At 69.1% G+C, this 56,484-nt stretch carries 54 protein-coding genes and 1 riboswitch (2 of these 55 cut by a window edge); of the genes, 32 read left to right on the top strand and 22 right to left on the bottom strand.

All coding sequences use genetic code 11. From position 1 onward, the window contains the following. The 5 genes in view from PTQ19_RS11125 to PTQ19_RS11105 are tightly spaced (at most 1 nt apart) and all read right to left on the bottom strand, a layout consistent with a single transcriptional unit that may run on beyond the window. On the bottom strand, window positions 1–867 hold the 5' portion of the coding sequence (locus PTQ19_RS11125; protein WP_274367384.1) for a proline iminopeptidase-family hydrolase. Its footprint begins 114 nt before the window's first position; the window shows 867 of its 981 coding nt (coding positions 1–867); its start codon is at window positions 865–867; its stop codon lies off the left edge, out of view. 1 nt (window position 868) lies between these two features. After that, entirely contained in the window at window positions 869–1,672 is an 804-nt protein-coding gene (locus PTQ19_RS11120) for an alpha/beta hydrolase family protein (RefSeq protein WP_274367383.1), read from the bottom strand. Further along, window positions 1,669–3,006, bottom strand: coding sequence for an aminotransferase class I/II-fold pyridoxal phosphate-dependent enzyme (locus PTQ19_RS11115; RefSeq protein ID WP_274367382.1), 1,338 nt, complete (start codon window positions 3,004–3,006; stop codon window positions 1,669–1,671). Before PTQ19_RS11115 ends, PTQ19_RS11120 begins: the two co-directional genes overlap by 4 nt. Next, window positions 2,996–3,829, bottom strand: a complete 834-nt coding sequence (locus PTQ19_RS11110) for a carbon-nitrogen hydrolase family protein (RefSeq protein WP_274367381.1) — start codon at window positions 3,827–3,829, stop codon at window positions 2,996–2,998. Before PTQ19_RS11110 ends, PTQ19_RS11115 begins: the two co-directional genes overlap by 11 nt. Continuing rightward, window positions 3,822–4,508: an RraA family protein gene (locus tag PTQ19_RS11105; protein WP_274367380.1), complete on the bottom strand. Its 687-nt coding sequence runs from the start codon at window positions 4,506–4,508 to the stop codon at window positions 3,822–3,824. The genes PTQ19_RS11110 and PTQ19_RS11105 overlap by 8 nt, the downstream gene beginning before the upstream one ends. Before the next feature lie 386 nt (window positions 4,509–4,894). On the opposite strand from PTQ19_RS11105, the gene PTQ19_RS11100 reads away from it, so the two are divergent. From PTQ19_RS11100 to PTQ19_RS11085, 4 genes are all read left to right on the top strand, one after another. Further along, window positions 4,895–6,607: a dipeptide ABC transporter ATP-binding protein gene (locus PTQ19_RS11100; protein ID WP_274367379.1), complete on the top strand. Its 1,713-nt coding sequence runs from the start codon at window positions 4,895–4,897 to the stop codon at window positions 6,605–6,607. A gap of 64 nt (window positions 6,608–6,671) precedes the next feature. Continuing rightward, complete coding sequence (locus PTQ19_RS11095) at window positions 6,672–8,276, top strand: peptide ABC transporter substrate-binding protein (RefSeq protein WP_274367378.1); 1,605 nt, start codon at window positions 6,672–6,674, stop codon at window positions 8,274–8,276. Window positions 8,277–8,338: 62 nt separating this feature from the next. Continuing rightward, window positions 8,339–9,259, top strand: a complete 921-nt coding sequence (locus PTQ19_RS11090) for an ABC transporter permease (RefSeq protein WP_206551655.1) — start codon at window positions 8,339–8,341, stop codon at window positions 9,257–9,259. After that, window positions 9,256–10,167, top strand: coding sequence for an ABC transporter permease (locus PTQ19_RS11085; protein WP_274367377.1), 912 nt, complete (start codon window positions 9,256–9,258; stop codon window positions 10,165–10,167). Before PTQ19_RS11090 ends, PTQ19_RS11085 begins: the two co-directional genes overlap by 4 nt. Before the next feature lie 33 nt (window positions 10,168–10,200). Here PTQ19_RS11085 and thiC read toward each other — a convergent pair whose 3' ends face one another. From thiC to PTQ19_RS11065, 4 genes are all read right to left on the bottom strand, one after another. Then, window positions 10,201–12,006 (bottom strand): phosphomethylpyrimidine synthase ThiC, encoded by a 1,806-nt coding sequence (gene thiC / locus PTQ19_RS11080; RefSeq protein WP_274367376.1) that lies wholly within the window; start codon window positions 12,004–12,006, stop codon window positions 10,201–10,203. After that, a riboswitch (TPP riboswitch) is annotated at window positions 12,003–12,110 on the bottom strand. (Overlaps the previous gene by 4 nt.) Before the next feature lie 47 nt (window positions 12,111–12,157). Beyond that, entirely contained in the window at window positions 12,158–13,147 is a 990-nt protein-coding gene (locus PTQ19_RS11075; RefSeq protein WP_274367375.1) for a M56 family metallopeptidase, read from the bottom strand. Beyond that, window positions 13,144–13,533, bottom strand: coding sequence for a BlaI/MecI/CopY family transcriptional regulator (locus tag PTQ19_RS11070; RefSeq protein ID WP_224818583.1), 390 nt, complete (start codon window positions 13,531–13,533; stop codon window positions 13,144–13,146). The genes PTQ19_RS11075 and PTQ19_RS11070 overlap by 4 nt, the downstream gene beginning before the upstream one ends. Then, a complete protein-coding gene (locus PTQ19_RS11065; RefSeq protein WP_274367374.1) occupies window positions 13,530–14,120 on the bottom strand; it encodes a hypothetical protein in 591 nt (196 codons plus the stop codon). The genes PTQ19_RS11070 and PTQ19_RS11065 overlap by 4 nt, the downstream gene beginning before the upstream one ends. A gap of 139 nt (window positions 14,121–14,259) precedes the next feature. Here PTQ19_RS11065 and PTQ19_RS11060 point away from each other — a divergent pair, with 139 nt between their 5' ends. The 4 genes from PTQ19_RS11060 (at window position 14,260) to PTQ19_RS11045 (ending at window position 18,222) form a co-directional block, all read left to right on the top strand. After that, window positions 14,260–14,940 carry a DsbA family protein gene (locus PTQ19_RS11060; RefSeq protein WP_274367373.1) on the top strand — a complete coding sequence of 227 codons (681 nt, stop codon included), beginning with the start codon at window positions 14,260–14,262 and terminating at the stop codon, window positions 14,938–14,940. Next, entirely contained in the window at window positions 14,941–15,828 is an 888-nt protein-coding gene (locus tag PTQ19_RS11055; protein ID WP_274367372.1) for a cytochrome c biogenesis CcdA family protein, read from the top strand. 4 nt (window positions 15,829–15,832) lie between these two features. After that, the gene (locus PTQ19_RS11050; protein WP_274367371.1) at window positions 15,833–17,002 is read left to right on the top strand and encodes a hypothetical protein; all 1,170 of its coding nucleotides are present in this window, start codon (window positions 15,833–15,835) and stop codon (window positions 17,000–17,002) included. Between the two features lie 140 nt (window positions 17,003–17,142). After that, window positions 17,143–18,222: a fatty acid desaturase family protein gene (locus tag PTQ19_RS11045; protein ID WP_425313210.1), complete on the top strand. Its 1,080-nt coding sequence runs from the start codon at window positions 17,143–17,145 to the stop codon at window positions 18,220–18,222. On the opposite strand, the gene PTQ19_RS11040 is transcribed toward PTQ19_RS11045, so the two are convergent. Then, a complete protein-coding gene (locus PTQ19_RS11040; protein ID WP_274367370.1) occupies window positions 18,197–18,694 on the bottom strand; it encodes a hypothetical protein in 498 nt (165 codons plus the stop codon). The genes PTQ19_RS11045 and PTQ19_RS11040 overlap by 26 nt on opposite strands. Window positions 18,695–18,751: 57 nt before the next feature. Between PTQ19_RS11040 and PTQ19_RS11035 the strand changes: the two genes are divergently transcribed. Continuing rightward, the gene (locus PTQ19_RS11035; protein WP_274367369.1) at window positions 18,752–20,077 is read left to right on the top strand and encodes a cryptochrome/photolyase family protein; all 1,326 of its coding nucleotides are present in this window, start codon (window positions 18,752–18,754) and stop codon (window positions 20,075–20,077) included. A gap of 11 nt (window positions 20,078–20,088) precedes the next feature. Here PTQ19_RS11035 and pgi read toward each other — a convergent pair whose 3' ends face one another. Further along, window positions 20,089–21,771: a glucose-6-phosphate isomerase gene (gene pgi / locus PTQ19_RS11030; RefSeq protein ID WP_274367368.1), complete on the bottom strand. Its 1,683-nt coding sequence runs from the start codon at window positions 21,769–21,771 to the stop codon at window positions 20,089–20,091. A 62-nt stretch (window positions 21,772–21,833) separates the two neighbouring features. On the opposite strand from pgi, the gene PTQ19_RS11025 reads away from it, so the two are divergent. Next, on the top strand, window positions 21,834–22,676 hold the full coding sequence (locus PTQ19_RS11025; RefSeq protein ID WP_274367367.1) for a sulfurtransferase: 843 nt from the start codon (window positions 21,834–21,836) through the stop codon (window positions 22,674–22,676). 42 nt (window positions 22,677–22,718) lie between these two features. Continuing rightward, a complete protein-coding gene (locus tag PTQ19_RS11020; protein ID WP_274367366.1) occupies window positions 22,719–23,108 on the top strand; it encodes a PLDc N-terminal domain-containing protein in 390 nt (129 codons plus the stop codon). Window positions 23,109–23,111: 3 nt separating this feature from the next. Here PTQ19_RS11020 and PTQ19_RS11015 read toward each other — a convergent pair whose 3' ends face one another. The 5 genes from PTQ19_RS11015 to PTQ19_RS10995 are packed head-to-tail and all read right to left on the bottom strand — an operon-like array spanning window position 23,112 to window position 27,964. Further along, a complete protein-coding gene (locus tag PTQ19_RS11015) occupies window positions 23,112–24,065 on the bottom strand; it encodes an epimerase (protein WP_274367365.1) in 954 nt (317 codons plus the stop codon). Continuing rightward, window positions 24,062–24,679, bottom strand: a complete 618-nt coding sequence (locus PTQ19_RS11010; protein ID WP_274367364.1) for a DUF4166 domain-containing protein — start codon at window positions 24,677–24,679, stop codon at window positions 24,062–24,064. The genes PTQ19_RS11015 and PTQ19_RS11010 overlap by 4 nt, the downstream gene beginning before the upstream one ends. A gap of 34 nt (window positions 24,680–24,713) precedes the next feature. Next, window positions 24,714–25,631 (bottom strand): NYN domain-containing protein, encoded by a 918-nt coding sequence (locus PTQ19_RS11005; protein WP_274367363.1) that lies wholly within the window; start codon window positions 25,629–25,631, stop codon window positions 24,714–24,716. A gap of 2 nt (window positions 25,632–25,633) precedes the next feature. Beyond that, window positions 25,634–26,623 carry a Gfo/Idh/MocA family protein gene (locus tag PTQ19_RS11000; protein ID WP_274367362.1) on the bottom strand — a complete coding sequence of 330 codons (990 nt, stop codon included), beginning with the start codon at window positions 26,621–26,623 and terminating at the stop codon, window positions 25,634–25,636. Between the two features lie 33 nt (window positions 26,624–26,656). After that, window positions 26,657–27,964, bottom strand: coding sequence for an O-acetylhomoserine aminocarboxypropyltransferase/cysteine synthase family protein (locus PTQ19_RS10995; RefSeq protein WP_274367361.1), 1,308 nt, complete (start codon window positions 27,962–27,964; stop codon window positions 26,657–26,659). A gap of 165 nt (window positions 27,965–28,129) precedes the next feature. Here PTQ19_RS10995 and PTQ19_RS10990 point away from each other — a divergent pair, with 165 nt between their 5' ends. The 8 genes from PTQ19_RS10990 (at window position 28,130) to PTQ19_RS10955 (ending at window position 36,753) form a co-directional block, all read left to right on the top strand. Continuing rightward, window positions 28,130–29,764: a TIGR04028 family ABC transporter substrate-binding protein gene (locus PTQ19_RS10990; RefSeq protein WP_274367360.1), complete on the top strand. Its 1,635-nt coding sequence runs from the start codon at window positions 28,130–28,132 to the stop codon at window positions 29,762–29,764. Further along, window positions 29,764–30,759 carry an ABC transporter permease gene (locus PTQ19_RS10985; RefSeq protein WP_274367359.1) on the top strand — a complete coding sequence of 332 codons (996 nt, stop codon included), beginning with the start codon at window positions 29,764–29,766 and terminating at the stop codon, window positions 30,757–30,759. Before PTQ19_RS10990 ends, PTQ19_RS10985 begins: the two co-directional genes overlap by 1 nt. Next, the gene (locus PTQ19_RS10980) at window positions 30,756–31,676 is read left to right on the top strand and encodes an ABC transporter permease (protein WP_274367358.1); all 921 of its coding nucleotides are present in this window, start codon (window positions 30,756–30,758) and stop codon (window positions 31,674–31,676) included. Before PTQ19_RS10985 ends, PTQ19_RS10980 begins: the two co-directional genes overlap by 4 nt. Next, entirely contained in the window at window positions 31,673–33,301 is a 1,629-nt protein-coding gene (locus PTQ19_RS10975; protein ID WP_179410294.1) for a dipeptide ABC transporter ATP-binding protein, read from the top strand. Before PTQ19_RS10980 ends, PTQ19_RS10975 begins: the two co-directional genes overlap by 4 nt. Beyond that, window positions 33,298–34,335 (top strand): putative FMN-dependent luciferase-like monooxygenase, encoded by a 1,038-nt coding sequence (locus PTQ19_RS10970; protein ID WP_274367357.1) that lies wholly within the window; start codon window positions 33,298–33,300, stop codon window positions 34,333–34,335. The genes PTQ19_RS10975 and PTQ19_RS10970 overlap by 4 nt, the downstream gene beginning before the upstream one ends. After that, on the top strand, window positions 34,332–34,952 hold the full coding sequence (locus PTQ19_RS10965; RefSeq protein WP_274367356.1) for a CMD domain protein: 621 nt from the start codon (window positions 34,332–34,334) through the stop codon (window positions 34,950–34,952). Before PTQ19_RS10970 ends, PTQ19_RS10965 begins: the two co-directional genes overlap by 4 nt. Next, window positions 34,949–35,542, top strand: a complete 594-nt coding sequence (locus PTQ19_RS10960; protein ID WP_274367355.1) for an alkylhydroperoxidase domain protein — start codon at window positions 34,949–34,951, stop codon at window positions 35,540–35,542. Before PTQ19_RS10965 ends, PTQ19_RS10960 begins: the two co-directional genes overlap by 4 nt. 329 nt (window positions 35,543–35,871) lie before the next feature. Further along, window positions 35,872–36,753 (top strand): endonuclease domain-containing protein, encoded by an 882-nt coding sequence (locus PTQ19_RS10955; RefSeq protein WP_274367354.1) that lies wholly within the window; start codon window positions 35,872–35,874, stop codon window positions 36,751–36,753. 139 nt (window positions 36,754–36,892) lie between these two features. Here the strand turns inward: PTQ19_RS10955 and PTQ19_RS10950 are convergent, their stop codons facing one another. Next, window positions 36,893–37,837 carry a quinone oxidoreductase family protein gene (locus tag PTQ19_RS10950; RefSeq protein ID WP_274367353.1) on the bottom strand — a complete coding sequence of 315 codons (945 nt, stop codon included), beginning with the start codon at window positions 37,835–37,837 and terminating at the stop codon, window positions 36,893–36,895. Window positions 37,838–37,875: 38 nt separating this feature from the next. Then, window positions 37,876–41,847 (bottom strand): ATP-dependent RNA helicase HrpA, encoded by a 3,972-nt coding sequence (hrpA, locus tag PTQ19_RS10945; RefSeq protein WP_274367352.1) that lies wholly within the window; start codon window positions 41,845–41,847, stop codon window positions 37,876–37,878. A gap of 86 nt (window positions 41,848–41,933) precedes the next feature. On the opposite strand from hrpA, the gene PTQ19_RS10940 reads away from it, so the two are divergent. From PTQ19_RS10940 to PTQ19_RS10900, 9 genes are all read left to right on the top strand, one after another. Next, complete coding sequence (locus PTQ19_RS10940; protein ID WP_274367351.1) at window positions 41,934–43,304, top strand: hypothetical protein; 1,371 nt, start codon at window positions 41,934–41,936, stop codon at window positions 43,302–43,304. Window positions 43,305–43,364: 60 nt separating this feature from the next. Then, the gene (locus PTQ19_RS10935; protein ID WP_274367350.1) at window positions 43,365–44,432 is read left to right on the top strand and encodes a heparan-alpha-glucosaminide N-acetyltransferase domain-containing protein; all 1,068 of its coding nucleotides are present in this window, start codon (window positions 43,365–43,367) and stop codon (window positions 44,430–44,432) included. A 58-nt stretch (window positions 44,433–44,490) separates the two neighbouring features. Further along, entirely contained in the window at window positions 44,491–45,255 is a 765-nt protein-coding gene (locus tag PTQ19_RS10930; protein ID WP_274367349.1) for a CPBP family intramembrane glutamic endopeptidase, read from the top strand. A gap of 1 nt (window position 45,256) precedes the next feature. Beyond that, window positions 45,257–45,943 (top strand): hypothetical protein, encoded by a 687-nt coding sequence (locus PTQ19_RS10925; RefSeq protein WP_274367348.1) that lies wholly within the window; start codon window positions 45,257–45,259, stop codon window positions 45,941–45,943. Beyond that, window positions 45,930–46,229: a transcriptional regulator gene (locus PTQ19_RS10920; protein WP_222447096.1), complete on the top strand. Its 300-nt coding sequence runs from the start codon at window positions 45,930–45,932 to the stop codon at window positions 46,227–46,229. The genes PTQ19_RS10925 and PTQ19_RS10920 overlap by 14 nt, the downstream gene beginning before the upstream one ends. 74 nt (window positions 46,230–46,303) lie before the next feature. Continuing rightward, complete coding sequence (locus tag PTQ19_RS10915) at window positions 46,304–47,140, top strand: aldo/keto reductase (protein ID WP_274367347.1); 837 nt, start codon at window positions 46,304–46,306, stop codon at window positions 47,138–47,140. Window positions 47,141–47,258: 118 nt separating this feature from the next. Continuing rightward, on the top strand, window positions 47,259–49,046 hold the full coding sequence (locus PTQ19_RS10910) for a thioredoxin domain-containing protein (protein WP_274367346.1): 1,788 nt from the start codon (window positions 47,259–47,261) through the stop codon (window positions 49,044–49,046). Next, window positions 49,043–49,675, top strand: coding sequence for a GyrI-like domain-containing protein (locus tag PTQ19_RS10905; protein WP_274367345.1), 633 nt, complete (start codon window positions 49,043–49,045; stop codon window positions 49,673–49,675). The genes PTQ19_RS10910 and PTQ19_RS10905 overlap by 4 nt, the downstream gene beginning before the upstream one ends. An 84-nt stretch (window positions 49,676–49,759) precedes the next feature. Continuing rightward, window positions 49,760–50,677, top strand: a complete 918-nt coding sequence (locus PTQ19_RS10900) for a DUF808 domain-containing protein (RefSeq protein WP_274367344.1) — start codon at window positions 49,760–49,762, stop codon at window positions 50,675–50,677. A gap of 40 nt (window positions 50,678–50,717) precedes the next feature. On the opposite strand, the gene PTQ19_RS10895 is transcribed toward PTQ19_RS10900, so the two are convergent. Further along, entirely contained in the window at window positions 50,718–50,936 is a 219-nt protein-coding gene (locus PTQ19_RS10895; RefSeq protein ID WP_222447100.1) for a hypothetical protein, read from the bottom strand. A gap of 96 nt (window positions 50,937–51,032) precedes the next feature. On the opposite strand from PTQ19_RS10895, the gene PTQ19_RS10890 reads away from it, so the two are divergent. Then, entirely contained in the window at window positions 51,033–51,464 is a 432-nt protein-coding gene (locus PTQ19_RS10890) for a MepB family protein (RefSeq protein WP_274367343.1), read from the top strand. Here the strand turns inward: PTQ19_RS10890 and PTQ19_RS10885 are convergent. Further along, the gene (locus PTQ19_RS10885; RefSeq protein WP_274367342.1) at window positions 51,452–51,973 is read right to left on the bottom strand and encodes a hypothetical protein; all 522 of its coding nucleotides are present in this window, start codon (window positions 51,971–51,973) and stop codon (window positions 51,452–51,454) included. The genes PTQ19_RS10890 and PTQ19_RS10885 overlap by 13 nt on opposite strands. 18 nt (window positions 51,974–51,991) lie before the next feature. After that, on the bottom strand, window positions 51,992–53,536 hold the full coding sequence (locus PTQ19_RS10880; RefSeq protein WP_274367341.1) for a dolichyl-phosphate-mannose--protein mannosyltransferase: 1,545 nt from the start codon (window positions 53,534–53,536) through the stop codon (window positions 51,992–51,994). A 35-nt stretch (window positions 53,537–53,571) separates the two neighbouring features. Between PTQ19_RS10880 and rsmI the strand changes: the two genes are divergently transcribed. Beyond that, complete coding sequence (gene rsmI, locus PTQ19_RS10875) at window positions 53,572–54,387, top strand: 16S rRNA (cytidine(1402)-2'-O)-methyltransferase (protein ID WP_274367340.1); 816 nt, start codon at window positions 53,572–53,574, stop codon at window positions 54,385–54,387. Between the two features lie 141 nt (window positions 54,388–54,528). Then, a complete protein-coding gene (locus PTQ19_RS10870) occupies window positions 54,529–55,170 on the top strand; it encodes a class I SAM-dependent methyltransferase (RefSeq protein WP_274367339.1) in 642 nt (213 codons plus the stop codon). 15 nt (window positions 55,171–55,185) lie between these two features. Here PTQ19_RS10870 and PTQ19_RS10865 read toward each other — a convergent pair whose 3' ends face one another. After that, the gene (locus tag PTQ19_RS10865; protein ID WP_222447102.1) at window positions 55,186–55,446 is read right to left on the bottom strand and encodes a hypothetical protein; all 261 of its coding nucleotides are present in this window, start codon (window positions 55,444–55,446) and stop codon (window positions 55,186–55,188) included. Between the two features lie 290 nt (window positions 55,447–55,736). Here PTQ19_RS10865 and metG point away from each other — a divergent pair, with 290 nt between their 5' ends. After that, a protein-coding gene (metG, locus tag PTQ19_RS10860) for a methionine--tRNA ligase (protein WP_274367338.1) crosses the window boundary here: on the top strand, window positions 55,737–56,484 show its 5' portion. 845 nt of this gene lie beyond the right edge of the window; only the first 748 of its 1,593 coding nucleotides appear in the window; its start codon is at window positions 55,737–55,739; its stop codon lies beyond the right edge, outside the window.

Below are 56,484 nucleotides of genomic sequence, written 5' to 3'. Positions count from 1 at the left end.
GTGGGGCATGTGGCTCGACTGGTCGAACCGCACCCATTCGGCGTGCGGGATGAGCTCGACGAACGGGCGCACGACAGCATCCGTCGCCTCGTCGTACGCGCCGTTGATGACGAGGGTGGGCACGTCGATGCGATCGAGGCGGTCGATCACCGACCACTCGCGGAGCGAGCCGATGACCATGAACTCGCTCGGGCCGTTCATCGCGTGATACACCGTCGGATCCTCGGCCAGCAGATCGAATGTGCGCTGCACCGGACCGGGCAGCGGAGAGATCCGGCACACGTGGTGCGCGTAGAACACATCGGATGCTGCGGCGTACTCCGCTGATGTGAAGTCGCCCGCCGCCTCGTGCCGGGCGATGACCTCGCCCGCCGAACCCGGGAGCGCATTGCGAAGCTCGACGGCTGCCGCACGCCATTGCGGCATCGACGCGGGGGAGTCGGCGATGATCAGGCGCCGCAGTCCGCGCGGGCGCCGAACGGCATGCTCTGACCCCAGCATTCCGCCCCACGACTGCCCCAGCAGGTCGTACTCGGTGATGCCGAGGTGGCGCAGCAACAGCTCGAGCTCTTGCAAGAAGAGTTCAACGGTCCAGAAGTCACTCGGCGCATCGGGAAGATGCGTCGAGCGCCCGCTGCCCAGTTGGTCGTAGTACACGACGGTGCGCTGCCCGGCGAGGTCGTCGAGGCTCAGCAGGTAGTCGTGCGTGCAGCCCGGTCCGCCGTGCACGGCGAGCAACGGCACAGCCGAGCCGTCCGCATCGGGCGACCCGTCGGAGGGGCGGGCGACGCGGTAGTACGTGCTGCCGGCATGCCACGAGAAGCGTCCTTCGGTGATCTCGACGTCTGCGGCGGTATGAGTAGTCATGTCAGTTCCCTTCCCGGGCGTCGGAGAAGTCGTCGGCCCGGCGGACGCGGTCGAAGAACGCCTGTGCTTGGGGTGCGAGAGGTGCAAGGTCGTGCGCGGCACCGGCGACGATCTCGAACGTCGCCGGTACGCCGTGCTCGTGCCAGTTCTGTGCCAGGTGGCGGGCGCGGTCGACGCGCGTGCTGCCGGCGTCGTTGGCGCCGGCCCGCCAGCGGGGCTCATGCTCGCCGACGTGGATGACGCCGGAGCCGTCGTCGTCTGCTCCGACCAAGACGTGCACCGGCAACGCCTGGAGCCGGGCGTGATCGCGCTCACGCCCGAACACCGTGGCGAAGTCGCCCACGCCCGGCCACCAGGCATGCTCGGAACCCAGCAGGGTCACGTTTCCGGGGGCCGCGAACGCCGCCGCCGACCAATCCGAGGGATGCACGAGGGCCAGCCGATGGGCGAACTGGGCGCCACCCGAGAACCCGAACAGCTCGAGCCGGTCGACGTCCAACAGCTCCCGTTCGATGAAGGCGTCGAGCGTCCACTGCAGAACGTCATCGAAGTGCGTGTCACCCGACCGCAGCTGCTTGTACCCGTTCGCGTCGCCCGCATCGGGCACGCCGGCGGGGAACAACGGTGCCAGCAGCGCAGTGCCGGTGCGCTCCGCCCAGTCGAGGAACTCCCGGCGCATGCCGACCGGATCGCGATCACTGCCATGGATGAGCACCGCAACCGCCCCACAGGGCGACTCCGGCACGGCGCTCCACCAGCTGAACCGCGGGTCCTTCACGAGTGCGGTACCGGTTCCGAACCTCATCGCGTCACCTCACCGGTGCGCACCAGCGCATCAGCGATCGCGGCGGCATCCTCGACCGGGAGGCGTGACGTGGCGATGCGCACGTGCGGCGGGTTGGGGGCCGACCAGGACGACTCGCCGCGCAGTGCGACGACGCCCTGCAGTGCGAGTGCCTCGATCGTGCGCCCTTCGTCGTGCACCGGCACCCATGCGCAGAACCCGTCGTCGGAGTCGACATCGACACCTCGCGCGCGCAATGCCTCGGTGAAGGCGTCGAGACGCGCCCCGTACTCGGCGCGCGCGCGCTGCACCTGCTGTTCTGTGGCGCCGTCGCGCAGCATCCACAGCAGGGCCGACTGCAGAATACGCGAGGTCCACTGTCGGGTGAGACGGATCTCGGCGTGCGCGCGCTGGATGACCTCGTCGGGTCCGCCGATGACCGCCAGACGCAGGTCGGGACCGTACGACTTCTCGTACGAGCGGATGACGACCGTGTGCGCGGGGCGCAGCTCGGCCGTCGACCAGTATTCGCGGCGCGAGAGCGGCCCGAGGTCGTCGTATTCGATCACCAGGGGCTGGTGGCGTCCGCTCATGTGCGAGACGATGCGGTCGCGGTTCTCGCGCGTCATCGAACGCCCGGTCGGCGCCTGTGAACGCGGTTGCAGGAACACCGCGGCGGGCAGCGTCTGCAGCGCATCGCGCAGCGCACGCTCGTCGAGACCGTCGGGCCCGTACGGCACCGGCACGATGCTCAGCCCGAGATCGACCATCAGGCTGATCAGCTGCGGCTGCGTGGGCATCTCGACGACAACACGGTCACCCGGCACCGAGTGTGCGTGCAGCACTGCCCAGATCGCGTCGGCGCCACCGTTCGCCACGGCGAAGCGATGGGAGCGCACCGGCCACGTCGGGGCGATGGCCGTTTCGAGCTCGGGCAGGATCGGGGAGTCGTAGTACTCGTTGAGATTCGGTTGCTGCGCGGCCCCGATCAAGGCCTGATCCAGGGCCGGCAGCAGCGAGACATCCGGATGCAACAGGCGCAGATCGCGTGTGCCCGGCACCGTCGACATCAGCTCGAGTCGGCGCACCTGACCGCTCGCGCTCGTGACCCGCACTCCGGACTTGCCCGTACCGGCGATCAGACCGCGCCGCTTGAGCAGGCCCCAGGCCGCAGAGATCGTCGAGGGACTCACCCGCAGCTCGGCCGCGAGGTCGCGCACCGTGGGCAGGGCTTCGCCGGGGGCGATGACATCATCGCGGATGGACGTCGCGATCGACGATGCGATGCCGCGGGGCGTCACATCGGGGAAGACATCGCGCCGGGCCCAGGCCGGCATCGCACCGTTACCCGTCATGGCGGCGGACCCCGCTGACGAGCTCGGGCGGACGAGGAACCAGATCGAGGTCGAATCGACGCTGCGCGAGCAGCGGGAACGCCGTGCGGGCAGCATCCACCCGGGCGCGATCGAATTCGGTGACCAACAGCGTCTGCTCGACCCCGGCCGAGGCCATCGTCGTGCCGTCCGGCGCCACGATCATCGAGCATCCGATCCGAGTGCCGCCGGTCTGACCCGCCCCGATCACGAAGCAGGTCGACTCCAGGGCGCGCGCTGCGCAGAACGTGCTCCAGTGCGCCTCTTTCAAAGGCCCGCGCACCCACGACGTCGGTACGGCGAGAACGTCGGCCCCCTGCAGGGCCAGCGCGCGCGCCGTCTCGGGAAAGCGGATGTCGTAGCAGGTCATCACGCCGACGCCGAAGCCGCCGACGTCGATCACCGGGGGAGCATGCTCGCCCGGGCGGATCGCATCGGATTCGCGCATGCCGGCCGCGTCGTAGAGGTGGAGTTTTCGGTAGACCGCGCGGATGCCCGTGGCATCGACGACCACGACCGTGTTGAACGGGCGATCGCCGGCCGACTCGGTGATCCCGGCGATCACTGTCAGACCGCTGCCGTCGAGCGCCGCGATCAACGACTGCACGAACGGGCCGTCGAGCGGTTCGGCGACCGGTGTCTCGGCAGGGTCGTCCGTGCGGCTGGACGCCGACTCGGGCAGCACCAGCAGATCCAGTGCGGCCTTGCGTCCCGCGGCGATCCACTCACCGCACTGCACCGCGCATTCGGCGGGAGAGAGCGGGGAGTGCAGCTGGACGGCGCCGACCCGCAGACGCTCACCCATGGTTCGCCTCGTACAGGGCGCTCGCGCCGGTGATCGAACCGAGCGGAGTGCCCGCACGCACGGCATCGCGCAGACCCAGGATCACGGGATCGGCATCGAGCTCTTCGAGGGTTTGCAGGATCCGCTGCGCGTCCGTGCGCGGAATCACACAGACACCATCGGCGTCGCCGAAGACGACATCACCGGGCAGCACGGCGACACCGCCGGCGCTCACGGGGTCGTTGATGCGGCCCTCGAACCCGTGGAGTCGCGTCGTCAGCGGAGTCGCGCCGCGCGAGAACAGCGGGAAGCCGAGCTCGGCGATCTCGTCGACGTCGTTGGTGCGGCCGTTGCTGATCGCGGCGACGACGCCCGCATCGGCCGCGATGCCGGCGAGCGTACCGCCGAACGATGAGCGCGCGTCATCGCCGGATTGATCGATGACGAGCACGTCGCCCGGCTGCGCCAGGCCCAGGGCATGGTGCACGGCCGTGGAATCGGCATGGGGGATGCGCACGGTGAGCGCGCTTCCGACGAAAGACGACCGGATCGGGGCGATGGCGGTCAGTCCGCGCACGAAGCCGAGATCGGTCAGATGGCCGAGCGTCGCGGTCGACGACGCGCGCAGCCGGTCGACCAGCTGCTCGTCGAGGCGGGGTGCCATCGCTCCGGTACGGAAGAAACGTGCCCCGCGGGTCATGACTTGCTCCCGGGGGAACTGGGGGTACTGCGCATCACGGATGTCGTGCCTCTCTGCATGTCGACTTCGCCTGGAGGTGCTCGCGGGGAGCGTGATCCGTTCAGGGGAACTCGTCGGTATCGATCTGAGCGCCCAAGCTCAAGGGATCTGATGCTGACTGGTTCCCAGCATAGGAACGCCGTTTGTCGAATAACAAAGATTTATGTTCGTGAACAAAAGTTGCGAAAAGAAGCGCAGATCAAAGGGGTTTTCGCCGAGGGGGTCGGATGCTGTCGGTGCGCAGGCAGCGCCGATCTCGCGCGTTTCGTGTTTGACATGCACCGGGACGGTCTCCCTATGCTGAACCCGGCGCCCAAGCTCCTCACTCAGCTCATCGAGGAGCATCCATGTCCCCCCAATGGACCACCCCGCCATCAGGAGACCCGCACCGCGAACACACGGACGGGCAGACGGTTCTCGACGTCGTCGACCTCGCCGTCTCGTACGGCGACCGCGAGGTCGTGAGCGCCGTCGACTTCCGCCTTCGGGCTGGCGAAACCGTCGCCATCGTCGGCGAGTCCGGCTCGGGCAAGACGACCGTCATCAACGCCGTGCTCGGCCTGCTTCCGCGCAACGCCCGCACCTCGGGCAGCGTCGTCCTGCAGGGGCGCGAGATCCTCGGCGCCGACGAGAGCGAGATCCGTCCGCTGCGCGGCACCGCGCTCGCGTACGTTCCGCAGGACCCGATGTCGAACCTCAACCCCGTCATGCGCGTCGGCAACCAGGTGGCCGAAGCAGCCAGCGTGACCCGCGACGCCACAGCCGCCGTCTACCGCGAGCGCGCGATCGATGCGCTCGGCAGGGCCGGCCTCGATGACGCACGGGAACGCTACCGCCTCTATCCGCATCAGTTCTCGGGCGGCATGCGTCAGCGCGCGCTCATCGCAGCGGGGGTCGTCAACGCACCAACCGTGCTGATCGCCGACGAACCGACCTCGGCGCTCGACGTGACTGTGCAGCGGGTGATCCTCGACAACCTCGCCGAGCTCACCGCCGAGTCCGGCACCGCGGTGCTGCTGATCACGCACGATCTGGGGCTCGCCGCCGAACGGGCCGACCGCGTGATCGTGATGCACCACGGGCGCATCGTCGAGCAGGGGGCCTCGAGAGACGTGCTGTTCGCGCCGCAGGACGAGTACACGAAGGCACTCGTCGCCGCGGCTCCGTTCGCCGTGGCCAATCGCTTCGGCGACGGCGAACGGGCGTCCGCAGCGCCGCGCGGCAACGCGACTGCGCAGCCGTCAACGGACACGGCCCCGGCGCTCCGCGTCGACGGCCTGTCAAAGGTGTATCCGGCTCGCGGCTGGGGCAAGAACCGTCGCCCACCCTTCACCGCGGTCGAGGACGTGTCCTTCTCCATCCCCGCCGGTCGCACGCTCGCGATCGCCGGGGAATCAGGATCTGGCAAGAGCACCACTGCGCAGATGGTGCTGCAGCTGCTGCGCCCGACCAGCGGGTCCATCGTCTTTCAGGGACGTGACACCGCCTCGCTGTCGAAACGGCAGATGAAGGGTTTCCGTCGCGCGGTGCAGTCCATCTTCCAAGACCCGTACGCATCACTCGACCCGTTGTTCTCGATCGAACGCAGCCTGCGCGAGCCGCTCGACGCGTTCGCCATCGGAACGCCGGACGAACGCGATGCGCGCGTGCTGGAACTGCTCGACCTGGTGCAACTGCCCCGCACGGTGCGATACCGCACGGCCAGTGAGCTCTCGGGAGGGCAGCGCCAGCGCGTCGCGATCGCCCGCGCGCTCGCCCCGTCACCCGAACTCGTCGTGTGCGACGAACCCGTCTCGGCGCTCGACGTGTTGGTGCAGGCGCAGATCCTCGACGTGCTCACCGAGGCGCAGCGCGAACTCGGCGTCTCCTACCTGTTCATCTCGCACGACCTGAGCGTGATCGCCGAGATCTCCCACGACCTGCTCGTCATGCGCAGAGGAGCGGTCGTCGAGCACGGCGCCACTGCCGACGTTCTCGGTGATCCGCAGCATCCGTACACCCGAGAACTGATCGATGCGATCCCCGGACGCGCGCTGTTCCGCGACGCCGTCGGCGCGTAGCGCCATCCTCTCCCGCTTTTCCCTCACCCCTCACCACCACCCACCCGAAAGGACGAGCACACCCATGTCTCGACTCTTCTCCCTCCGACGAGGGGGCCTCATCGCCGCGGCCCTCTCGATCTCGCTGATCGCCACCGGATGCGCCCCGTCGCAGAGCTCCGCCGACGCCGCCGACGGCGACGCGGTGCTGCGCGTCGGCATCCAGAAGCCGACCAGCCTCATCCCCGGCAACAGCACCGGGCTGTTCGCCAACACTGTCGTCGGCGCGGTGTTCGACGGTCTCGTCGCCTTCGACCCGGTCTCGGGGCAGCCCCAGAACCTCGTGGCCGAGACGATCGAGTCCGACGACCAGCGAGTGTGGAAGATCACCCTCAAGGACGGTTGGACGTTCCACAACGGCGAAGCCGTCGACGCCGAAGCGTTCGCGCGAGGCTGGAACGCCGCCGTCGCGCCCGAGAACGCCTGGGTGCAGGCCAAGCAGTTCTCCAACATCGTGGGATACGACGCCGTCGCCCCCGCCGAAGGCGAGCCCACGGCGGAGGTGCTGGCGGGCGTCACTGTCGACGGCCCGCTGCAGCTGACCGTCGAGCTCGTCGAACCCGACAGCCAGTTCCCGTTCCTGCTCGCCAAGTCGTACTACTCGCCGATCCCGCAGGCAGCGCTCGATGACCCCGAGGGCTTCGCGAAGCAGCCGATCGGAAACGGCGCCTACCGGGTGACCGAGCCGTGGACCGGCGGCGCCGAGATCGTCACCGAGCGCTACGACGACTACGCCGGCGGCGACGTGCTCAACGGCGGCGTGGTGTTCCAGGTCTACACCGGCAACGACATCGCCTACACCGACTACGAAGCCGGTTCGGTCGACATCGTCTCGCTGAACCCGGCCGACATCCCGACCGCCGAGGCGTCCTACCCCGACCTCGTGCGCCGGGCCGCCGTCGACGACTGGCGCAACTACCTCAGCCTGCCGACCTACCTGCCGGGCTACGACGACCCGCAGATCAGGAAGGCACTGTCGCTGGCCATCGACCGCGACGCCATCATCACCTCGCTGCTCGACGGCGAGGCGCACGTCGCCACCGACGTCGACATCCCGGTCAGCGTCGGCTACCGCGACGACGCCTGCGGAGAGCTGTGCCAGTACGACCCCGAGCGCGCCAAGCAACTCTGGGACGAGGCCGGTGGCATCCCCGGAGAGCTGCGCATCGCCTCGGTGACCGGCACCGGTCGTGAGATCTGGGCAGAGGCCATCGCCCGACAGTGGAGCGACGTCTTCGGCGTCGAGGTCAAGCTCGATCAGGTCGCCTCCGAGAACACGTGGCCCGGCATCAAGAGCCGCGAGGTGCAGTCGCCCGTCACCCTGGGCGCACCGGCCGGTCACCCGTCGCCGATCGACACGCTCGGACCGTCCTACTCGTCGAGCGGAAGCGTGAACGGCTCGTTCTATCACAACGACGCATTCGACGCCCTGCTGCAGCAGGCGGCCGCTACCGGGGATCCCGATGAGCAGAAGGCGCTGTACAACGAGGCGAAGGACCTGGTCATCGCCGACATGCCCTCGATTCTGCTGTGGACCTACCCAAGCACGTACGTCGTCTCGGAACGCGCTCAGGCGTACGAGCCCGACGCCTTCAACAAGGGCGAGTTCTCGCAGGTCGCGGTGAACTGACCCCGTTGGGGCCCGCCGACGACCTCGGCGGGCCCCACCCGGCCCCGAAAGGGATCCTCCTCATGACGTACTTGTTCACCCGACTCCTGCAGGGAGTCGTGGTCTTCTTCGGCACCTCGCTGCTCGTCTTCCTCGCCGTGTTCGCACTGCCCGGCGACCCCCTCGGAGCGCTGGCGGGAGACGCCGAGCTCAGCGAGACGGTCGTGCGCAACCTCGAGGCGCGCTACCACCTCGACCAACCGGTGCTCGTGCAGTACTGGTACTACATCACCGGGCTGCTGCAGGGAGACTTTGGCACCACCGTCACCGGCGAGAACGTCAGCGACATCTTCGCCCACGCCTGGCCCGTGACCATCCAGCTCGCCCTCACCGCATGGGTTCTCGAGCTGATCATCGGCGTGACGCTCGGCATCGTGGCCGCGCTGCGACCCGGCGGCATCGCCGACCGCATGGCGACGTCGGTGGCGATCCTCGCGCTCGCCATCCCCACCTTCGTGCTGGCCTTCTTCCTGCAGCAATGGTTTGGCCTGTCACTGGGATGGTTCCCCGTTGCCGGCGTCTCGGCGGGCTGGCCCCTGGCCTACCTCCTGCCCGCGTTCTGCATCGCCATGCTCGGCGTTGGTCCGATCGCGCGGCTCATGCGCACCAGCCTGCTCGAGACCGTCTCGGCCGACTACGTGCGCACCGCGAAGGCGCGGGGCATCAGCCCGCTGCGACTCAGCGGCCGCCACGTGTTCCGCAACGCCCTGGTGCCCGTCGTCACCTATCTGGGAGTCGACCTGGGGGCACTGCTGGGCGGCGCGGTCGTGGTCGAGGGCATCTTCAACCTGCCCGGGATCGGCCGCGCCCTCTTCACCGCGATCAACACCCAGCAGGGTTCGGTCGTGGTCGGCATCGTCACCGCGGGCGTGCTCGTCGTGCTCGTGATGAACATCCTCGTCGACATCGCTCACAAACTCCTCGACCCCAGGATCGCGCCATGACACTCACCACCTCTCCCGACTCCACGGCCGTGATCGCGCTGGCCGAGACCCGGCCGACCATCTGGCACAAGCTGCGCCGCAACCCCGAGTTCTGGATCGGCGGAGTGCTCGTGGCCGCGTTCGTCGTGATGGCCGTGTGGCCGGCGGCGATCGCCGGACTCTTCGGCAACGGTGACCCTGCGGCCTGCGATCTGAGCAACTCCCGCGTCGGTCCGGGCGCCGAGCCCGGGCATCCACTCGGCTTCTCGGTACAGGGCTGCGACCTGTTCACGACCGTGGTTTACGGCGCCCGCAACTCGGTGATCGTCGGCACCGTCGTCACCCTCGGCACGTCATTGATCGCGGTCGTTCTCGGGGTGCTCGCCGGATACTACGGCGGCTGGCTCGACGCCCTGCTCTCGCGTCTGTCCGAAGTGGTCATCTCGGTACCACTGCTGCTGGGAGCCGTACTGGTGCTCAACTCGGTCGAGGTGCGCAGTGTGTGGATGGTCTCGCTCGTGCTCATCCTGTTCTCGTGGCCGACAGCGATGCGCGTCATGCGCACCTCGACGATCTCGGTCGCCGGCCGTGGCTTCGTCACGTCGGCGAAATCACTCGGCCTGCCCACATGGAAGATCTTGGGCACGCACGTCGTGCCCAACACGATCGGTCCGGTGATCGTGCTGGGCACCCTGCAGGTCGGCGCCGTGATCGCCACGGAGGCCACCCTGACCTACCTCGGCATCGGACTGCAGGCGCCGGCGTTCTCGTGGGGGCTGCAGCTCTCTCAGGCCGAGCCGTACTTCGCCTCGGCACCGCACCTGCTCTACGTTCCCGCGGTCGCGCTGACGCTGTGCGTGGCAGGGTTCGTGCTGCTGGGCGAGTCGATCAGGCAGGCCGGGTTCCAGACGACGCACGGCGCAGCCTGAGGCGGCCGCGCACCGTCTGGACCCCGTCGGGGATCAGACGGTGCGCATCGCCGGGTCGGGCAGGTAGACCTCGCCGCCCGCGGCGAGGAACTCCTGACTCTTGGCCTGCATCCCGGCGATCGCGGCCTGCGCCTCGGCGCTGCCGTACGTGTCGCGGATATCTTGCGAGATGCGCATCGAGCAGAACTTGGGTCCGCACATCGAGCAGAAGTGCGCGGTCTTGGCCGGCTCGGCCGGCAGGGTCTCATCGTGGAACTCCTGCGCCGTGACCGGGTCGAGGCCGAGCGCGAACTGGTCGTTCCAACGGAATTCGAATCGGGCCTTCGACAAGGCATCATCGCGTTCGGTCGCCCCCGGATGTCCCTTGGCGAGGTCGGCGGTGTGCGCGGCGATCTTGTACGTGATCACGCCGGTCTTGACGTCATCGCGGTTGGGCAGCCCGAGGTGCTCCTTCGGTGTGACGTAGCAGAGCATCGCCGTGCCGTAGCGGGCGATCTCGGCTGCGCCGATCGCCGAGGTGATGTGGTCGTAGCCGGGGGCGATATCGGTGGCCAGCGGCCCGAGAGTGTAGAACGGCGCGCCGTGGCACAGCTCCTGCTGGCGTTCGACGTTCTCGCGGATCTTGTGCAGCGGCACGTGCCCCGGCCCCTCGACCATGACCTGCACGTCGTACTCCCAGGCCCGCTGCGTGAGCTCGGCCAACGTGTCGAGCTCGGCGAACTGCGCGGCGTCGTTGGCGTCGGCGATCGAGCCGGGGCGCAGGCCGTCGCCGAGCGAGAAGGCCACGTCGTAGGCCGCGAAGATCTCGCACAGCTCGTCGAAATGGGTGTACAGGAAGTTCTCCTGGTGATGGGCGAGGCACCAGCCGGCCATGATCGATCCGCCGCGCGAGACGATGCCGGTGACGCGCTCGGCAGTCATCGGCACGTAGCGCAGCAGCACGCCGGCGTGGAGGGTCATGTAGTCGACGCCCTGCTCGCACTGCTCGATCACGGTGTCGCGGTAGATCTCCCAGGTGAGGGCGTTCGCGTCACCGTCCACCTTCTCAAGGGCCTGGTAGATCGGCACGGTGCCGATGGGGATCGGCGAGTTGCGGATGATCCACTCCCGCGTGGTGTGGATGTCGTTGCCCGTCGACAGATCCATGAGCGTGTCGGCGCCCCACTTCGCGGCCCACTCGAGCTTCGCGACCTCTTCGCTGATCGAGCTGGTCACGGCGGAGTTGCCGATGTTCGCGTTGACCTTGACCAGGAACGCCTTGCCGACGATCATCGGCTCGGATTCGGGGTGGTTGACGTTGTTGGGAATGATCGCGCGGCCCGCGGCGATCTCGCTGCGCACCAGCTCGACGTCGCACTGTTCGCGCAGCGCGACGAACCGCATCTCGGGGGTGATGATGCCCCGGCGGGCGTAGTGCATCTGCGTCACGCGGTGGCCGGCCTTGGCGCGGACCGGTACCGGTGTGCGCCCCCGCCATTGCTGCGAGGGCGCGCCTCGTCGCACGGCTGAGCGGCCGTCGTCTTCGAGGCGGTGGCCGCGAGCGGCGTACGTCTCGGTGTCGCCGCGCTCGGCGATCCATGCGGACCGCCACGGTGCGAGCCCCTCCTCGGGGATGCTGCCGGGACCCATCGTGCGGTACACCTGCAGGGGCGCGTTGGCCGAGCCGTCAGGGGAATCGGCCTGCTGGATCTCGGTGATCGGCACGCGGATCCCGTGGCTCGCGTCTTCGAGCCACGCGAGCCGGTGGGCGGGATGCTGCTCACGCGACTGCGGCGTCGCCGATGTCGAGGCGGCGGATGCCGAGGATGGGACTTCGGATTTCGGGGTGCGTGCAACCACGGAACTCTCTCACTTCCTACGCCGGTATCAACCGGATCAGGTTCGACGGTCTCAAGCGCGTCAGCTTGATCTCAGCCCTTCTCGGGGCACCCGTGTGGACAGTCCATGTGTACTACGGACGACGAAGGTGGGGCAAATCCGGGTCGGCCACTCAGGTCGCGAGACGGCAGCCGGTGAGGATGACCGACAGATATGGTCCGTGCACGACGGCGGCCATCAGGGCGAACGCGGCGGTCGCCGCGCCGAGCGCGATCGCGGGAACCAGCGACGCGCCGATGCGCGCGGGGGAGACCAGGTGCCCGATGCGATCGGGCCCTGCGGCATGCAGCACGACCCGATGGGGCGTCGGAGCGTGAGCGCCGTCCGTGCCGCCGAGCTTGAGCAGCGCGCTGGCGAGGGCCGGGGTGCCCGCTCGGCGCGAAGCGGCCCGGTCGGCGGCGATCTCGAGGTACAGCGGCACGGCATTGCGGATCGCGGACATCAGCGGGAGCCGGTGCAGAGGAGCGATCACGGCCTCGAGCACGCCGAGTGCGAGGTGATGGCGTCCGTGCACATGCTCGCGCTCGTGAGCGATCACCGCGGCGAGCTCATCGGGGTGCAGGACCTCGACAAGCCCGCGGGAGAGGACGATGCCGCCGTGTCGGTGCGGCAGTGAGAACGCGGTCGGACGCAGGTCGCGCGTGAGCATCACGCGGTGGCCGCCGACGATGCGAGAGTCGGCGCGAGCGGCGATATCGCGCGCGGTGGCCCGTGTCGCGCGGAGTCGGCGCACCCCGCGGAAGATCGCCGTCGCCACCAGAACCAGCGCCCCCGCGACAGGAAGCGCGATGAGCAGCGCGACGGGGACCACGGTGTCGACGAGGTCGACCGCGGGGAAGGGCGACGAGGCGTCCAGGCACCGTTGGCACACGCCGGCCAAGCCGCTCGGCAGCATGGTGGGGCCGCTGAGCACCCATGCGAGCAGCAGGCTGAGTGCGGCGGCCGCCACCAGCCAGAGTGCGCCCACCGCCAGCAGCAGCGTGACGGCGGCACGTGGCGCGCGCATGAGCGCCGGTGCCGCCGCGCGGATCACGACCGGTCCCGCGACGGCGGTGGTCAGCAGCGCGACCGCCAGCACGGCCGGTACGAGCAGCGCTGTCATCGGTCGGGTTCTCTGCGTGCGAGGTAGTCGCGCAGCAGATCGCGTTCGCGTTCGTCGATCGCGTCGAAGAAGTGCAGGATCGCGGCGTCCCTGTCGTGGCTGGTGTCGAGCGCCTGCTCCATGAGCCGTGCAGCATGCAGCTCGCGCGTGCACCGGGCCGTGTACGTCACGGCGCGCGCTCGCCGCTCGGGGACCACCAGTTGCTTGCGCTCGAGGTTGCCCAGCACGGTGGCGATGGTCGTGTAGGCATGCTTGGCGCCGAGCCGTGTGATCACCTCGCGGATCGACAGCGGGCCGTCATCCCAGAGCGCGTCCATCACCTGCTGCTCCAACGCGCCGAGCCGCAACGGCCCACACGGCTGCGCCGCCGACTGCTCCGGGCTCATGCCGTCACCGCTTGTGCGCGCGGGGCGGGGAGCGGGCAGGCGACCTGGCCGCGCAGTCGCCAGACGGCGGCGACGGTGGAGAGGATCAGGGCGGCCGCGGCCAGCAGGGGCTGCGCGGGAGCGAACCACGTGAGCGCACCGGTGTAGCCCAGGGCGATCAGGGCGATCTTGTTGCAGACGGGACAGCCGACGGCGAACCAGGCGAGCATGCCGCCGGCGACCGCGAATCTGCCGGTGCGGCGTTCCTCGCGCGATGAAGCGGCGCTGCCGGAACCCTCGTGCGATGAGTCGGGGGTGAGTGCTGCGACGTCGGGCGCCGAACGCTGCGGTTGGGCGTAGGTGCCGATCAGCAGGCCGGTCACGGCCGAGGTGATCAGCCAGACCGGATAGTTCCACCAGACGGGTGGGATCTCGCGCGTGAACAGTCCGTTGGGGATGAGCACGGTGGCCACTCCGAGCACGATCGCGACCGCGACCGCCGACGCCGTCGCGATCAGGATCTGCCGCGTGCTCCACGACCTCAGTGCCTGCCAGGCGAGGACGAGCGATTCTCGCAGTGCGGCGATTCGCCGACGGTTCCGGTGCATGTCCCTACTATGCCCGATAGGTTACTATCCTGCATAGTCGACTATGCAGGATAGTTGATGAGAGGAAGGGTGGCCGATGGGCGGGCATACGCAGAGAGCACAACGGTCGGCACGAGGTATCCGCAGCTGGATCGCACCGGTGGGGATCCTGCTCATCGCTGGACTCCTGATCGTGCTGGTGATCCTGCAGATGCGACCGGACGCGCCGTCGGATGCCGGTGAACCGGCCACCGACGGCATCACGGTGGTGCCGGACGGGCTGCCCGACCTTACGCAGTTCGAGTACCGCGACGCCGACGACGTGCAGGCCGCCGGCCCGGTCGACGCCCCGGTCGGCCTCGTGGTGTATTCCGATTACCAGTGCCCGTTCTGCGCGAAGTGGGCGCAGAGCACGCTGCCGCGAATGATGGAGTACGCCGACGCGGGCGACCTGCGCATCGAGTGGCGCGACATCAACATGTACGGGGCGCCGTCCGAGCGTGCGTCGCTCGCCGCCCACGCCGCGGGGCTCCAGGGCGAGTACTGGGCGTTTCACGACGCGCTCTACCCCGCCGGCGAGATCCGCACCGAGGCAGAACTGAGTACCGAGGCGCTCACCGACCTCGCGGAGCAGCTGGGGCTCGATGTCGATCGATTCACGTCGGACATGGCCTCCGACGAGGTGAAGCAGGTCGTCGCCGAACGGGCGCACGAGGCGCGGACCATCGGTGTGACGGGCACCCCGAGTTTTCTTCTCGACGGGCGTCCGCTCGTCGGAGCGCAGCCGACCGACGTCTTCATCGACGCCGTCGAGAACGCCCTGACCGAGGCGGACCGATAGATGGAGATCGGCTTCGTCACGGCACTGCTGGGTGGGATGCTGGCACTGCTGAGCCCGTGCAGCGCGCTGCTGCTTCCTGCGTTCTTCGCCTCGACCGTCGGTACGCGGCTGCAACTGCTGGCTCACGGCGGCGTGTTCTACCTCGGGCTCGTCCTCACACTGGTGCCTTTCGGGCTGGGGCTCGGGGCGCTCGGCTCGGTGCTGATCTCAGAACGCGGGCTGGTCATCGCGATCACCGCCGCCGTGCTGGTCGCCCTCGGCCTCATGCAGGTCTTCGGCATCGGCTTCGACCTGGCGCGTATCGTGCCGGGCATGGACCGCATGCAGCGGGGTGCCTCCACGCGCACGGGCTTCCTGCGCACGCTTCTGCTGGGAGCGGTCGGCGGGGTCGCCGGGTTCTGCGCAGGTCCGATTCTCGGCGCGATCCTCACACTGGTGCTCGCGCAGGGCAGCCCGTGGGGCGCCGGCGCGATGCTCGCTGTCTACGGTGCGGGAATGGTCGCGCCCCTGGTGGTCATCGCCGCGCTCTGGCAGAGGATGGGCGACCGTGCGCGACGGATGCTGCGCGGGCGCTCGTTCACCATCCTCGGACGGCAGTTCCACACCACGTCGGTGATCACCGGCACGATCATCGTCGCGGTCGGGGTGCTGTTCTGGACGACGAACGGTCTGGTCGCGATGCCCGCGCTGATCCCCACCGACGTGCAGTCCTGGATTCAGGAACGCGGCGCGTTGCTCGCCGACCCGCTGGTCGATGTCATCGCGATCGTCGTGGTGACAGGCATCGCGCTCACCGTCTGGGCGCTTCGTCAACGACGACGGTTGGAACCTGCGCACGAGCGGGACGTCAACGCGTCGCGACCGGTGCCGACCACCAGCAAGCGGTGACGAGGTGCGCCGACCCCTGAGCATTGCCCTCCTCGCCGGAGCCCTGATCGTCGCAGCGACCTCGTGCGCTGCGCCGCTCGGACCCCCGCGCCTCGAGTCGGTGCCGCGTCCGGTGGGGACGGCGGCACCGGAACTGCCGGGGACCCCGCTCGTGCTGCCGCCGCCGTTCGAGGGGATGCGGGTGATCGACCCCGGGTGGGACGCCCCGCCGCAGGCGGAGGACGGCATCTATCTGGCGCTGCGCGCCGAGCAGGACAGGATCGTGTTCTCTGCCGTCTCGGACCGGGGGACGGTGCTCTGGGCAGCCGAGCGGCCGATGCTGTGCTCAGCGTTCGTCGTCTCGGAGGCAGCCGATCGCCCCCTCGCGATCCTGATGGACGTGGATGCCGCAGACGACGGGTTCGCAGGATCGAGCATTTCGGCGTACGACCTGCGTACCGGTGAGGAGGCCTGGGGGCCGGTCGCCGTGCCCGGGCCGCACATCGGTCCGGGGCTCGTGTTCGCCGCACCCCCGCCGGCAGCGATGGGACGCAGCGGGCCGCGAGTGGCCATCGACCCGGCAACCGGCGCGACGCTGGCAGACGAGTCCGACGAGTCCGACGAGTCCGACGAGAGCGTCAGGGTCCTGGGCGAGGACGGTGGCATCGTGCTGCTCGGCGACCGTACCCGCGTCATCGCGCGCACGGCTGACGACCGCGCGCTCTGGACCATCCCGCGGGAGGAGCTCGGGTTGCCCGAGGGTCTGCTGCCATCATCAGCAGCCCTCGCGATCGACGGCGAAGCCGCGCTGCTCGGCGCGCACGAGCGCGGCCCCGACGACGGCGCCGCGCTCGTGGACCTCGAGACAGGAACCGTACTCTCGCGCACGGCACGGGCGACCGTCATCGACGAGTCGATGGGCGTCCGCATCGTGCTCGAGCACGGACTGCGCGCCATCGCGCCGACCGGGGAACAGCTGTGGGCGCGTGCGGCCGATGACGGCGCAGCGCTCGTGTCCGCCGGACACGGTGCGGTGCACGTCCGCACCGACGAGGGCATCCGCGTGCTCGACACGATGTCGGGGCGGCAGCGGGCCCTGCTCGATGCCGACGCCGTCATCCCGCGGCAGATCACGCCGTCGGGCAGCGGAGTCGTCGGCGACTACGACCGACCGCTGCTCATCATCGCCCGCTGACACGACGTATGCCTCCGCCCGCATACCGCCACGCGTAGCCTGGGACCAGCGATCGGCATCCGCCCTTGGCTTCATGGCTCAAGGGCTCCGATCGGCAGGAGAACATCATCTCTCTCACTCAGGTCGACACGACCGAGACCATCCGTGGTCGCATCCGCCAGACCTACTCCGGCACAGCCGAGTTCCCACCGATGGCGCGGGCTTACAAGGACGTCCTCCACGTCGTCAAGGAAACCGGGCTGCTGCGTCGCACGCCCGTGTTCTACAGTCTCGTCGCGGCAGCGCTCGCGCTGGCGTTCGCCGGAGCGATCACAGGCTTCCTGCTGCTTGGCGATAGCTGGTTCCAGCTGTTGATCGCGGCAGCCCTCGGCATCCTGTTCACGCAGGTCGCGTTCCTCGCGCACGAGGCCGCGCACCGGCAGATCCTCAGCTCGGGGCCGGCGAACTTCCGACTTGCCCGCATCCTCGCCGGCATCGTCGGCATGAGCTACTCGTGGTGGGACTCCAAGCACACTCGGCATCACGGCAACCCGAACAAGGTCGGTAGCGATCCTGACATCGAGGTCGACACGATCTCGTTCCTCGACGACGACGCGGCCCGTTCGCGCGGGATCGTGCGGTGGATCACTCAGCGCCAGGGATGGCTGTTCTTCCCCTTGCTGACGCTGGAGGGGCTCAACCTGCACCGGCTGAGCTTCGCCCATCTGTTCTCGCGCGGCACCGTGAAGGGGCGTTGGCTCGAGCTGAGCATCATCACCGTTCGGTTCGCGGTGCTGCTCGTGCCGCTGTTCCTGCTGCTTCCGCTCGGCATGGCCTTCGCCTTCTTCGGTGTGATGGTCGCGGTCTTCGGCGTCTACATGGGAGCCTCGTTCGCGCCCAACCACAAGGGCATGCCGATCATCGCCCGTGACGCACGCCTGGACTTCTTCTCGAAGCAGGTGCGCACCTCGCGCAACGTCTCGGGCGGCTGGTGGGCGACATGGCTGCTCGGCGGCCTCAACTACCAGGTCGAGCACCACTTGTTCCCGAGCATGTCGCGCCTGCACCTGTCGAAGGCGCGCGAGATCGTGCGCGACTACTGCTCGGCCAATGACGTGCCGTACACCGAGACGACCGTGCTGCGCTCGTACGGCATCGTCATCCGCTACCTCAACACCGTCGGCCTCGCAGCCCGCGATCCCTTCGACTGCCCGATCACGGCGCAGTACCGTCCCTCCTGAGCTCGTCGTCCCACCCGCGGGCGAGGCGCCTCAGCCGTGCCACGCGCCATCGCCACATCACCCACAGCACCGGCGCCATCGGCACGGCGAACGCTCCGCCGATCCGCAGCTCATCGCACCAGCGGGCACGCCCGTCCGGTGCATCGATGACCGTCATCTCGTGATTCCAGGTGCGCAGCAGCGCGAGCGGTCCCGACAGCGGGCATCCGGAATCGCGCATGGTGCGGCGGCCGGGCGCTGCCGGCACCAGATCGTCGACGGCGATCAGCTGCGATCCCACGGGGATCGCGCCCAGCAGGCGCAACGAGACGCGCACGCGGTCTCCCGAGGTGAACCGTTCGGGCGGTGCGCCCTCCAACGGAACCATGCGCAGCAGCGGCGCGTACAGTCGCGCGGCAACGGCCGGGCGATGCGCGGCGGCCCACGCCGCATCGGCAGAGCAGTCCAGAGCGGTGTCGACACGAATGCGCATGACTTCATTCTCGCCGAGCGGCGACCCCGTCGCCGGAGCGCTCGATAGCATGGGGCGATGACGACCCTGGTCTGGTTCCGCGACGATCTGAGAGTCGCCGACCACCCGGCACTGCACGCGGCCGCCGAATCGGGCGATGCGATCGTCGCCCTGTACATCCTTGAAGGCGCCTCCGAGCACATCCGCGCCCACGGCGGCGCGGCACGCTGGTGGCTGCACCACTCGCTGCGGGCGCTCGCCGACGCACTCGCCGAGCACGGCGTCCCGCTGATCCTGCGGCAGGGACCGACCGAGAGCGTACTGGCGGATGTGGTCGCCGAGTGCGGGGCGCGCACCGTGCTGTGGAACCGTCGCTACGGGCAGGGCCGGCATCACGACGCCGCACTGGCCGAGGTGCTCGGTGCGGACGGCATCCGGGTGCGCACCTTCATCGGCGACCTGCTCTTCGAACCCCACACCGTCGCCACGCAGGACGGCGGGGCCTACCGGGTGTACTCGGCCTTCTGGCGCGCCTGCACCGCCGAGCGGGAACCGGCCGGCCCGCTGCCCGCTCCGCGAGAGCTGACGCCCGCCCCATCTCAGCCGCGCAGTGATGCGCTCGACGAATGGGCGCTGCTGCCGACATCACCCGACTGGGCGGGAGGTCTTTCCGAGCGCTGGACGCCGGGCGAGACGGGGGCACAGCGGCGGTTGGACGAGTTCCTGTCGCATCGTGCAGGACGCTACCGCGCTCGCGACTTTCCCGCGGAGGACAACTGCTCGGAGCTCTCGCCCCACCTGCGCTGGGGCGAGATCAGCCCGCGCTCGGTGTGGCATGCGGCGGTGGACGCGACCGGCGACATCGGCCTGTTCCTGTCAGAACTCGGCTGGCGCGAGTTCGCCAAACACACCGCGTTCCACTTCGGGCCCCTGCACGAGCGGAACCTCAACCGCCGCTTCGACGCCTTTCCCTGGGCAACCGACTCGCACGGCGAGGTCGCCGCATGGCAGCAGGGACGCACCGGGTTCGGCCTGGTGGATGCCGGAATGCGCGAGCTCTGGCAGACGGGCTTCATGCACAACCGGGTGCGGATGGTGACCGCCTCGCTGCTGACGAAGAACCTGATGACCCACTGGCGGGTGGGAGAAGCCTGGTTCTGGGACACCCTCGTCGATGCCGATGAGGCGAGCAATCCGTTCAACTGGCAGTGGGTCGCCGGGTGCGGCGCCGACGCCGCACCGTACTTTCGCATCTTCAACCCCGAGCTGCAGCAGCAGAAGTTCGATCCGGATGGTCACTACGTGCAGCGATGGGCGCCCGACAGCGACGCCGTGCTGCGGATCATCGACCTGAAGGCGTCCAGGGCGCGAGCCCTGGACGCCTACCAGTCGCTCAGCGGCTGAGCCCGGGCGTCCTACGCCGTGCGGTGCGCGCGGTAGTAGTCCAGCAGAGCGCGCGTGGACGGGTCTTGTGCGGCGACGGCATCGGTATCGCCCGCGATCGCTGGGGCGATCTGCAGCGCCAGCTGCTTGCCGAGCTCGACACCCCACTGATCGAACGAGTTGATGCCCCACACCGTCCCCTGCGTGAAGGTGATGTGCTCGTACAACGCGATCAGCTGACCGAGCACCGCCGGGGTGAGCGCCGGGGCGAAGATCGACGTGGTCGGCCGGTTGCCCTCGAACGTGCGCGCGGTGACCAGGGCCCCGGTCGTGCCCTCGGCCTCGACCTCGGCGGCGGTCTTGCCGAACGCCAGTGCCTTGGTCTGCGCGAGGAAGTTGGCCAGGAACAGGGCGTGTACGTCCTGCCCGTCGTCGCTCAGCGGGTACGCGGGGTTCACGAACGCGATGAAGTCGGCGGGGATCAGCCGCGTGCCCTGGTGGATCAGCTGGTAGAAGGCGTGCTGGCCGTTGGTGCCGGGCTCGCCCCAGAAGACCTCGCCCGTATCGGTGGTCACCGGGGTGCCGTCCCAGCGCACCGACTTGCCGTTCGATTCCATCGTCAGCTGCTGCAGGTACGCGGGGAACCGGCTGAGCTGCTGCGCATACGGCAGCACGGCGTGGGTCTGCGCGTCAAGGAAGTTGACGTACCAGATGTTGAGCAGCCCCATCAGCACCGGTACGTTGCGCTCCAGCGGGGTGGTGCGCACGTGCTCGTCGACGGCGTGGAACCCCGCGAGCAGTTCGTCGAACGCATCCGGGCCGAGCGCGATCGCCAGTGACAGTCCGATCGCCGAGTCGACCGAGTACCGTCCGCCCACCCAGTCCCAGAAGCCGAAGGCGTTGGCCGGGTCGATGCCGAACTCGGCGACCATGTCGAGCGCGGTCGATACGGCGACGAAGTGGTGCGCGACAGCATCCGTCCGGCTCTCATCGCTGCCGTCGATCGCGTCGGATGCTGTCAGTCCCGCCCACAGCCAGTCGCGCGCGAGGCGCGCGTTGGTCAGCGTCTCGAGGGTGGTGAACGTCTTCGAGGCGACGATGAAGAGCGTGGTCTCGGGATCGAGATCGGCGGTCTTCTGGGCGATGTCGGTCGGGTCGATGTTCGACACGAAGCGCGCCTCGATCCCCGCGTCGGCGTAGGGCTTGAGCGCCTCGTACACCATGACGGGGCCGAGGTCGGAGCCGCCGATGCCGATGTTGACCACATGCGTCACCCGCTTGCCGGTCACGCCCCGCCACTGACCCGAACGCACGCGGTCGGCGAACGCCGACAACGCACCGAGCACCTCATGCACGTCCTGGTCGATCTGCTGGCCGTCGACGACAAGGGCCGGCTCCGCACCGACCGGCCGACGCAGTGCGGTGTGCAGCACGGCGCGGTCCTCACTGGTGTTGATGTGCGCGCCGGTGAGCATCGCGGCGTAGCGGTCGGCGACACCGGTCTGCTCGGCCAGGGCGACGAGCGCGGCGAGCACATCATCGGTGACGAGATTCTTCGACAGGTCGACATGCAGGTCGGCCAGCGGCAGCGAGAGCCCCTCGGCGCGCTCGGGATCGTCGGCGAACCAGCCGCGCAGGTCGGGTGAGAAGCCGTCGCGGAGGGCGACGAGGTCGGCCCAGGCGGGAGTGGTGACGGGGTCGATCGGCGCTGTCATGCTCCCCACGTTAGCGCCAGCCGCACGCCGCATCGTCGGTGTTGCACGCTAGCGTTGAGCCCATGACGCGCGCCCCAGGTACCCCGTTGATCACCGTCGACGAGCTGCGTGAGCACCTCGATAGTGTGCACGTGCTCGACGCCCGCTGGCAGCTCGGGCGCAACGACGGCCGCGAACAGTACCTGGCCGGCCACATCCCCGGCGCCGTCTTCATCGACGTCGAAGGCGATCTCTCGCGCCACGGCGAGCCCCACGAGGGGCGCCACCCGCTACCCGCGGATGCGGCGCTCGCGGCGGCGGCACAGCGCTGGGGCATCGACGAGGGCGACACCGTCGTCGTCTACGACGACCATCGGATGCTGGCGGCCTCGCGCACCTGGTGGGCACTGCGCCGTGCGGGACTGACCGATGTGCGCGTGCTCGACGGCGGATGGCCGGCCTGGCTGGCTGCCGGCGGCGCGACCGAGACCGGAGACGTGGTCGTGGCGCCCGGAGACGTGCGGCTGGAGCATCCCGCCGATCGCGGAACCATCGACACCCGTTCAGTGGCCTCGTGGCCCGATGCCGGCGTGCTGATCGACGTACGTGTCGCCGAGCGCTACCGCGGTGAAACCGAGCCGATCGACCCGATCGCCGGGCACGTACCGGGTGCGAAGAACCTGCCGATCGGCAACCTGCTCACCGGCGACGGGCGTTTCCTGCCGGCATCCGACATCGCGGACGCGTTCGACGCGGTCGGCGCCACGAGTGCCGTGCCCATCGCGTCGTACTGCGGATCGGGAATCACCGCCGCGCAGTTCGCCTTGGCCGGAGCCATCATCGGCCGCGACGTCACCGTGTACCCGGGGTCGTGGAGCGCCTGGTCGAATACGCCGGGTGCGCCGGTCGCGACCGGCGACGCCTGAGAACCGATCCGACACGGCACGCCGCCGGGATACCCTGAGACCATGCCGATCCTGTTCTCGCTGATCACCATCGGACTGATGGTGTTCGCCGTCGTGGACATCATCCGCCGCGACGACTCCGACGTGCGGTACCTGCCCCGCATCGTGTGGCTGCTGCTGGTGATCCTGCTGCCGTTGCTGGGCAGCGTGCTGTGGTTCGCGCTGGGGCGGGTGTACCCCGAGGGGGGTATCCGTCTGCCGCGCCGCCGGCCCAAGCCATCGCGACAGCAGGCGCCGGCTGCGCCGACCATGCCGATCGACACGCGCACCACCGAGCAGCAGATCGCCGACCTCGACCGCGAGATCGAGGAATGGCGGCTGCGCGAGGAGATCGAGAAGCGTAAGAAGGAGCACGGCGGCTCCTCGACCGGCCCGGAGACGCAGGAGGGCTGAGCCTCACCCCTCCGAGAACGACGCGCGCAACGCCTCGTCGAGATCCGGATGCCGGAACGTGTACCCCGCTGCGCTGAGCTTCGCCGGCAGCGCCCACCGGCTTTTCAAGATCAACTCGGTCTCGGTGCGGATGCCCATGGCGCCGATCTCGAGCATCCACCGCGGCGTCGGAGGGCCGAAGCGCACCCCGAGCGCGCGGCGCACAGCCGCCATGAAGGCGCGGTTGTCGACCGGCGTGGGTGAGGAGGCGTTCACGGGGCCGTCCAACTGCGGCTGCTGTTCGAGGAAGTCGATGATGCCGAGCACATCATCGACGTGGATCCAGCTGAACCGCTGACGCCCGCCGCGGGCGCCGGGATCGTGGGCCGTTCCCGCCTCGCGCCGCGCACGCGAGACCGGCCACCAACCGTCGAGCTGCGTGCCGCCGAGCCCGACGCGGGCGAGCCGGCGCAGCGGGCCCAGCACGCCCGCATCGCCCAGCACGATCGCCGTGCGCAGGGCGACGCGCCGGGTGTGCGGCAGATTCCGCTCGTACAGTGCACGTTCCCAGGCCTTGGCAACCTCGACCGAGAAGCCGGTGCCGAGCTCGCCGTCGTCCTCGGTCATCGGACGGTCCTCGGCATGACGGTAGATCGTCGCCGTCGAGGAGTTCACCCACAGGGGCGGGGGAGCAGATGCCCGGGCGATCGCTGTCCCCAGCGCAGCCGTGGTCTCCAGACGCGAGCGGAAGATCTCGGCGCGGTTGGCGGGCGTGTAGCGGCAACTCACGCTCTTGCCCGCGAGGCCGACGACCAGGCCAGCGCCGTCCACCGCGGCGTCGATTCCGGGCTGGTCGTCCCAGGTGAGGTCTGCGCCCGAGCGCGAGATCGTGACGACCTCTCGCCCCTCGGCACGGTACGCGTCTTGCAGATGTCGGCCGATGAACCCTGTCGAACCGCCGATCACGACCCGGCTCATGCGACGCGCTCGATGCGGTAGGTGAAGACGCCCTCGTACTCGTAGATGCGCCCGATCAGCGGCATATCGACGGTGAGCGCGACGCGTTGGTTGCCGGCCTGCTTCTCGGCGCTCTCGCGCAACCGCACCACCGGGGCGATCAGACGGGGAAGACGCACACGCACGCGGCCCAGACGGATGCCCACCCTGCGGCTGCGCAGCGCCAGCGCATCCTCATCGACCGACACGTCGAACACCGCCGAGAGCGTCACGGGCTCACCGAGTTGATCGAGCACGCGACCATGCGCGCCGGCCGAGACCGAGTCGGTCATCGTCCAGTCGCCCTCGGGCAGATGCAGCGTGCGCTCGCTGACCACCCGGCCGGCGACGCTGAGGTTGCGGATCGTGAACGGCACATCGTGATGCCAGCCGGCGTGCACGACACCGTGACGCTGCAGCATGCGCAGCACCGGCCACAGCCACCGCTTGGGCGTGCCCACGCGTGAGAAGGTTCCCTCACCGACGCCCACCTGACCGCGGGGCGTCGCCGCGAAGTACGTGCGCAGAGCGGGATGCAACGCCCCGCGGTGCCCGCCCAAAGCCCGCAGGTACGGTGAATGCGGAACGTGTTCCATGCTTCGAGCGTAGCCCGGTGTCAGAGGTGACCTTTCACGCCTCGCGCAGTCGGATCATGCGCTCGTGACCTTCTTCGGACAGCTCCGAGACGTCGTCGCGCGACTTGAGGAAGTCGTTGAACGACCGGAACCCGAGTGCCTTCTCGCTGAACGAGGGATCCATCCGTCGCATCTGCGTCTTCACCGCAGACGCGTGCAGCCATTCATCGGCATCCGCCTTGTCGTGGCCGAGTCGCAGCGCCCGCTCCAGCAGTGCGGTGGCCTCGGTCTGCTCATCGGTCTTCGCCGACGAACGGGCGCGACGCGTTCTGGCCGCGGCCTTCGTCTCTGGGCGGCTCTTGGCGTCCTTGGCCGTGGCGCCGGCGGCAGCATCCGCCTTCTGCGCGGGACGCACGACGCCGGGCAGAGAATCGTACGAATCGAACTCGTCGCATGCCGCGGCGAGCGACTTCGCCGTCGACCCGGCGACCCCCACGCCGACGACGTACCGGCCCAGTCTCCGGCAGCGCTGCGCCAGCGGCACGTAGTCGCTGTCACCGGCGACGATCACCACATGGGTGAGATCGGGCAGCCGGAACATGTCTTCGACGGCGTCGACCGCCAGACGGATGTCGGCGCCGTTCTTGGCGTACGCGGCCGCGGGGAAGAGCTGCACGAGGTCGACTGCCCTGGCCACCAGCTGAGAACGGTACTCGGCGTTGATCGGCGACGACCAGTCGGCGTAGGCCCTGGTCAGCACGAGCGTGCCGAACGACGAGGCGTAATCGATGATCGCCCCGACCTCGATCGCCGCCTGCTTCAGCCGCTCGGCCACCTCGGGGTCGTTCGGGTTCTCGGCGATGCGCTGGCGATCCTTGCCGTACGCGTTGCGGCCGTGCACCCGGTCGTACCAGCCGATGACGATGTTGTCGAAATCGAGGTAGACGGCGACGCGTCCGGTGCTCTCGGCCATGATCAGCGCTCGCTCGGGTAGGTCACGCCGATCTGGCGGCGGATCTCATCGAGTGTGCCCATGATGGCGACGCTCTCGGCGACGGGCAATGCCAGGATCGAACCGGCCGGGTCTCCGTGTGCGACGGCGCCCTCGGCCGCGAAGGCCTGGTACTGCATCCCGCGTCCCTCGACCTGCGAGACGTACTCCTCGATGACCGTGCCGTCCGGCGCGATGACCCGGAAGGTCGTGGGGGCGTAGAAGATCCGGTCGATCTCGATGCGGGCATCCGTGCCGACGATCGCCGCGGTGTTCGGGCCGGCCGCGCGCGAGGACGAGACGCTCGTCGAGACCGCGCCCCCGGCGTGCGTCATGAGCGTGGCGACCTCGGCATCGGCTCCGGTCTCGATCAGACGCGCCGTCGCCTGGATCGACTCGGGTGCGCCCAGCACATCCCAGATGAACGAGACCGGGTAGATGCCCAGGTCGAGCAGTGCGCCGCCGCCCAGTTCGAGTGCGTTCAGGCGGTGTGCGGGGTCGGTGGGCAGCTTCTGGGTGTGGTCGGCGAACACCGTGCGGATCTCACCGAGAGTGCCCGCGGCGAGGATCTCACGGATGCGCACCATGTGGGGCAGGTAGCGGGTCCACATCGCCTCCATGACGAGCAGGCCCTTCTCAGCGGCGAGCGCCTGCAGGTCTTCGGCCTCGGCGCGGTTCACGGTGAACGCCTTCTCGACCAGGGCGTGCTTGCCGTGCTCGAGCGCGAGACGGGCATCGGCATGGTGCATCGGATGGGGCGTTGCGACGTAGATGATGTCGACTTCGGGGTCGGCCGCGAGTGCCTCGTACGACCCGTGTGCGCGGGGGATGTCGAAGCGCGTGGCGAAAGCGTCGGCGGACTCCTGGCTGCGTGAGCCCACCGCGACGAGGTCGAGACCGGCAGTGCGCAGGTCGGATGCGAAAGCGGCGGCGATGCCGCCCGTGGCGAGGATGCCCCAGCGAAGTCCAGTCATGGGTTCAGCGTACCGGGGTGGGCACGCGGTGCGTCAGGTCAGCGCGAGCGCGCGATCGAGGTCGGCGATGAGGTCGGCCGGGTCTTCGAGACCGGCCGAGACGCGGATCGTGGTCAGCGAGATACCCGCGGCGGCGCGCTGGTCAGCGGTGAGGTGGCCGTGGGTCATGGACGCCGGGTGTGCGACCAGGCTGCGAGCGTCGCCGATGTTCGCCACCAGGCGGAAGACGCGCAGCGCGCCGAAGACCTCGGCGACCCGGTCGAACGAGGTCTCATCCTGTGGTCCGGCGAGGTCGAACGAGAACACCGAGGGCACTCCGCGCGGCAGGTAGCGTTCGGCGAGCGGATGCCACGGGCTGCCCGGCAATCCGGGGTGGTGCACGGCGCTGACCGCGGGGTGCGCGGCCAAGTGCTCGGCGACCCGCTGCGCGGTGGCGCTCTGACGCCCGACGCGCAGGTCGAGGGTCTCGATACCCTGCAGGATCTGCCAGGCGTTGAACGGTGAGATCGACGGGCCGAGGTCGTGCACGTACTTCGATTTGACCAGCGCCGCGAACGCCTGGCCCTGACCGAAGCGGTCCCACAGCACCATGTCGCCGAAGCGGGAGTAAGGGCCGGTGAACTGCGGCCAGCGGGCAGCATCCGCACCGAAGTCGAACGTGCCCAGGTCGACCACGACACCGCCGAGCGAGCTGCCATGCCCCGAGAGGAACTTCGTCGCCGAATGCACCACGAAGTCGGCTCCGTGCTCACCCGGTCGGATCAGATGCGGCGTGCCGACGGTGCTGTCGATCACCAGGGGCACCCCGGCCTCGTGCGCGATGTCGGCGACCGCACGGATATCGAGCACCTGGGCGATCGGGTTGGCGACCGTCTCGGCGAACACCACCCGCGTCTGCGGCGTGATCGCGTCGCGCCACGCGTCGAGGTCGTCCTGGTCGACGAACGTGACGCCGATGCCGAAGTCGTCGAGCGTCTCCTGCAACAGGTCGATCGTGCCGCCGTAGAGCTGGTGCGCGGCGACGATGTGCCCACCGCGATGCGCCAGGGCCAACAGCGTGACAGCGACGGCCGCCTGCCCCGAAGCGACCGCGACCGCGCTGACACCGCCTTCGAGCAGAGCCACGCGCTCTTCGAGGATCTGCTGGGTGGGGTTGGCGTTGCGGCTGTAGATGATGCCCGCCTTGCGCAGCGCGAACAGGTCGGCCGCCTCGGCCAGCGACGAGAACTCGTACGCCGCCGTCTGATGAATCGGCGGCACGGCGCCCACGGCAGCGGATGCCGCATAGCCGGCCTGCACCTGTGCCGTGGCGAAACCCGTCGGCGCATCGAGAGTGGTCATGGCTCCCATCATCTGTGCCCACCCGCGTGCGGCACGGGTCGTGTTACCCCGGGTTACCGCACATGACGGGTGGTGTCGTCACGTGACGTCATCGCTCGCGCGGTGGCATCCGACTTCTCTAGCGTGATCGTCGTTCCACCCCGTCACCGCACCCAGGAGGTCTGCATGAACCGTCGCATCGTCCGCGCCACAGCCGTCGCACTGCCGCTCGTCATGATGGCTGGCCTGGCCGCATGCTCGTCGTCACCGGCCCCCGCCGACGTCGCCGCCTCCGACGGGGAGCCGGTCACGGGCGGAACGCTCACCTACCTTGAGCACCAGACGTACACGAACCTGTACCCGCCGCAGGCGGGTTTCTACCCGAACGGCGGCATCGTGGGCAACATCGCCGCACGGTTGACCTGGCAGGACCCCGAGACGCTCGAGATCGAGCCGTGGGTCGCCAGTGGTTGGGAGGTGAACGCCGACGCCACCGAGTACACCTTCGACCTGCGCGATGACGTCACCTTCTCGGACGGCACGCCCGTCGACGCCGCCGCCGTGAAGAAGAACTTCGACACGTACGGCCTCGGTGACGCCGACCGCGGCCTGACCGTGTCAGAGGCGATCAACAACTACGCGAGCAGTGAGGTGATCGACGACGACACCGTCGTCTTCCGCTTCTCGGCCCCGTCGCCCGGCTTCCTGCAGGCGACGTCGACGATCAACTCGGGACTGCTCTCGCCCGAGACTCTCGACGGCACCATCGAGGACTTCGGCGCCGGCAACGCCGAAGACATCATCGGAGCCGGTCCCTTCACCATCGGCGGCGAGAAGCTCGGCACCGAATACACCCTCACGGCCCGCGAGGACTACGACTGGGCGCCCGAGAGCGTGCCGAACCAGGGCCGCGCGTACCTCGACGCCGTCCGCGTCATCGTCACCCCCGAGGACTCGGTGCGCATCGGATCGCTGCTCTCGGGGCAGGCCGATTACGTGCGCTACGTGCAGGCCTTCGACGAGGCACGGGTCGCCCAGGCCGGAATCGAGCTGTATGCACCGCAGACCCGCGGGGTCAACAACAACCTCTCGCTGCGGTTCACCAACCCGCTGCTCTCAGACATCCGGGTGCGGCAGGCGCTCGTGGCGGCGACGGACGCCCAAGAGGTCGTCGACACGCTCTTCAGCGAGAACTATCCCGTGGCGACCTCGGCGCTGTCGTCGTCTGCGACGGGGTACAAGGACGAGTCGGCGCACTACGTCCACGACGAGAAGAAGGCGGCCGAACTGCTCGACGACGCAGGGTGGGAGCGGGGCGCGGACGGCATCCGAGAGAAGGACGGCGAACGGCTGGCACTGACCATCTTCGAGTCCAAGCCGCAGCCGCAGTCCAAGCAGACGCTCGAGCTGGTCGCGCAGCAGTGGCGGGCCGTCGGCGTCGAGCTCAACGTCAAGCCCGGCGACGCCGGCAGCCGCGCCGCCGACATCCTCGACCCGCTCAAGACGCCGGTCTCGCAGGACATGGTCGGCCGAAGCGACCTCGACGTGATCAAGAGCGAGTACCACACCGAGAACCGCAACGTGCTGCTCTCGAACGACGCCGAACTCGACCGGCTGCTGGAGGTGGTGGCCTCCGAGGCCGACACCGACAAGCGCATCGCCGCTTCGCAGGCGGTACAGGACTACCTCGCCGAGCAGGCGTACGTGATCCCGCTGTTCGAAGAGCCGCAGGTCTACGGTGCGGCACCCCACGTGCGTGGCATCGACTACGAGTCGGTCGGGCGCCCCTCGTTCTTCGGCGTGTGGCTCCAGGAGCACTGATGCCCTTCCTGCTTCGGCGGGCCGGACAGGCGGCGATCGTTCTGATCGCCGCCTTCACGGCCACGTTCTTCCTGCTGCAACTCCTGCCCGGCGATGCCGTGCTGATCAAGTTCACCGACCCGAGCCTCGGGTTGTCCGCGGCGCAGATCGACGACATCCGGGCCGCGTACGGCGCGGACCTGCCGTGGTGGCAGCAGTACCTGCACACGCTCGGCGGCTTCCTCGTCGGCGACTTCGGGTACTCGACCCAGTACGGCACCCCCGTTGCGGCGATGCTCGCCGAAGCGCTGCCGCAGACGCTGCTGCTGGCAGGTCTCGGTCTCGCACTTGCGGTACTGCTGGCGATCGGGATCGCCGCGCTGTCTGCACTGGCGCCGTTCGGATGGCTGCGCAACGCGATCCGTCAGGCGCCGGCGCTGTTCGTCGCCGTACCGGTGTTCTGGCTGGGCATCCTGCTCATCCAGGTGTTCTCGTTCGGACTCGGCTGGGTGCCCGTGATCGGAGCTGACCCGGCCGCAGCCCTGGTCCTGCCCGTGCTCACCCTGGCCGTGCCGATCTCGGCACCACTGGCGCAGGTGCTGGTGCGCTCGATCGATCAGGTGCAGGCCGCCCCCTTCATCACCGTGGTGCGGGCCAAGGGTGCGCCGCCGGCGTGGGTGCTCACCCGGTCGGTCGCTCGCAACGCGAGTCTGCCCGCACTGACCATCGCCGGCGTGCTGTTCGGCGAGTTGATCGGTGGTGCCGTGGTGACCGAGACAGTGTTCGGGCGCACCGGCATCGGGCGACTGACCGAACAGGCCGTCACCAACCAGGACATCCCGGTGCTGCAGGCGATCGTGCTGCTGTCGGCACTCGGCTTCGTGATCGTCAGCCTTGCCGTTGACCTCATCGCCCCCGTGATCGACCCGCGCCTGCGCCCGCCCGCGCGGCGCGACGCGCGCCGCGCAACGCCGGCCGCAGCGGTGACGGCACGCACCCAGGAGGTGATCGCATGAGCGCCCCCGTGCTGCACACGTCCGAGAGCGCGGAACCGAACGCGACCCGCGGCCGCAACGAGCAGGCGGATGCCATCGTGAACGCCGCGTCCGTGGCATCCGATGCGCCCCGCCGGCGGCGTCGGGTGCCCTCGCCGACGTTGGTCCTCGCGATCGCCGTCGTCTCGATCGCCGTGCTGTGGGCGATCGTGCCGGGTGTCTTCGCCCCCGGCGACCCCCTCAGCGGGGTGCCGGCGCAGAAACTGCTGCCGCCGAGCGCCGAGCACTGGTTCGGCACCGACATCCTCGGGCGGGACCTGTACGGCCGCGTCGTCCACGGTGCCGAGCAGTCGCTCTCGGGCGCATTGATCGCCGTGACCGTCGGCCTGACTCTCGGCGGCATCATCGGCCTGCTCGCCGGCACCATCGGCGGACTCCTCGACGACATCCTCATGCGCATCGTCGACGTGCTGCTCGCGATCCCCGGCCTTCTGCTGTCGCTGTCGGTGATCATCCTGCTCGGATTCGGCACCGTGAACGCCGCGCTCGCCGTGGGCCTCGGCAGCGTGGCGGTGTTCGCACGGCTGATGAGGTCCGAGGTCGTCAGGGTGCGCCGCACCGACTACGTCGAAGCCGCCCTCGGCAGCGGCGCCACACTCCTCACCGTGCTGCGCCGGCACGTGCTGCCCAACTCGCTCACACCGGTGCTGGCGTTGGCCGCACTGCAGTTCGGCACGGCGATCCTCGCGATCGCCACGCTGGGCTTCCTCGGCTACGGCGCTCCGCCGCCGACCCCCGAATGGGGGCTGCTCATCGCCGAGGGACGCAACTACGTCGCCACCTCGTGGTGGCTCACCGCGCTGCCGGGACTTGTCGTGGTGGCCGTCGTGCTCAGCGCCAATCGGATCAGCCACAGCCTGGGAAGGAACGCCTCATGAGCGTGCTCACCATCGATGGGCTCCGGGTGTCGTACGCGGCCCCCGAAGGACGACGCGCGGTCGTGCACGGCGTCTCGCTCGAGATCGGCGAGGGAGAGACCCTCGCCCTAGTCGGGGAATCCGGGTCGGGCAAGTCGACCACCGCGCAGGCCGTGCTCGGCCTGCTACCGCACGGCGGACGGACGGACAGCGGCCGGGTGCTGCTGGGCGGGCTCGATATCTCGGGCTGGTCCGAACGGGCCCTGCGCACGATCCGCGGCACCCAGGTGGGCTTCGTGCCCCAGGACCCCGTGACCTCGCTCGATCCCGTGCGCACGATCGGCGCGCAGGTCGGCGAGGCGCTGCGGCTGCACGGCCACCGTGACCGCAGAGCACGTCAGGCCCGCGTGATCGAACTGCTCGACCGCGTGGGCATCGACGACCCCGACCTGCGCGCCAGGCAGTACCCGCACGAGCTGTCGGGCGGCATGCGGCAACGCGTGCTCATCGCCAGCGCCGTCGCCCTGCGCCCACGGCTGCTGATCGCCGACGAGCCCACCAGTGCGCTCGACGCGACCGTGCAACGCCGCGTGCTCGACCTGATGGACGAGCTGCGGACGCAGGAGGGCACCAGCATTCTGCTCGTGACCCACGACCTCGGTGTCGCCGCCGACCACGCGCAGCACCTCGTCGTGCTGCAGGGCGGTCGTGTCGTCGAGCAGGGGAGGAGCGCCGAGGTGCTCAGCGCCCCGGCCGACGGCTACACGCGTCAGCTGCTCGCCGACGCCCCGGCGTTCGCCAGCGGATTCCGCAACGCGCAGGCGCCGAACTTCCTGCGCGACGCGGCCGTGGCCGCGGCGGAGAACCCGAACGCGATCACCGCGACAGGGCTCGTGAAGAGCTTCGAGAGCCGCGGGCGAGCGCCCTTCCGCGCCGTCGACGACGTGTCGTTCCGCGTGCGCAAGGGCACCACGCACGCGCTGGTCGGGGAGTCCGGTTCGGGCAAGACGACCACGGCGCGACTGATCACCCGCTTCCAGCATCCGGATGCCGGTGCCATCACGATCGACGGGACCGACGTCACCCACGCCGCGGGCAAGGACCTGCGCGCGCTCCGCCGCCGCATCCAACTCGTCTACCAGAACCCGTTCGCCTCGCTGGATCCGCGCCAGCGGATCGAGGACATCGTGGCCGAGCCGCTGGTCAACTTCCGCATCGGCACGAAGGCGGAACGGCGCGACCGCGCCGTCGACCTGCTCGATCGGGTCGCGCTGCCCTCCGATGTCGCGCGGCGCACGCCCCGCGAGCTCTCGGGCGGGCAACGACAGCGCGTCGCCATCGCCCGCGCGCTCGCGATCGATCCCGACATCATCGTGCTCGACGAAGCGGTGTCGGCGTTGGACGTGACCGTGCAGGCACGCATCCTCGAACTGCTCGCCTCGCTGCAGTCCGAACTCGGCCTCACCTACCTGTTCATCTCGCACGACCTCGCCGTCGTGCGCGGCATCAGTCACACCGTCTCGGTGATGCGGCACGGACGCATCGTCGAGGACGGCCCCACTCAGCGGATCTTCGAAGACCCGCAGCACGACTACACCCGGGAACTGCTCGCGGCGGTTCCCGGCCGATCGGAGGTACACGCATGACCGCACCCACACTCGCGTTCTTCACGCGGCTGCTCGACGACGCCGCGCCACGACAGCGCTACACCCACGCGCTGGAGCAGATCCAGCGCGCCGAACGACACGGCATCGGCCGCGCCTGGGTGGCGCAGCACCACTTCCACGCGGCCGAAGGCGGACTGCCGTCGCCGTTGGTGTTCCTCGCTCACGCCGCAGCGCACACCTCGCGCATCCGCCTGGGTACCGGCATCATCACGCTGCCTATCGAAGACCCGGTGCGCGTCGCCGAGGACGCCGTGGTCGCCGACCTGCTCTCGGACGGACGCCTCGACCTGGGACTCGGCAGCGGGGGAACGCCCACGTCATTCCCACCCTTCGGGCAGGACGTGCGCGACAAGACCGCCGTGTACGACGCCAAGCTCGTCGCGCTGCTGAACGCGCTGCGCGGTGGTGACGTCGGTGTCGGCAACACCCTGTATCCGGATGCCGCAGAGCTGGCCGACCGCATCTGGCAGGCCACCTTCTCGTCGTTTGGCGGACACCGCGCCGGCGAACACGGGCACGGACTGCTGCTCTCGCGCACCCAGCCCCGCCGCGGTGTCGACCCCTACACACCGCTCGCGCAGGTGCAGGATCCGATCATCGACGAGTACCTCGCGGCGCTGCCGGAAGGGGCGACGCCCCGCATCACCGCGTCACGCACCGTGTTCGTCGCCGATGACCGCGCCGAGGCCCTGCGCTTCGCCGAGGTCGGCCTACGGCGCGGAGCTGAGAGCCTGCGCCGGCAAGGTCAGGAGTTCCCCGACGACTCGCTCGAAGCGCTCATCACGCTCACCGACACGCACTTGGGCACCCCCGACGAGGTGGCAGCCTCGCTCGCCCAGGACCGCACCCTCGACCGTGCCACCGAGGTGGCCTTCCAGGTGCACTCCGTCGACGCCCCGCATGAGCACGTGCTGCGGTCGATCGAACTGATCGCCGACGAGGTCGCGCCCGCACTCGGGTGGAGCACCGGGCTGCAGACGGTGGGCGCACACGATGAGGAGGCCGGCGCATGACGCTCGATGTGGTCGACACCATCGCGGGCACCTCACCCGCCGTCGTCGCGCTGCGCGCCCGCCGTCCGCAGACCCGCGCGCAGCTGCAGGCGAGTTTCGACGCCCTGTTCTCACCGGTGTCGACGGCGCATGTCACGCAGCTCGAGCGCGAGCTCGTGGCCGCGTTCGCCACCCGCCTGACCGGTGTGGATCGCACCTCGTCGTTCTACGCCGACCGAGCGCTCGCCGCCGATGCCGCCGTCGCCAGGATCGTGATCGACCAGGCGGTTCACGCGACGACCACGGGGCCGTTCGGCTCATACATCGAGGTCGGACTGCAGGGGGAGAACACCGACGGAGAACGGTACGCACCGGGTCCGGACGTCGTGCACGCGCTTGGCGGTCGGCTGGCCGCCGCGCTCGCGCACACGCACCTGCTGGTGTACCGCCCGCGCGAAGCCGGCACCGACGATCTCGATCGGCTGCTGCAGGCCGGTTGGGACGAGAACGGCATCGTCACGCTGTCGCAGCTCGTGGCATTCCTGGCGTTTCAGCAGCGGGTGGTGTCGGGGCTGCGGGCGCTCGACGCCGTCGGTGTCGGCATCGCCACCGATTCAGACGAGGAGGATGCCGCATGACCGGCACACTGACCGACGACCGTCCGCACCCCGAGCGGTTCACCCGCGCCGAGGTCGGCTGGACGCCGCACATCGCGCCGTTGGCCGAGGACGAGCTGACCGAGCGGCACCTCGACGGTCTGGTCGATGCCGCGCGCGCCAAGAACGAGTACTTTCGGCTGCTCGCGCGTGACCCCGAGGTTCTGAGGGCGCGCACGCTGGTCGACAAGGACGTCTTCTACAACACCGCCGAGGGGCTGCCGCGTGCCGACCGAGAACTCTCGGCGACAGCGGCGTCGCGTCACAACGGCTGCGTGTTCTGCGCGTCGGTGCACGCTCGGTTCGCCGCGCACTTCTCGAAGCGTGCCGACGATGTCGATCGTCTTCTTGATGAGGGGGTCACGGCCGATCTCGGTGAGCGGTGGGAGGCCGTCGTCTCAGCATCCGCTGCTCTCACAGACACCCCGAGCGCGTTCGGAGAACTCGACATCGCGCGTCTGCGCGAGGTGGGCCTTGACGATCTGGAGATCGCCGACGTCGTGCACGGCGCCGCGTTCTTCAACTGGGCGAACCGCCTGATGCTCTCGCTCGGACGGGCCGTCGCCCCCTGACCACGGCGGTGCTGGCTCTGCCTCCTTCCGCGAGGGGTCAGAATATGTCGCATCCAGCGCCCCACATGCCGCATTTCTTGACCCCTCGTGGACGGAGGCGCTGCGCGCGTGTGCTGCGCACCGTGCGCCTCGCGCCGCGCAGCGCGCATCCCTCTCAAGAGGGGTCAAGAAATGTCGGGTTGAGGGGTGGGAACTACGCATTTTCTGACCCCTCGTGTGGGGGCTGGGGTGGGGCGCACTCTCCCTCCACAACGAACGACTTCGCGCGAACTCGCCTGGGGGCTGTGGAAAGCGGTCGCGCGAAGAGAGGCGGATGCCAGCATCGGGCGATGCACCCCGCTCCGCTTCCGCCCGGTACCCCGCGTACATTCACCGTTGACGAAGCAGCCGCGCGCGGCATCACGCCCGGCAGGTTGCGCGCCAAGGACCTGTCGAGCCCGTTCCACGGGGCCCGAGCGCGCGTGCCCCTCGGGAAGCGCGACGCGTTGGAGCTATTGCTGAAGGTCATCCCCGACCGAGCGTTCTTGTGCGGCATCACCGCGGGTGCCGTGCTCGGCCTGCCGCTGGCGCGGGACGACGAACACGATGCCTGGGGCAGACCCCGGATCGGTGTGCCGCATGACAGCACGCGCATCCGTCGTCCACAGGTGCGTCCGCATCGGCTTGTCGTCGTCGACGAGGACATCGTCATGGCCGACGGTCTGCCGACCTTGTCGCCGCAGCGCGCCTGGATCGACTTGTCGCGCTCGCAGCCGCTCGGCCGATTCGTGGCGATCACCGACGCCCTGCTGCGCGCCTACCCGTTCGTCACCGGCGAAGAGCTCACCGAGATCTCGGCGAGATTCGTGCGGGGCCGGGGCGCACGTCTAAGAACGAGAGCGCTGGATCTCAGCGACGTTCGTGCGGAGTCACCACGCGAGTCGATGGTGCGAGTGATCCTCGTCGAAGCCGGGCTGCCACGCCCGGAGTGCAACGTCGACATCTTTGACAACGGCCGGTTCGTCGCGCGCGTCGACATGCTGTTCCCCGAGGCGAAACTGATCGTCGAGTACGACGGCGACTATCACCGCGATCCCGATCAGTGGAGCAAGGACCAGATACGCCGCGCCGAGCTGGAGGCGCTCGGCTGCCGGGTGACGGTCGTCACCCGCCGTGACTTCGACGATCCGACGGCGCTCGTCACTCGCATCCGACGCCTGCTGCGCGCCTGAGCGCACCCCCTCTCACGGCGCCCCCCGCTCGCCCCGCCCGCACACCCCCACGAGGGGTCAAAAACTGTCGGGTGTGGGCGCGTGAACACGACGAAAATTGACCCCTCGTGGAAGGGAAGAGCGCGTGAAAGCCAGAACGTCAGGGCACGAGGACGATCTTGCCGCGGGCGGCGTGCTGCTCGATCAGTTCGTGCGCACGCGACGCCTCGGCGAGCGGCAGCTCGGGCCCCAGCTCGACCTGCAAGTCGCCGGCCTCGATGAGGTTCACCGCCAGCGGCACCGCCTCGTCGCGCCATGCGAGCTCCTGCTCGGTCAATGGCACCGGGCTGCCGCCAGAGAACGCGCGGATGCCGAAGTCTGCGGCATCCGGTCCGCGCACGATCGTGGCGATGCGGTCGCGGTCGGCGACCAGCTGCAGCGAGGCCTGGATCGCCTCGTCGGTGCCGATGCAGTCCAACGCGACCGTGATGCCGTCCGGCGCCGCCTCGCGCACCCGTTCGACCAGCCCCTCGCCGTACGCAACAGGGATGGCGCCGAGGGCACGCAGCTGCTCGAAGCGCGCGGGGCTGCCGGTCGCGATCACCGTCGCGCCCCACAGGGCGGCGAACTGCACCGCGGCCTGCCCGACGGCGCCCGAGCCGGCGTGCACGAGCAGGGTGTCGCCCTGGCCGACGCCGAGCGAGCGCAGGCACTGGTAGGCCGTGCCGATCGGGATGCCAAGACTCGCGCCCTCGGCCATCGTGACGCCGTCGCTCAGCCGCACCAGCCGCGAGACCGGAACGGACAACGCGGTGGCGTAGGTGCCAAGCACGTTGGTAATGGCGACGCGGTCGCCAACGGCGAAGCCGGTCACCCCGTCGCCGAGAGCTGCTACGACTCCGGCGCCGTCGAAGCCCACACGGCGCGGCTCAACGATCGGCGGCGAGGGGCGCGCGCCGCGGCGCAGTTTGGCATCGAGGGGGTTCACCCCGGCGGCCTCGATGCGGACGACGACCTCGCCCGGCGCGGCGACCGGGTCGGGGATATCGACGAGGTGAAGAACGTCAGGGGTGCCGATCTCGGTGTAGACGATTGCTCGAGCCATGCCGCCAGGCTACCGATGCGGCACGGATCGGCAACTTCTCAGCGTCCGGCGGTTAGCACTTTCATGATGCGCTGCGGCGACACCGGCTGTGCGGTGCCCAGGCGCTGGGCGAACACGCTGATGCGGTACTCCTCGAGCAGCCAGCGCACCTCGACCAGCGCGGCGGGTGCGTCGGCCGGCAGCGGGATCGTGCCGCCCGCGTCTTCGAAGGCCTTCTGCATGCGTTCGTACTCGGTCATGCGCGTGCGGTCCTTGCCCGGCTCGTTCGACAGCGTCTTGAGCCGGTCGAGCATGCCGTCGAGGTAGCGCGGCAGGTGGCTGAGCCGCTCGACTCCGGTCGACGAGATGAAGCCGGGCCGGATCAACCCCGCCAGCTGGGTGCGGATGTCGTTCAGCGGACCGAGCAGAGCGAGGGAGTTCTGTGCTTTGATGCCGCGTTCGACGTCGCGACTCTTGGTGAGGATGCGGGCGACCAGCGATACGCAGGCGAACAGGCTGTCGACCAGTTCGGCGTTCACCGCATCGCGGACGCGCGTGTACTCGGCCTGATTGCGTGTCACACCGCCCGGCAGGTGCTGCCCGATCAGGGCGCGCACGACCGCAACGCGGGAGTCTTCGATCAGCGCCGCAACAGACGCATAGGGTGACGCGGCCAGCGCCAGCTTCTCGGGCGCGGTGAGGTGGCTTTGCACGTACGACGCGGGGGAGGGCAGGTTCAGCAGCATCAGACGCAGCAGCCCCTCGCGGGTGGCTGCTGCCGCAGCATCCGCCGTCGCCTCGACCCGCACCGACACGGATGCGCCGCGGTCGATGACCGCGGGGTAACCGCGCACGGTGCCGCCGGCGACTTTCGTGTCGAGTACGTCGGGCAGGTCGCCGAAGGTCCAGTCGGTGAGGTCGTCGCGCTCGATCGGAGCGCGGACGGATGCTGCCGCGACGGCCTTCGCATCGTGCGCGGCCCCCGCACGCGGCGCGGGCCGCTGCAGCGACCGTGTGACGCTCTGCCGTGAGCGGTCGGATAGCTTCTGCTGCAACTCACCCAGGTCACGGGCCGAGCCCGCTACCCGCCCGCGTTCGTCGACAGCGCGGAAGTTCATCTGCAGGTGCCCGGGCACACGGGTGTCATCGAAGTCGGCGGCGCTGACGGGCTGGTTGGCCAGGGGCTGGATGAGTCGCGCAAGAGCCTCTTTCAGCGACCGCGTCGGCGTGCCCAGGTGGTGTTCGGGTGCCTCGGCGGCGAGCTCGGTGCCGAACTTCTCGGCCCAGTCGGCCGCGGGCACGACGTGCCGCCGGATGGCCTTCGGCAGCGCGCGCAGCAGCGCGGTGATCAGTTCGGCGCGCAGCCCCGGCACCTGCCAGTCGAAGCCGGTGTCGCGGATCTGTTGCAGCAGTGCCAGGGGCACGACGACGCTCACGCCGTCGTCGGCGGCGCCCGGCTCGAAGCGGTAGGCGAGTCCGAGTACCTGATCGCCCTGCGTCCAGCGCGTGGGGAACTCGCCCTGGTCGGTCCGCCCGTCGTCGTCGAGCAGGTCGCTCTCGCGCATCACCAGCAGCTTCGGGGTGGATGCCAGCGCTTCGCGCCACCACTTCTCGAACGAGCGCACGTCGAACACGTCGCGGGGAATGCGCTCGTCGTAGAAGGCGTACACCGCCTCGTCTCCGGCCAGGATATCGCGGCGCCGTTCGCGCTCCTCGAGCTTCTCCAGCCGTCGCCGCAGCTCGGAGTTCGCCCGCCAGAACGCGCTGACCCGCTTGTCGATCCGGCTCGGATCCCATTCGCCCTCGACCAGGGCGTGACGCAGGAAGAGCTCGCGCGCGCCGGCGCGGTCGATCCGCGCGAACTGCACGCGGCGACGCGGGATGATCTCGACTCCGAACAGCGTCACCTTCTCGAACGCGACGGCAGCACCGGCATCCTTCGACCAGTGCGGTTCCGAGACCTGGCGCTTGGCGAGGTCGCCGGCGAGTGACTCCGCCCAGGCGGGGTCGATCGCGGCGACGGTGCGGGCGAAGGTGCGCGAGGTCTCGACGATCTCGGCGGCCATCACCGCCTGCGGGGACTTCTTGCGCAGACCAGAACCGGGGAAGATCGAGAAGCGGATGCCACGGGCTCCGCGGTACTCGGTGATGCGGCGCTTCTCACCCTTTGCCTTGTTCGCACTCCCCGCGGCGGTGCGCTCGTCGAGGATGCCGATCTGTGAGAGCAGGCCCGAGAGAATCGCACGATGCACGGCATCCGGATCGGCGGCCGCCTCACCCCGGTCCTGGGGCTTTGCCGTCTTCACCAGCGTGCGCAGCTGCCGGTGCACGTCGAACCACTCGCGCACGCGCACGTAGTTGAGATGCTCGGTGCGGCACATTCGGCGGAATGCGCTCGATCCCAATTCCTTTTGCTGCTCGCGCAGGTGGTTCCACAGGTTCAGCAGGGTGAGGAAGTCACTGGTCGGGTCGATGAAACGCGCGTGTGCGCGCTCGGCGGCCTCGCGCGCCGACGGCGGTGCATCGGCGCTCGGTCGCTCACGCACATCCTGGATCGACAGGCCGGCGACGATCGGCATGACCTCGTCGATCACGCCGGTGCGGCCGGCCTCGACCAGCATCCGCGCGAATCGCGGATCCATCGGCATCCGCGAGATGTCGCGTCCGATCCGGGTCAGACGCGGTTCGGTTCCGCGGGTCGTCTCGACGGCCCCGATCTCGGTGAGCAGGTCGAACGCGGCCTTCACACCGCGCGAGTCCGGGGGAGTGAGGAACGGGAAGGCCGTGATGTCGCCGAATCCGAGCGAGAGCATCTGCAGCACCACCGAGGCCAGCGAGGTGCGCAGTACCTCGGGTTCGGTGAACTCCGGTCGGCGCTCGAAGTCCTCTTCGCTGTACAGGCGGATGGCGATGCCGTCGCTTGTGCGGCCCGCGCGGCCCGAACGCTGGTTCGCGGATGCCTGCGACACGGCCTCGATGGGCAGCCGCTGCACCTTCGAGCGGGCGCTGTAGCGCGAGATGCGCGCCGTGCCGGTGTCGATGACGTACTTGATGCCGGGCACCGTGAGGCTGGTCTCGGCCACGTTCGTGGCCAGGATCACTCGCCGGCGCACCCCGGCGACCTTCGACGGCTCGAACACGCGGTGCTGCTCGGTGGCCGACAGTCTGCCGTACAGCGGCAGCACCTCGACGGGCGCGGTCGCCGAGCGGTAGGCGCCGCGCACGGCGTCCGCGGCGTCGCGGATCTCAGCTTCACCGGGCAGGAACACCAGCACGTCGCCGGCCGGTTCCCTGTCGAGTTCGCGCAGTGCGGCGACGATCGCCGAGACCTCGTCGTCGGGCTCGGACTGTTCGGAACTCCGGAGATTCTTGCCCGACCGGGCCGAATTCGCGGGTTTGGGGTCGTCTTCGGCGGATTCTTCCGGAGTTGTGAGCGCGCGGTAGCGGATCTCGACCGGATACGTGCGCCCGGAGACCTCGATGATCGGTGCCGGTGCGCCGTCGGCATTGGCGAAATGGGCGGCGAAGCTCTCGGGATCGATGGTGGCCGAGGTGATGATCACCTTCAGATCCGGGCGCTCCGGCAGGATCCGGCGCAGATAGCCGAGCAGAAAGTCGACATTCAGCGAGCGTTCGTGCGCCTCATCGATGATGATCGTGTCGTAGCGGTTCAGCAGCCGGTCGCGGTGGATCTCGTTGAGCAGGATGCCGTCGGTCATCAGCGCGATGCGCGTGGACTTCGAGACCTGGTCGGTGAAGCGCACCTTGTAGCCCACGAGGTCGCCGAGCTCGACGTGCAGTTCCTCGGCGACGCGTTCTGCGATGGTGCGGGCGGCGAGGCGCCGGGGCTGGGTGTGCGCGATGTGCTCGCGGCCGAGCTCGAGGCAGATCTTCGGCAACTGGGTCGTCTTGCCCGAGCCGGTCGCGCCGGCGACGATGACGACCTGATGGTCGCGGATGGCGTCGGCGATCTCGTGCCGAGCGGCGCTGACGGGCAGCTCGGACGGATACGCGATCACCGGTGTGGACATGACCCTTCATCGTATTCTGCTTCGGCAGCGCATGTCGGTTCGTGGCGTGCGCGGGTTCGGCGCCGGGTGCTGAGTACGATCTATCGGTGACCAGCACTGATCTCTCTGCCGCCGCTCCTGCTCCCGTGCGGTGGTGGCGCACATTCGGGCGCCTCCCGCGCATCATGGGCCTTGACGTGGCGCGCGCTCTGGCCCTGCTGGGAATGGTCGGTGCGCACCTCGGCGTCGGCGGCCTTGTGGACGGTCGTTCCTCGATCCTGTTCGCGGTGCTCGCGGGCGTCTCGGTCGCGCTCATGACGGGGCGCACCCAGGTGCCCGAGCCGCACATGCTGCCGGTGCTGCGGCTGCGGCTGCTCGGGCGGGGCGCCGCGATCTTCGTGATCGGTGTGGCGCTCGAGGCGCTCGGCACGCCGATCGCGGTGATCCTCACGGTGTACGGCCTGCTCTACGTCGCGGCGATCCCATTCCTGCGCTGGAGTGCCACCCGGCTGCTCATCGCCGCCGGCGTGCTCGCCGTCGCGGCACCGCCGCTGCTGGCTGGACTGCACGCGGTGAATCTGGCAGCCAGCGCCCCGGGGTTGGATCTGGTGCTGTTCGGCACGTATCCGATCACGGTGTGGCTCGCGCTCATGCTGGGGGGAATGGCCCTGGGTCGTCTGCGGCTCGACCGCGTGCGCACCGCGGTGTGGATGCTGGTGGTCGGCGTTGTGCTCGCGGCCATCGGGTATGGTGTGGGGGCGCTGGCCGAGGGCCAGGGCGGGGATGACACGGCGACGGACTCGTACTCGTCGTTCTCGTACGTCGATGACGCGGATGCTGGAAAGTATGGCGTCCCCGCCGAGGAGTTCGACTTCAGCGGCAAGGTCTGCGACGACTGGGGTGGCGGCGAGATCTACTGCTATGCAGACGGTGGAGACGAGGTTCTCGTCGATGACGAAGGGGAACTCGGCGTCGACGAGGAGCAGTCGGGGTGGGCGACCTACCCGACGCAGCTGGCCGAGCAGCAGCCCGGAGTCATGATGTTCGACGCCCTCGTGGCGGCGTATCCGCACAGCGGTGGCACCGCCGAGATCGTCGGTTCCGGAGGGTTCGCGGTCGTCGTGATAGCGCTGTGTCTGCTGGTCACTCGCTGGCTGCGTTGGGTGTTGCTGCCCCTGGCCGCGCTCGGCTCAATGCCTCTGACGGGCTACTCGGCCCACATTCTGGTCTTCCTCGTCGCGGCAGGACCGATGGCGATGCCGTTCGACGCCTCCGGATGGTGGGGGTGGTTCAGCCTGGCGATGGTCGCGGCGGCGACGGCGTGGTCGATGTTCTTCGGGCAGGGGCCATTGGAACGCGTGGTCGCACGGGCCGCGGCGGCGATGGCATCCGGTGCCCGCGCATCGCAGGACGACACTTCCCGGGTCTCTGCGCCCGCGAGTGATGCGTCCGAGACGGCGGGCGTGCCCCGGCCGTAGGAAGGCGCGGCACGGGCATCCCGTGGTGACAGCGCGCGCTGTGCTCAGTACCGTCGAGGCATGACCGGTACACGGGCGCCCGCGGCGCCCGGCGGCGCGCGCTGGTGGCGCTCGTTCGGCCGGCCGCCGCGGGTGATGGGCCTCGACGTGGCGCGTGCGCTCGCCATCATCGGAATGATGGGCGCGCACGTCGCCGGGATCGATGATGCGTTCGCGTTGTTCGAACCGCGCAGCTGGGCCGGTATCGTCAACGGCTACCCGTCGCTGCTGTTCGCGCTGCTCGCCGGATTCTCGATTGCGCTGATGACCCAGTGTGGCCAGGTTTCCGACGCGGAGATCGCGTCGGCGCGTCTTCGGATGCTGGGGCGCGGCGTGACGATCTTCGTGATCGGCCTGCTGCTGGAGGCCTTCGATACCGCGATCGCCATCGTGCTCACGCTGTACGGCGTGCTGTACCTGGTGCTGATCCCTGTGCTGCGCTGGCGAACGCTGTCGCTGGCTCTCTGCGCGGCGGTTCTCGGTCTGCTCGGGCCCGTATGGCTTGCCGTGCTCGCGGGGCTGCCCGAGGACGCGATGGGGCCAGTGTGGGAGTTCTTGCTGCGCGGCTCGTACCCGATCACGGTGTGGCTGTTCTTCGCGCTGATCGGGATGGCGCTGGGCCGGTTGCCGTTGCACCGGTCTGTGACGGCGTGGGGGTTCGTCCTGACCGGTACGGTGCTGCTGGTCGCGGCGCACCTGGTGGCGCTCGTGCCGGTGTCCGACCGGCTGCTGCAGGCGGCTGTATTCGATATCTCACCTCATTCCGGGGCGATGGTCGAGCTCTTGGCCGCTCTGGGGCTCGGGCTGCTGGTGGTCGGGGTCTGCCTGGGGGCGTCTCATCCATTGCGTTGGCCGCTGCTGCCCGTGGCGGCGCTCGGGTCTATGCCGCTGACCGCATACACGGCCCATGTGGTGTCGTACTTCGTGATGGCGGGGCCGGATAGTCGGCTCGCCGAGCCGCAGATCCTGCTCTGGTCGACAGTCATCCTGCTAGTCGCGTGCACGCTGTGGTCGGCGCTGATCGGGCGCGGACCGTTGGAGACGCTGGCCGCGCGCGCCGGCGACGCCGCGGCGATGCTGCGCCCCTGACGGGGGTGCGCGCACACAGAGCATTGACTCGCAAAGTACTTTGCGTTACAAAGTAGCCATGACGACGACGCATTTGCGAACTGCCGAGCGGTGGGTGATCGGCCTGCCGCTGCTGCGGATCGGGCTCGTCGCGATCGCCTCGACCGTCGTCTGGCTGCTGGCCGGCGCACAGCCCGAGGCGTTGCCGCCGTCGCCGTTGCTGTCATCGGTGGCGATGCTGCCGGTCAACCTCGTGTGCCTCGTCGTCGTCCACCGTCTGGTGCGACGGGACGGCGGTAGCCTGCACGAGATGCTCGGCTGGCGCCGCGATCGGGCATGGCGAGATCTCGCCTGGGGTGTGCTGTGGCTGACAGTGATGTATCTGCCGTTCGTCGCGGTGATGATCGGCCTGATGGCGCTGAGGTTCGGAGCCGACGTCTTCGAGTCGTTCGAGACGGTCTTCGTCAGCGGCACGCTGCCCGACCTCCCCGCCGCGGTCTGGAGCGTGCTCGGAGTTGCCGCCGCGCTGACGTTCGCGCCGCTGAACGCCCCGGCTGAGGAACTCGTGTACCGCGGCTACGCGCAAAGAGGACTCGCCAAGCGGAAGCCCGTGGCGCTGGCGATCGGCATCCCCGCAGTCCTGTTCGGTCTGCAGCACATCTGGTACGCACCGACCCCCGACGCGGTGGTGATCTTCGTGTGCTGCTTCACCGTGTGGGGACTCATCTCGGGGCTGATCTACCGATGGCAGGGGCGCCTGATGCCGCTCGTGTTCGCGCACGGGCTCGTGAACCTCTTCTTCACCCTGCCCGCCCTGTTCATCCCGTTCATGATCGGAGCTTGAGATGACCACGCCTGATGACACTTCCGATGACGATGCCGCACTGAGCCCAGAGCGGATGCTGTCGCTCGTGCACCGCCAACAGCAGCAGATCACCGCCCGCACCGCGGCGTTCGTGCCGTGGATGCTGCTCGCCTGGGGCGTCGCCTGGCTCGCCGGTTTCCTCGTGCTGTGGGTGGATGTCCGCCAGCATCCCGACGAGCCGCTGCCGACTCTCGCCGCCGGCGTCACCTTCGCCGCGCTGCTCATCGCCGCGGGCGTGCTCTCGACGGTGCTCGGTGCGCTCTCGGGGCGAGGGCTGCGTGGCACGCGCCAGGCCGCCTTCGTTGGGATCGTGTACGGCAACACCTGGTGGGTCGGCGGCATCGTGCTGTTCGTGATCGGGCAGGCGCTTGCCGCGCACGGAATGTCTGATGCGCTGCTGGTGGTCTTCTACCCGAGCGTGTTCATCTTCTTCAGCGGCATCATGTACTTGATGGCCGGGGTGATCTGGGACGCCGCCCCGATGCTGGTGCTCGGCATCTGGTCGGTGATCCTCGCGGCCGTGGGCGCGAGTCTTCAGCATCCGACAGCATTTCTCGTCTACGCGATCGCCGGAGGTGGTGCGTTCCTTGTTGTCGCCGCGTGGAGCGCCTGGTGGCGCCGCGGCGCGCGGCGCAGTCTCGCGCAGGCGGGGGATGACTGTGCCTGATCTCGATCCGGTGATCCACGCACAGGCGCGGCTGCGCATCGTGGCGGCGCTGGCGACGCTCGCCGCGAGCGACTACGTCACCTTCCCGCGGTTGCAGGAACTGCTCGATATGACGGCGGGCAACCTGGCCACCCACCTGCGCAAACTCGAGGATGCCGGGTACATCGTCATCGAGAAGACACATCGGGGTCGAACGCCGGTGACGTATCTTGCCCTGAGCGTGACCGGGCGCCGTGCGTTCGAGGACTACACGGCGCAACTGCGCGCTCTGCTGGGTCCGAGCTGACGGTGCAACGCAGAGCTACGAAGCAGAGTTGCGAAACAGTGCCGACCTGTCATGACAACCCCTAGGCTGGGGCCATGACCATCCCCACTCTCGAACTCAACGACGGACACACGATTCCCCAGCTCGGCTACGGCGTCTTCCTGGTGCCGGCAGACGACGCCGAGCGCGCGGTCAGTGATGCACTCGAGGTCGGCTACCGCCACATCGACACGGCGGCGATCTACGGCAACGAAGCCGGTGTCGGTGCGGCAATCGCCAAGAGCGGCATCCCGCGCGACGAGCTGTACGTCACCACGAAGCTGTGGAACGACCGGCACGACGGCGACGAGCCGCGCAAGGCCATCGCCGAGAGCCTCGACAAGCTCGGGCTCGACCAGGTCGATCTCTACCTGGTGCACTGGCCGACTCCGGCGCACGACAACTACGTGCACGCGTTCGCGAAGCTGATCGAACTGCGCGAGGCAGGCCTGACCAAGAGCATCGGCGTCTCGAACCACCTCGTGGAGCACCTCGAGCGCGTCGTTGCCAAGACCGGGGTCGTGCCCGCCGTGAACCAGATCGAGCTGCATCCCGCCTATCAGCAGCGCGAGGTCGTCGCGTGGGGCGCTCAGCACGGCATCCGCACCGAGTCGTGGGGTCCGCTCGGGCAGGGCAAGTACGACCTGTTCGGAACCGCCCCGGTGGCGGGGGCCGCTTCTGCGCACGGCAAGTCGCCCGCCCAGGTCGTGCTGCGCTGGCACCTGCAGAAGGACTTCATCGTCTTCCCGAAGTCGGTGCGTCTCGAGCGCCTGCGTGAGAACCTCGACGTGTTCGACTTCACGCTGACCGATGCCGAGATGGCGGCGATCGACGCCCTCGACCCGCTCGACGGTTCCGGCCGGGTGGGCACGCACCCGAACGAGTTCAACTGAGCACACCGCCGACACCCCCACGTCGCGCCCACACCCCCAGGTGCGGACGCGTGCACGTGGGGGTGTCGGCGGCATCCGGGGGTGTCGGCGGGCCGGAACCGGCGCGTAGCGTGGGGGCATGAGCAACCGGCTGGCCGAGACCCGCAGTCCGTACCTGCGCGCCCACGCCGAGAATCCGGTCGACTGGTATCCCTGGGGGCCCGAGGCGTTCGCCGAGGCGCAGCGGCGCGACGTGCCCCTACTGATCTCGATCGGATACTCGACCTGCCACTGGTGCCACGTGATGGCGCGCGAATCGTTCGCCGATGCGGCGACCGCCGCGCACATGAACCGCGACTTCGTGTCGGTCAAGGTCGACCGTGAGGAGCATCCCGACGTCGATGGCGCCTACCTGTCGGCGGCCTCGGCGTTCACGCAGAGCCTGGGCTGGCCGCTCACCGTCTTCGCCACGCCCGCGGGGCGCGCCTTCTATGCGGGCACCTATTTCCCACCCGCCGCACGAGGCGGTGTGCCCGCCTTCGGTGACGTGCTGACCGCGGTCACCGAGGCATGGACCGAGCGTCGGGGTGAGGTGCTCGCCTCATCGGATGCTGTCGCCGATGCCCTGCGCGCTGCCGCCACCCGCACGGCGTCCCCGCTGCCGGATGCCGAAGCGCTGCGCGCCGCTGCCGCGACGATCCTCGATCGGGAGGATCGCGTGTTCGGTGGCTTCGGTGGCGCACCGAAGTTCCCGATGGCCACCACCCTGCGCTTGCTGCAGCATCCGCTGATCGGCGGCGACGAGGCGGTGCGGCGAGCGCTCACCGCCATGTCGGGGTCGGAGCTGCGCGATCCCGACGGCGGGTTCTTCCGCTACGCGACCGGGCGTGACTGGACCGTGCCGCACTACGAGCGGATGCTGACCGACAACGCCCAGCTGATGCAGGTGGCGCTCGATGCGGGGCGCGAAGATATCGTGCGCGGTATCGCCGACTTCCTGCTGCGGGTGCTGCGCCGCGGCGACGGCGCGTTCGGTGCTGCGCAGGATTCCGAGTCGTGGATCGACGGTGCGCGCAGCGAGGGCGGCTTCTACCGTCGCGATGTCGAGGAGCGCGCCTCGCTGGAACCCCCGGCGGTCGACGGCAAGGTGCTGACGGGATGGAACGGGCTGGCGATCGGCGCGCTGTCGCGGGCCGGGGCCATGCTCGGCGAGCAGGAATGGGTGGATGCTGCGGCGGCGGCGGCAGCCGTCGTACTCGCGATCAACCGCGGGCCGCGCGGTGAACTCGTGCGCTCGTCCCTCGACGGGGTCGCGGCTCGTGCGGTGGCGACGGCGAGCGATCTGGGGCTGTTGGCCGACGGGCTCTTCGCCCTCGCTCTGGCGACCGGTGATGCGGACTGGGCGACGATCGCACTCAACGTGCTGAGCGACAAGGCGGCCCCTGATCCGGTGCTCGCGGCGCACGACATCCCGGCGGGCGCGGATGAGAGCGATGGTGACCTGCCGTCGGGTACGGCGGCGGTGGCATCCGCCCACCTCACCGCGTGGTGGCTCGGCGCCGGTGAGTCGCACCGCGAGCGCGCCGAGCAGATGGTTGCCGGCCTGGTGGCCAGGGCATTGCAGCAGCCGCTCGCGTTTGGTGCACTGCTGCGCGTCGTGATCGGCCTGCAGGAGTCGCCGAGGCAGGTCGTGGCGGTTGCATCCGATCGTCGCGGCGCGCTGGCATCCGCCGCGCTCGACGCCGACGCCGACGTGATCGCGGTGGTCTCGCCCTCGCAGGCCCGCGCATTCTCGGATGCCGGGTTCGCCCTGTTCGATGAGAAGGATGCCGCAGACGGGGTCGTCTACGACTGCCTGGCATTCACGTGCCGGCTGCCGGTCTCGGAACCCGTCGCGGTACGTCGCGAGAGGGGCGCCGCAGGGTGACGAAGTCCGACTTCAAGAAGACACTCGATCGGTACCGCAGTGCGCCCGGTGAGTTCCGGGTGCTTGAGGTGCCCGCGACGCGCTACCTGATGATCGACGGTGCGGGCGACCCGAACTCGTCACCGGAGTACACGGCGGCGCTGGAAGCGCTGTACCCGCTCGCCTACGCAGTGAAGTTCGCCAGCGCCCGCGAGCTTGGGCAGGACTATGTGGTGCCTCCGCTGGAAGGTCTGTGGTGGGCTGACGACATGACGGCGTTCACCTCGGCGCGCGACAAGTCGCGCTGGCACTGGACGCTGATGCTGATGGTGCCGGACTGGATCCCCGTCGCGTTCGTCGAGGCGGCCCGAGAGCGGGTCGCGGCGAAGAAGGCGCCGCCGGCGCGCCTCGGGCGGGTGAGGTCTGAGACCCTGACGGAGGGGCTCTGCGTGCAGACTCTGCACGTCGGCGCGTTCGATGACGAGGGGCCGCTGCTGGCGCGGATGCACGACGAGTTCATCCCCGGCGCCGGGCTGCGGATGACGGGCAGGCATCACGAGATCTACCTCTCGGATCCTCGCCGCACGGCACCTGAGCGGCTGAGAACGCTGCTGCGGCAGCCGGTGCGTGCCGTATCCGACACCGCGTGAGGCTGCACGCGCGTCACCACCGCCCAGTAGTCTTGTCGCCTGCGGTGCGCTTCGTCTGTTCACGGGCCGCGGGGAGGAACCCACATGTCCGTTGGTCTGTTGGCGGTCGTCGATGACATTCTCAGTGCTGCGCTGAAGGCGTCGTCGAAGGCGGCCGGTGTCGTCATCGACGATGCAGCGGTGACCCCGCAGTACGTGCAGGGGCTGTCGCCGGCGCGTGAGCTGCCGGTGGTGGGCAAGATCGCGCTCGGGTCGATCGCGAACAAGTTCGTCATCATCATCCCCATCGCCCTGCTGCTGACGGCGTTCGCGCCGTGGGTGCTGCCGTATCTGCTGATCCTCGGTGGCGCCTACCTGTGCTTCGAGGGCGCCGAGAAGGTTCTCGAGTGGTTCGGCTTCGGCCACGGGCATGACGAGAAGGGCGAGCGCAACGAGAACCGACTGGTCTGGGGAGCGATTCGCACCGACTTGATCCTGTCAACCGAGATCATGCTCATCTCGCTGGCGAACCTCGAGCAGGGGCTGAGTATCTGGCAGACGCTGCTGATTCTGGCTGTGATCGCCGTGCTGATGACCGCGGTCGTCTACGGCGCCGTGGCGCTACTGGTGAAGATCGATGACGTGGGTCTGAAGATGGCCAAGCACCCGGTGCGCAAGGTGCGTCACACGGGTACGCGCATCGTGCGGTCGATGCCGGCCGTGTTCCGGGCGGTCAGTGTGATAGGCACCGTGGCGATGCTGTGGGTCGGTGGGCATCTGGTGCTCGTCAACCTCGGCGAGGTCGGCGTGCACGCCCCGGCTGACGTGCTGCACGGCGTTGAAGACCTGCTCGCGTCGTTCGGTGGTTTCGTCGTCTGGCTCGGTGGCACGGCGCTGTCGGCCATGTCGGGTTTGATCGTGGGCCTGGTGATCGTCGGTGCCGTGCTCGGCATCGGACGGATGCTGGGCAAGCGCCCCACCTTCGACGAGGGCCATCGCGCACCGGCGCTTGACCGCGCCTGAGAGCGTCGGGGGGTCGTCGACGCCGGTCCGCGGCGGACAGTCAGCGCTGATTGCGCGGATGCTGTCGTGCCACGCGCTCGTTTCCCCGTCGATAGTTGCCGGTCGCTCGCGCCATCAGCAACTGTGCGTCCTCGTGCGCGACCCGTTCCAGAAAGTCGGCCGCTCTCGCACCCCGGAGCGTCGTCGCGCGATTGCCGTGATGCGTGATCACAACGTCATCTCCTCGGACGGTGTACTCGAAGCCATGCGGTGCGGGCATCCCGCCATTGTTGCCGAGAACGCGCTGCCTGTCTGCGCCGAGCCCGGGCAGACGTTCCGAGTGGATCGCGTCGACACGCAGCGCTAGCGTCGACGGGTGGGATTCGAGGCGTTCGAGGCGTATGCGGTGGCGATGGGGATGTCGGCGACCGCCGTCGCAGAAGACCAGGGCAGCGACTACGAGTCGGGTCTGGCTCAGATCGACGGCGAGACGTGGCACGTGCGTACAGCCCGGACCACGCCCACCAAGCCCGGCGCATTCGTCGCGTTCTGGCGGCGCGATGCGAACGGAGACACCGCTCCCTTCGGCGCGGATGAGGTCGCATCCGGTCTTCTCGTGCTCGTCGAACAGGACGGGAGACGGGGCGTGTTCCGGTTCTCAGCCGGGCACCTTGCGGCCCTGGGGATCACGGCGGGAAAGCACGCAGGCAAGCGCGGATTCCGCGTCTACCCGAGCTGGTGCACGGGCCTGAACCCGCAGGCGACTCGGACGCAGCGCGCCCAGGCGCCGGCCTTTCAGGAGTACTGAGACGGGGTGTGTTCCACGTGAAGGTCGGGGCGTGCTGCCGCGATGCGCTCGAGAACGTCTGATAGTTCCGTGTCGTCGGTGAGGATCACGAAGTACTCGCGTCCATCAATGGTTCGGATGCCGATGCCTGGCCCTGTGCGATTCGCGAAGGCGAGCACACCGCGCGGCGCCATTCTCAACCCGATTCCGCCGAACTCCCATGCGGAGACTGCCGAACGACACTCGATCCAGGCGATCCTCTCGAACGGGACGGTGCGGGACAGGACGGGCCAGAATCGAATCCTGATGCGGTCCGCGTGACCCTCGATCCAGTGCGCCGCAAACGCCAGCGGCCACATGCACGCCGCCATGAACGCGAAGACGACCAGCAGGAGTCCGGGCGACCCCTGCGGATCGGCGAGCTCGGACGGCAGCAAGACGATCGCGATCAGCGGCATTGGCAGCAGGATCGCGCTCAACCACAAGGGGCTCCGTACGCGGCCGGTCTTCCACAGGGGAGTGTTAGTCATGTTCCGCAGCGCGTCCGTTCAGATCCAGCTCGGCAGCCAGTTGTGGATGAGCCAGAAGTCGTAGGGCACGCTCATGCCCGTCCAGACCGGGTAGAAGAACGCCGATACGAGAGCGGCGATGATGAGGAACACGGCGACGGTGCGTTGTCCGGCCTGCCGCCGGTGCAGCGGACGGTCGCCATGGCCGGCCAGCTCGCGCAGCGCGATGGCGAGGGCGAGCACGAGGAACGGCATCATGACCACCGTGTAGAACTGGAAGATCGTGCGCTCGGGCACCAGCAACCACGGCACGTATGTGGCGAGCAGCCCCACCAATGGGTAAGTCAGAACGGGGCTGACGGGAGCCCTCATGATGAGCCCACGCACGAAACGGTAGAGCAGGTACACCGCGGCGGCGACACCGCCGTACCAGATCAGCGGGTTGGGTACCGAAGAGATCACCGCGATGCAGTGGTCGACACCGCACGGTGCCGGGTCGTCGGCTACCCAGACCGCGGTCGGTCGCAACAGTAACGGCCACTGCCACGCCGGACTCGAGTACGGGTGCGCGCTGGCGAGGCCGACATGGAACGTCAACATCGAGGCGTGATAGTCCCACAGGGCCATCAGCGGATGGGTATCCGTCGTTCGCCCGTACCCGCCCGCGGTGACCAGCCAACCTGTCCACGACGCGAGGTAGACGACCAGCGCCGGACCCACCAGCAACACGAACGACGCCGGTCCCTGACGGAAGACCGCATCGGTGGGCCACAGCACGATGCCCGCGCGGCGTCGGGCCAGGGCATCGGTGAACACCGTGTACAGGCCCAGCACGGCCATCGCATACAGGCCTGACCACTTCACGGCCGAGGCGGCACCCAGCGCGACGCCCGCGGCGATCAGCCACGGCCGTGCCCACAGCACCCGCCCGATCATCCGCTGCGTGGTGGCGGGCCTTGCGGTGCGAGGGATGGTGCGCTGTCGATCGATCAGTACGAACAGCACCCCCAGCGTGATGAAGAAGGTGAGGATGCCGTCGAGCAGTGCGATGCGGCTCATCACGATCGCGACGCCATCGATGGCCAGCAGGCCGCCGGCGATGGTCGCCACGGTGTGCGAACGTGTCAGCCGCAGGGCGATCAGGTAGACCACCAGCACCGTGAGCGCTCCGAGAACGGCGGTGGTCACCCGCCATCCGAAGCTCGATCCGGGGCCCCACAGGGCCATGCCGAGGGCGATGATCCACTTGCCGAGCGGCGGATGCACGACATACGAGCCCTCGGGCTGCAGCGCGGAGGCATCGCCCTGGGGCAACTGCTCGTTCGCGCCCTCGCCCCAGGTGCCCTCATAGCCCAGCGTCCACAGCGACCACGCGTCCTTGACGTAGTACGTCTCGTCGAACATGATCTCGTGCGGGTGGGCGAGGTTGACCAGGCGCAGCACCGCCGCGAGCAGCGTGACCAGCGCGGGGGCGAGCCAGGCGAGCATCCGAGCCCGCGCCGGTTCCGCGCGCAGGCCGTCGCGCAGTCTCTCCCAGCGCGTCGTCGCCCGCGGATGCTGCGGCAGCGCGTCGGTCGAGGTCACCCGAACAGCCTAGTTGCGGCACCTAAGCTGGTCGGATGATCATCCTCGCCGCGACTCCCATCGGCAACCTCGGTGATGCGTCGCGGCGCTTGATCGAGGTGCTTGAGAACGCCGAGATCGTCGCGGCCGAAGACACCCGCACCACCCAGCGCCTACTCAAGGCACTGCAGATCGACAACCGTCCGCGGCTGATCGCCCTGCACGACCACAACGAGAAGCACAAGGCCGTCGAGTTGGCCGAGATCGCCGCCGATCATGACATCGTCGTCGTCAGCGACGCCGGGATGCCCGCGATCAGCGACCCCGGTTATGGACTGGTCGCCGCGGCGGTCGAACGCGGAGTGACGGTCACCGCGGTGCCGGGGCCCAGCGCCGCGCTGATGGCGCTCGCGATCTCGGGCCTGCCCACCGACCGGTTCACGTTCGAGGGCTTCCTGCCGCGCAAGCCGGGGGAGCGCAGGCAGACGCTTCGGATGCTGGCAGCCGAGCCCCGCACGATGATCTTCTTCGAGTCGCCGTCGCGGCTCGCCTCGTCGCTCGCCAACATGGGCGCAGCCTTCGGCGCCGACCGCCGTATCGCGGTCTGCCGTGAGTTGACGAAGCTGTACGAAGAGGTGCGCCGCGGCACCGCCGACGAACTCGTCGCCTGGGCTGAGGCCGGTGTGAAGGGCGAGATCGTCGTCGTCGTCGAGGGCGCCGCGCCCGTTGCCGTATCGGCCGAGAACGCACTCGCGCAGGTGCAGGCTCTCGTCGCCTCCGGACTCCGCCTCAAGGAAGCCTGCGCCGAGGTCGCCGCCGCCACGGGCCTGTCGTCCCGCGACCTGTACCAATCCGCCCTCGCCGCCCGCTGACATGCCACCCACCTCGCTCGTGGTCGAGCTCACCCCCACCCTGCCCGTCGAGAGCACGACATCTCGCCGAGCGCACGGCTTCTTCACGCGAACAGCCGGTGCACTCGGCGACTTCATGCGCTGTCGACGGGAGGAAGCCGCGTGAGGGACGGAGAGATCGCTGCGGCGTACGGGGCGCGGGCGGGGGAGTACATCGCGCTCGCCGGAGACCTTGTGCAGATGGCTGACGCGGACTGTGCGCTGATCGGCGAGTGGCGGGATGCCGCAGCGGGGCGACTGCTGGATGCCGGATGCGGGCCGGGGCACTGGACGCAGTTCCTGCACGCGGGCGATTCACGCGAGGCTTGCGCGGACGGTGAGCCTCGCGCCGTGCTGGGCATCGACCTGTCGGCCGAGTTCATCACCCACGCACGGTCGCGCTATCCGCACCTGGAGTTCATCGAGGGCTCGTTCACCGAGCTGCCCGTCGCTGATGGGTCGCTCGGGGGCATCCTCGCCTGGTACTCACTGATCCACACCCCGCCCGAGGAGTTGCCCGCGGTTCTCGCCGAGTTCGCCCGCGTGCTGGCGCCCGGCGGCAGCATCCTGATCGGCTTCTTCGACGGCACCCCGCGCGAATCGTTCGCCCACGCCGTCACGACGGCCTACTTCTGGCGCGCGGATGCCCTCGCCGAACTGCTCGAACCGGCAGGTTTCACGGTGATCGCATCCGAACAGCGCGCTCGCATCGAGGGCGAGGTCAGCATCCGCCCGCACGCCTCTCTCACCGCTACCCGGCGCTGAGCCTCGCGCCGCCTGTCACCCGAGCAATCGCTCCACACCCTCCGGTCGTATACGACTGTTATCGGCGATCCGCTTCGCACTGAGCCCGGTGTCGTGAAGTGCAACGATCACTGGTGTGAGTGCGGCAATGGCCGCGGTCTCGTCCTTCGGTTCCGGGCCCAGCATCGACAACACGCGCTCCAGCTCCGCGAACAGCTGTGTCTGCTCGTCGGTGAGGGCGGGTGGCGGCCCGTCCTCGACCCAGAACTCCCAGTCCGGCGCACGCCCAGCATCCATGCTCCCAGCATCCCACTCCGTACGCTTCCCGCGGAGATGTACAGCACACGCGGAAGAATCCCCGGAATCCATCCGCGCGAAGCGCACATTCCCGCGCGGGGTGTACGGAACTCCGAGTGCGCAGCACACCAGAGAGGGCGAGAAGACGTTCCCTGAGCGAGCATCGGGGAGGGACCCGCGAAGCGGGAGGGGCACCCGCTCTGCGAGCGAAGGGAACGTCCGGACGCCCGCCAGAGCCCGCCCCGGTCATGAATCCGAACGTGCGCAGGTTCCCGCCTAGAATCGAGAGCATGCCCGCAGGCGAATCGTTCTACATCACCACGCCCATCTACTACCCCTCCGATGTGCCTCACATCGGCCACGGGTACACGACGGTCGCCGTCGACACCCTGTCGCGCTGGCACCGCCAGGCGGGCGATGACACGTGGATGCTCACCGGCACCGATGAGCACGGTCAGAAGATGCTGCGCGCGGCCGCGGCCAATAACGTCACGCCGCAGGAATGGGTCGATCGTCTCGTCGGCGAGAGCTGGTTCCCGCTGCTGAAGACGCTCGACGTGGCCAACGACGACTTCATCCGCACGACGCAGGAGCGGCACGAGCGCAACGTGCAGACGTTCTTCCAGAAGCTGTACGACGCGGGTTACATCTACGCCGGCGAGTACGAGGCGCTGTACTGCGTGGGGTGTGAGGAGTTCAAGCCCGACAGTGAGATCGTCGAAGGCACTGGGCCGTTCGAGGGGCTCAAGGTCTGCGCGATCCACTCCAAGCCGCTGGAGCTGCTGCAGGAGAAGAACTACTTCTTCAAACTCAGCGAGTTCCAGGACCGCCTGCTCGACCTCTACAAGACCGAGCCCGACTTCGTGCGCCCCGACTCGGCCCGCAACGAGGTCGTGTCGTTCGTCAGCCAGGGCCTGAAGGACCTGTCGATCTCGCGCTCCACTTTCGACTGGGGCATCCCGCTGCCGTGGGACGGGTCGCACGTCATCTACGTGTGGGTCGACGCGCTGCTCAACTACGCCACCGCGATCGGGTACG

The sequence above is a fragment of the Microbacterium esteraromaticum genome (assembly GCF_028747645.1).
Taxonomy (GTDB): Bacteria; Actinomycetota; Actinomycetes; order Actinomycetales; family Microbacteriaceae; genus Microbacterium; species Microbacterium esteraromaticum_C.
This window is presented reverse-complemented; position numbering and strand designations above follow the sequence as displayed.

Coding starts and splice junctions, on each gene's coding strand:
- PTQ19_RS10990 (WP_274367360.1), top strand. CDS start 28,130: ATGAACCGTCGCATCGTCCGCGCCACAGCCGTCGCACTGCCGCTCGTC.
- PTQ19_RS10910 (WP_274367346.1), top strand. CDS start 47,259: ATGAGCAACCGGCTGGCCGAGACCCGCAGTCCGTACCTGCGCGCCCAC.
- PTQ19_RS10930 (WP_274367349.1), top strand. CDS start 44,491: ATGACGACGACGCATTTGCGAACTGCCGAGCGGTGGGTGATCGGCCTG.
- PTQ19_RS11020 (WP_274367366.1), top strand. CDS start 22,719: ATGCCGATCCTGTTCTCGCTGATCACCATCGGACTGATGGTGTTCGCC.
- PTQ19_RS10980 (WP_274367358.1), top strand. CDS start 30,756: ATGAGCGCCCCCGTGCTGCACACGTCCGAGAGCGCGGAACCGAACGCG.
- PTQ19_RS11100 (WP_274367379.1), top strand. CDS start 4,895: ATGTCCCCCCAATGGACCACCCCGCCATCAGGAGACCCGCACCGCGAA.
- PTQ19_RS11075 (WP_274367375.1), bottom strand. CDS start 13,147: ATGACAGCGCTGCTCGTACCGGCCGTGCTGGCGGTCGCGCTGCTGACC.
- PTQ19_RS11110 (WP_274367381.1), bottom strand. CDS start 3,829: ATGGGTGAGCGTCTGCGGGTCGGCGCCGTCCAGCTGCACTCCCCGCTC.
- PTQ19_RS11095 (WP_274367378.1), top strand. CDS start 6,672: ATGTCTCGACTCTTCTCCCTCCGACGAGGGGGCCTCATCGCCGCGGCC.
- PTQ19_RS10960 (WP_274367355.1), top strand. CDS start 34,949: ATGACCGGCACACTGACCGACGACCGTCCGCACCCCGAGCGGTTCACC.
- PTQ19_RS11040 (WP_274367370.1), bottom strand. CDS start 18,694: ATGCGCATTCGTGTCGACACCGCTCTGGACTGCTCTGCCGATGCGGCG.
- pgi (WP_274367368.1), bottom strand. CDS start 21,771: ATGACAGCGCCGATCGACCCCGTCACCACTCCCGCCTGGGCCGACCTC.
- PTQ19_RS10950 (WP_274367353.1), bottom strand. CDS start 37,837: ATGGCTCGAGCAATCGTCTACACCGAGATCGGCACCCCTGACGTTCTT.
- PTQ19_RS10955 (WP_274367354.1), top strand. CDS start 35,872: ATGCACCCCGCTCCGCTTCCGCCCGGTACCCCGCGTACATTCACCGTT.
- hrpA (WP_274367352.1), bottom strand. CDS start 41,847: ATGTCCACACCGGTGATCGCGTATCCGTCCGAGCTGCCCGTCAGCGCC.
- PTQ19_RS11055 (WP_274367372.1), top strand. CDS start 14,941: ATGGAGATCGGCTTCGTCACGGCACTGCTGGGTGGGATGCTGGCACTG.
- PTQ19_RS11005 (WP_274367363.1), bottom strand. CDS start 25,631: ATGGCCGAGAGCACCGGACGCGTCGCCGTCTACCTCGATTTCGACAAC.
- PTQ19_RS10895 (WP_222447100.1), bottom strand. CDS start 50,936: ATGCCCGCACCGCATGGCTTCGAGTACACCGTCCGAGGAGATGACGTT.
- PTQ19_RS11010 (WP_274367364.1), bottom strand. CDS start 24,679: ATGGAACACGTTCCGCATTCACCGTACCTGCGGGCTTTGGGCGGGCAC.
- PTQ19_RS11085 (WP_274367377.1), top strand. CDS start 9,256: ATGACACTCACCACCTCTCCCGACTCCACGGCCGTGATCGCGCTGGCC.
- PTQ19_RS11120 (WP_274367383.1), bottom strand. CDS start 1,672: ATGAGGTTCGGAACCGGTACCGCACTCGTGAAGGACCCGCGGTTCAGC.
- PTQ19_RS10920 (WP_222447096.1), top strand. CDS start 45,930: ATGACTGTGCCTGATCTCGATCCGGTGATCCACGCACAGGCGCGGCTG.
- PTQ19_RS10995 (WP_274367361.1), bottom strand. CDS start 27,964: ATGACCACTCTCGATGCGCCGACGGGTTTCGCCACGGCACAGGTGCAG.
- PTQ19_RS11000 (WP_274367362.1), bottom strand. CDS start 26,623: ATGACTGGACTTCGCTGGGGCATCCTCGCCACGGGCGGCATCGCCGCC.
- PTQ19_RS10885 (WP_274367342.1), bottom strand. CDS start 51,973: ATGACTAACACTCCCCTGTGGAAGACCGGCCGCGTACGGAGCCCCTTG.
- PTQ19_RS10985 (WP_274367359.1), top strand. CDS start 29,764: ATGCCCTTCCTGCTTCGGCGGGCCGGACAGGCGGCGATCGTTCTGATC.
- PTQ19_RS10900 (WP_274367344.1), top strand. CDS start 49,760: ATGTCCGTTGGTCTGTTGGCGGTCGTCGATGACATTCTCAGTGCTGCG.
- PTQ19_RS11070 (WP_224818583.1), bottom strand. CDS start 13,533: ATGAGCCCGGAGCAGTCGGCGGCGCAGCCGTGTGGGCCGTTGCGGCTC.
- PTQ19_RS11090 (WP_206551655.1), top strand. CDS start 8,339: ATGACGTACTTGTTCACCCGACTCCTGCAGGGAGTCGTGGTCTTCTTC.
- PTQ19_RS11025 (WP_274367367.1), top strand. CDS start 21,834: ATGACGCGCGCCCCAGGTACCCCGTTGATCACCGTCGACGAGCTGCGT.
- PTQ19_RS10970 (WP_274367357.1), top strand. CDS start 33,298: ATGACCGCACCCACACTCGCGTTCTTCACGCGGCTGCTCGACGACGCC.
- PTQ19_RS11065 (WP_274367374.1), bottom strand. CDS start 14,120: ATGCACCGGAACCGTCGGCGAATCGCCGCACTGCGAGAATCGCTCGTC.
- PTQ19_RS10965 (WP_274367356.1), top strand. CDS start 34,332: ATGACGCTCGATGTGGTCGACACCATCGCGGGCACCTCACCCGCCGTC.
- PTQ19_RS11015 (WP_274367365.1), bottom strand. CDS start 24,065: ATGAGCCGGGTCGTGATCGGCGGTTCGACAGGGTTCATCGGCCGACAT.
- PTQ19_RS11105 (WP_274367380.1), bottom strand. CDS start 4,508: ATGACCCGCGGGGCACGTTTCTTCCGTACCGGAGCGATGGCACCCCGC.
- PTQ19_RS10865 (WP_222447102.1), bottom strand. CDS start 55,446: ATGGATGCTGGGCGTGCGCCGGACTGGGAGTTCTGGGTCGAGGACGGG.
- PTQ19_RS11115 (WP_274367382.1), bottom strand. CDS start 3,006: ATGACGGGTAACGGTGCGATGCCGGCCTGGGCCCGGCGCGATGTCTTC.
- PTQ19_RS10915 (WP_274367347.1), top strand. CDS start 46,304: ATGACCATCCCCACTCTCGAACTCAACGACGGACACACGATTCCCCAG.
- PTQ19_RS11035 (WP_274367369.1), top strand. CDS start 18,752: ATGACGACCCTGGTCTGGTTCCGCGACGATCTGAGAGTCGCCGACCAC.
- rsmI (WP_274367340.1), top strand. CDS start 53,572: ATGATCATCCTCGCCGCGACTCCCATCGGCAACCTCGGTGATGCGTCG.
- PTQ19_RS10975 (WP_179410294.1), top strand. CDS start 31,673: ATGAGCGTGCTCACCATCGATGGGCTCCGGGTGTCGTACGCGGCCCCC.
- PTQ19_RS10925 (WP_274367348.1), top strand. CDS start 45,257: ATGACCACGCCTGATGACACTTCCGATGACGATGCCGCACTGAGCCCA.
- PTQ19_RS10935 (WP_274367350.1), top strand. CDS start 43,365: ATGACCGGTACACGGGCGCCCGCGGCGCCCGGCGGCGCGCGCTGGTGG.